Annotated in this window: 51 protein-coding genes (1 of these 51 running past the window's edge); 26 read left to right on the top strand and 25 right to left on the bottom strand. The window is 64.2% G+C overall.

From position 1 onward, the window contains the following. The first annotated feature begins 966 nt into the window (after positions 1-966). Both ACKTEK_RS00005 and ACKTEK_RS00010 read left to right on the top strand, forming a co-directional pair. Positions 967-1,275, top strand: coding sequence for a hypothetical protein (locus ACKTEK_RS00005; protein WP_409163192.1), 309 nt, complete (start codon positions 967-969; stop codon positions 1,273-1,275). 292 nt (positions 1,276-1,567) lie between these two features. Further along, a complete protein-coding gene (locus ACKTEK_RS00010) occupies positions 1,568-2,569 on the top strand; it encodes a helix-turn-helix domain-containing protein (protein ID WP_409163193.1) in 1,002 nt (333 codons plus the stop codon). 92 nt (positions 2,570-2,661) lie between these two features. Here ACKTEK_RS00010 and ACKTEK_RS00015 read toward each other — a convergent pair whose 3' ends face one another. Beyond that, a complete protein-coding gene (locus tag ACKTEK_RS00015; RefSeq protein ID WP_409163194.1) occupies positions 2,662-3,735 on the bottom strand; it encodes a sensor histidine kinase in 1,074 nt (357 codons plus the stop codon). 366 nt (positions 3,736-4,101) lie between these two features. On the opposite strand from ACKTEK_RS00015, the gene ACKTEK_RS00020 reads away from it, so the two are divergent. From ACKTEK_RS00020 to ACKTEK_RS00030, 3 genes are all read left to right on the top strand, one after another. Then, on the top strand, positions 4,102-4,605 hold the full coding sequence (locus tag ACKTEK_RS00020) for a ferritin-like domain-containing protein (protein WP_409163195.1): 504 nt from the start codon (positions 4,102-4,104) through the stop codon (positions 4,603-4,605). Positions 4,606-4,990: 385 nt separating this feature from the next. Further along, on the top strand, positions 4,991-5,212 hold the full coding sequence (locus tag ACKTEK_RS00025; protein WP_409163196.1) for a hypothetical protein: 222 nt from the start codon (positions 4,991-4,993) through the stop codon (positions 5,210-5,212). Positions 5,213-5,400: 188 nt separating this feature from the next. Beyond that, the gene (locus ACKTEK_RS00030) at positions 5,401-6,249 is read left to right on the top strand and encodes an SDR family oxidoreductase (RefSeq protein WP_409163197.1); all 849 of its coding nucleotides are present in this window, start codon (positions 5,401-5,403) and stop codon (positions 6,247-6,249) included. A gap of 125 nt (positions 6,250-6,374) precedes the next feature. On the opposite strand, the gene ACKTEK_RS00035 is transcribed toward ACKTEK_RS00030, so the two are convergent. Genes ACKTEK_RS00035 through ACKTEK_RS00050 form a run of 4 tightly spaced genes read right to left on the bottom strand, consistent with a single transcriptional unit; the run spans position 6,375 to position 8,976 of the window. Then, complete coding sequence (locus ACKTEK_RS00035) at positions 6,375-6,983, bottom strand: class I SAM-dependent DNA methyltransferase (protein ID WP_409163198.1); 609 nt, start codon at positions 6,981-6,983, stop codon at positions 6,375-6,377. Then, on the bottom strand, positions 6,980-7,147 hold the full coding sequence (locus ACKTEK_RS00040) for a hypothetical protein (RefSeq protein WP_409164914.1): 168 nt from the start codon (positions 7,145-7,147) through the stop codon (positions 6,980-6,982). The genes ACKTEK_RS00035 and ACKTEK_RS00040 overlap by 4 nt, the downstream gene beginning before the upstream one ends. Continuing rightward, on the bottom strand, positions 7,075-7,521 hold the full coding sequence (locus ACKTEK_RS00045; protein WP_409163199.1) for a glycosyltransferase family 2 protein: 447 nt from the start codon (positions 7,519-7,521) through the stop codon (positions 7,075-7,077). The genes ACKTEK_RS00040 and ACKTEK_RS00045 overlap by 73 nt, the downstream gene beginning before the upstream one ends. A 9-nt stretch (positions 7,522-7,530) precedes the next feature. Further along, positions 7,531-8,976, bottom strand: coding sequence for a glycosyltransferase family 2 protein (locus ACKTEK_RS00050; RefSeq protein WP_409163200.1), 1,446 nt, complete (start codon positions 8,974-8,976; stop codon positions 7,531-7,533). A 228-nt stretch (positions 8,977-9,204) separates the two neighbouring features. Here ACKTEK_RS00050 and ACKTEK_RS00055 point away from each other — a divergent pair, with 228 nt between their 5' ends. The 4 genes from ACKTEK_RS00055 to ACKTEK_RS00070 are packed head-to-tail and all read left to right on the top strand — an operon-like array spanning position 9,205 to position 14,328. Continuing rightward, a complete protein-coding gene (locus ACKTEK_RS00055; protein ID WP_409163201.1) occupies positions 9,205-9,912 on the top strand; it encodes a gluconate 2-dehydrogenase subunit 3 family protein in 708 nt (235 codons plus the stop codon). After that, the gene (locus ACKTEK_RS00060; protein WP_409163202.1) at positions 9,912-11,672 is read left to right on the top strand and encodes a GMC family oxidoreductase; all 1,761 of its coding nucleotides are present in this window, start codon (positions 9,912-9,914) and stop codon (positions 11,670-11,672) included. Before ACKTEK_RS00055 ends, ACKTEK_RS00060 begins: the two co-directional genes overlap by 1 nt. After that, a complete protein-coding gene (locus tag ACKTEK_RS00065) occupies positions 11,669-12,892 on the top strand; it encodes a c-type cytochrome (RefSeq protein WP_409163203.1) in 1,224 nt (407 codons plus the stop codon). The genes ACKTEK_RS00060 and ACKTEK_RS00065 overlap by 4 nt, the downstream gene beginning before the upstream one ends. A 56-nt stretch (positions 12,893-12,948) precedes the next feature. Further along, entirely contained in the window at positions 12,949-14,328 is a 1,380-nt protein-coding gene (locus tag ACKTEK_RS00070) for an APC family permease (protein WP_409163204.1), read from the top strand. Between the two features lie 42 nt (positions 14,329-14,370). On the opposite strand, the gene ACKTEK_RS00075 is transcribed toward ACKTEK_RS00070, so the two are convergent. From ACKTEK_RS00075 to ACKTEK_RS00115, 9 genes are all read right to left on the bottom strand, one after another. Next, positions 14,371-15,456 carry a c-type cytochrome gene (locus tag ACKTEK_RS00075; RefSeq protein WP_409163205.1) on the bottom strand — a complete coding sequence of 362 codons (1,086 nt, stop codon included), beginning with the start codon at positions 15,454-15,456 and terminating at the stop codon, positions 14,371-14,373. Further along, the gene (locus tag ACKTEK_RS00080) at positions 15,456-16,043 is read right to left on the bottom strand and encodes a cytochrome c oxidase assembly protein (RefSeq protein ID WP_409163206.1); all 588 of its coding nucleotides are present in this window, start codon (positions 16,041-16,043) and stop codon (positions 15,456-15,458) included. The genes ACKTEK_RS00075 and ACKTEK_RS00080 overlap by 1 nt, the downstream gene beginning before the upstream one ends. Beyond that, the gene (locus ACKTEK_RS00085) at positions 16,043-16,447 is read right to left on the bottom strand and encodes a hypothetical protein (protein WP_409163207.1); all 405 of its coding nucleotides are present in this window, start codon (positions 16,445-16,447) and stop codon (positions 16,043-16,045) included. The genes ACKTEK_RS00080 and ACKTEK_RS00085 overlap by 1 nt, the downstream gene beginning before the upstream one ends. Position 16,448: 1 nt before the next feature. Then, a complete protein-coding gene (ctaD, locus tag ACKTEK_RS00090; RefSeq protein WP_409163208.1) occupies positions 16,449-19,049 on the bottom strand; it encodes a cytochrome c oxidase subunit I in 2,601 nt (866 codons plus the stop codon). Further along, positions 19,046-20,026, bottom strand: coding sequence for a cytochrome c oxidase subunit II (coxB, locus tag ACKTEK_RS00095; protein ID WP_409163209.1), 981 nt, complete (start codon positions 20,024-20,026; stop codon positions 19,046-19,048). Before coxB ends, ctaD begins: the two co-directional genes overlap by 4 nt. Positions 20,027-20,738: 712 nt before the next feature. Continuing rightward, the gene (locus tag ACKTEK_RS00100) at positions 20,739-21,413 is read right to left on the bottom strand and encodes a helix-turn-helix domain-containing protein (RefSeq protein WP_409163210.1); all 675 of its coding nucleotides are present in this window, start codon (positions 21,411-21,413) and stop codon (positions 20,739-20,741) included. Positions 21,414-21,425: 12 nt separating this feature from the next. Then, on the bottom strand, positions 21,426-21,653 hold the full coding sequence (locus ACKTEK_RS00105; protein ID WP_409163211.1) for a helix-turn-helix transcriptional regulator: 228 nt from the start codon (positions 21,651-21,653) through the stop codon (positions 21,426-21,428). Between the two features lie 130 nt (positions 21,654-21,783). Then, on the bottom strand, positions 21,784-22,836 hold the full coding sequence (locus ACKTEK_RS00110; RefSeq protein WP_409163212.1) for a hypothetical protein: 1,053 nt from the start codon (positions 22,834-22,836) through the stop codon (positions 21,784-21,786). Then, positions 22,833-24,110 carry a tyrosine-type recombinase/integrase gene (locus ACKTEK_RS00115; protein WP_409163213.1) on the bottom strand — a complete coding sequence of 426 codons (1,278 nt, stop codon included), beginning with the start codon at positions 24,108-24,110 and terminating at the stop codon, positions 22,833-22,835. The genes ACKTEK_RS00110 and ACKTEK_RS00115 overlap by 4 nt, the downstream gene beginning before the upstream one ends. Before the next feature lie 366 nt (positions 24,111-24,476). Between ACKTEK_RS00115 and ACKTEK_RS00120 the strand changes: the two genes are divergently transcribed. The 8 genes from ACKTEK_RS00120 to ACKTEK_RS00155 all read left to right on the top strand — a co-directional run bounded on the left by ACKTEK_RS00120 (position 24,477) and on the right by ACKTEK_RS00155 (position 33,341). Further along, positions 24,477-25,010: a pyridoxamine 5'-phosphate oxidase family protein gene (locus ACKTEK_RS00120; RefSeq protein ID WP_409163214.1), complete on the top strand. Its 534-nt coding sequence runs from the start codon at positions 24,477-24,479 to the stop codon at positions 25,008-25,010. 38 nt (positions 25,011-25,048) lie between these two features. Next, positions 25,049-25,807: a response regulator gene (locus tag ACKTEK_RS00125; RefSeq protein WP_409163215.1), complete on the top strand. Its 759-nt coding sequence runs from the start codon at positions 25,049-25,051 to the stop codon at positions 25,805-25,807. Between the two features lie 336 nt (positions 25,808-26,143). Beyond that, a complete protein-coding gene (locus ACKTEK_RS00130) occupies positions 26,144-28,018 on the top strand; it encodes a response regulator (RefSeq protein ID WP_409163216.1) in 1,875 nt (624 codons plus the stop codon). Continuing rightward, positions 28,015-29,277, top strand: a complete 1,263-nt coding sequence (locus tag ACKTEK_RS00135; protein WP_409163217.1) for a glycosyltransferase — start codon at positions 28,015-28,017, stop codon at positions 29,275-29,277. Before ACKTEK_RS00130 ends, ACKTEK_RS00135 begins: the two co-directional genes overlap by 4 nt. A gap of 2 nt (positions 29,278-29,279) precedes the next feature. Next, on the top strand, positions 29,280-30,329 hold the full coding sequence (locus tag ACKTEK_RS00140; RefSeq protein ID WP_409163218.1) for an HlyD family secretion protein: 1,050 nt from the start codon (positions 29,280-29,282) through the stop codon (positions 30,327-30,329). 17 nt (positions 30,330-30,346) lie between these two features. Then, on the top strand, positions 30,347-30,745 hold the full coding sequence (locus ACKTEK_RS00145) for a response regulator (protein ID WP_409163219.1): 399 nt from the start codon (positions 30,347-30,349) through the stop codon (positions 30,743-30,745). Then, complete coding sequence (locus tag ACKTEK_RS00150; RefSeq protein WP_409163220.1) at positions 30,742-31,101, top strand: Hpt domain-containing protein; 360 nt, start codon at positions 30,742-30,744, stop codon at positions 31,099-31,101. The genes ACKTEK_RS00145 and ACKTEK_RS00150 overlap by 4 nt, the downstream gene beginning before the upstream one ends. A 29-nt stretch (positions 31,102-31,130) precedes the next feature. Next, complete coding sequence (locus ACKTEK_RS00155) at positions 31,131-33,341, top strand: CHASE domain-containing protein (protein WP_409163221.1); 2,211 nt, start codon at positions 31,131-31,133, stop codon at positions 33,339-33,341. 9 nt (positions 33,342-33,350) lie between these two features. Here ACKTEK_RS00155 and ACKTEK_RS00160 read toward each other — a convergent pair whose 3' ends face one another. Genes ACKTEK_RS00160 through ACKTEK_RS00170 form a run of 3 tightly spaced genes read right to left on the bottom strand, consistent with a single transcriptional unit; the run spans position 33,351 to position 38,879 of the window. Continuing rightward, positions 33,351-36,650, bottom strand: a complete 3,300-nt coding sequence (locus tag ACKTEK_RS00160) for an error-prone DNA polymerase (protein ID WP_409163222.1) — start codon at positions 36,648-36,650, stop codon at positions 33,351-33,353. Then, the gene (locus ACKTEK_RS00165) at positions 36,647-38,209 is read right to left on the bottom strand and encodes a Y-family DNA polymerase (RefSeq protein WP_409163223.1); all 1,563 of its coding nucleotides are present in this window, start codon (positions 38,207-38,209) and stop codon (positions 36,647-36,649) included. Before ACKTEK_RS00165 ends, ACKTEK_RS00160 begins: the two co-directional genes overlap by 4 nt. Further along, the gene (locus tag ACKTEK_RS00170; RefSeq protein ID WP_409163224.1) at positions 38,100-38,879 is read right to left on the bottom strand and encodes an ImuA family protein; all 780 of its coding nucleotides are present in this window, start codon (positions 38,877-38,879) and stop codon (positions 38,100-38,102) included. The genes ACKTEK_RS00165 and ACKTEK_RS00170 overlap by 110 nt, the downstream gene beginning before the upstream one ends. 182 nt (positions 38,880-39,061) lie before the next feature. Here ACKTEK_RS00170 and ACKTEK_RS00175 point away from each other — a divergent pair, with 182 nt between their 5' ends. Then, positions 39,062-39,697, top strand: coding sequence for an ANTAR domain-containing response regulator (locus tag ACKTEK_RS00175; RefSeq protein ID WP_409163225.1), 636 nt, complete (start codon positions 39,062-39,064; stop codon positions 39,695-39,697). 23 nt (positions 39,698-39,720) lie between these two features. On the opposite strand, the gene ACKTEK_RS00180 is transcribed toward ACKTEK_RS00175, so the two are convergent. Continuing rightward, the gene (locus ACKTEK_RS00180; protein ID WP_409163226.1) at positions 39,721-41,670 is read right to left on the bottom strand and encodes a sigma 54-interacting transcriptional regulator; all 1,950 of its coding nucleotides are present in this window, start codon (positions 41,668-41,670) and stop codon (positions 39,721-39,723) included. A gap of 420 nt (positions 41,671-42,090) precedes the next feature. Here ACKTEK_RS00180 and ACKTEK_RS00185 point away from each other — a divergent pair, with 420 nt between their 5' ends. The 7 genes from ACKTEK_RS00185 (at position 42,091) to ACKTEK_RS00215 (ending at position 49,003) form a co-directional block, all read left to right on the top strand. Continuing rightward, on the top strand, positions 42,091-43,593 hold the full coding sequence (locus tag ACKTEK_RS00185; RefSeq protein ID WP_409163227.1) for a CmpA/NrtA family ABC transporter substrate-binding protein: 1,503 nt from the start codon (positions 42,091-42,093) through the stop codon (positions 43,591-43,593). Between the two features lie 71 nt (positions 43,594-43,664). Then, positions 43,665-44,513 carry a nitrate ABC transporter permease gene (gene ntrB, locus ACKTEK_RS00190; RefSeq protein WP_409163228.1) on the top strand — a complete coding sequence of 283 codons (849 nt, stop codon included), beginning with the start codon at positions 43,665-43,667 and terminating at the stop codon, positions 44,511-44,513. Positions 44,514-44,574: 61 nt separating this feature from the next. Then, positions 44,575-45,522 (top strand): ABC transporter ATP-binding protein, encoded by a 948-nt coding sequence (locus tag ACKTEK_RS00195; RefSeq protein ID WP_409164853.1) that lies wholly within the window; start codon positions 44,575-44,577, stop codon positions 45,520-45,522. After that, on the top strand, positions 45,522-45,971 hold the full coding sequence (cynS, locus tag ACKTEK_RS00200) for a cyanase (RefSeq protein ID WP_409164854.1): 450 nt from the start codon (positions 45,522-45,524) through the stop codon (positions 45,969-45,971). Before ACKTEK_RS00195 ends, cynS begins: the two co-directional genes overlap by 1 nt. A gap of 91 nt (positions 45,972-46,062) precedes the next feature. After that, the gene (locus tag ACKTEK_RS00205) at positions 46,063-46,728 is read left to right on the top strand and encodes a HupE/UreJ family protein (RefSeq protein WP_409163229.1); all 666 of its coding nucleotides are present in this window, start codon (positions 46,063-46,065) and stop codon (positions 46,726-46,728) included. Positions 46,729-46,847: 119 nt separating this feature from the next. Further along, positions 46,848-47,918, top strand: coding sequence for a CobW family GTP-binding protein (locus ACKTEK_RS00210; protein WP_409163230.1), 1,071 nt, complete (start codon positions 46,848-46,850; stop codon positions 47,916-47,918). Continuing rightward, positions 47,915-49,003, top strand: coding sequence for a WD40 repeat domain-containing protein (locus ACKTEK_RS00215; RefSeq protein WP_409163231.1), 1,089 nt, complete (start codon positions 47,915-47,917; stop codon positions 49,001-49,003). The genes ACKTEK_RS00210 and ACKTEK_RS00215 overlap by 4 nt, the downstream gene beginning before the upstream one ends. A gap of 57 nt (positions 49,004-49,060) precedes the next feature. Here the strand turns inward: ACKTEK_RS00215 and ACKTEK_RS00220 are convergent, their stop codons facing one another. From ACKTEK_RS00220 to ACKTEK_RS00230, 3 genes are all read right to left on the bottom strand, one after another. After that, positions 49,061-49,351 carry a hypothetical protein gene (locus tag ACKTEK_RS00220; RefSeq protein ID WP_409163232.1) on the bottom strand — a complete coding sequence of 97 codons (291 nt, stop codon included), beginning with the start codon at positions 49,349-49,351 and terminating at the stop codon, positions 49,061-49,063. Continuing rightward, positions 49,338-50,408 (bottom strand): YihY/virulence factor BrkB family protein, encoded by a 1,071-nt coding sequence (locus ACKTEK_RS00225; RefSeq protein WP_409163233.1) that lies wholly within the window; start codon positions 50,406-50,408, stop codon positions 49,338-49,340. Before ACKTEK_RS00225 ends, ACKTEK_RS00220 begins: the two co-directional genes overlap by 14 nt. Before the next feature lie 83 nt (positions 50,409-50,491). Further along, positions 50,492-51,226 carry a pentapeptide repeat-containing protein gene (locus ACKTEK_RS00230; protein WP_409163234.1) on the bottom strand — a complete coding sequence of 245 codons (735 nt, stop codon included), beginning with the start codon at positions 51,224-51,226 and terminating at the stop codon, positions 50,492-50,494. Between the two features lie 184 nt (positions 51,227-51,410). Between ACKTEK_RS00230 and ACKTEK_RS00235 the strand changes: the two genes are divergently transcribed. Continuing rightward, positions 51,411-52,610 carry a CaiB/BaiF CoA transferase family protein gene (locus ACKTEK_RS00235; RefSeq protein WP_409163235.1) on the top strand — a complete coding sequence of 400 codons (1,200 nt, stop codon included), beginning with the start codon at positions 51,411-51,413 and terminating at the stop codon, positions 52,608-52,610. Positions 52,611-52,629: 19 nt separating this feature from the next. On the opposite strand, the gene ACKTEK_RS00240 is transcribed toward ACKTEK_RS00235, so the two are convergent. From ACKTEK_RS00240 to ACKTEK_RS00255, 4 genes are all read right to left on the bottom strand, one after another. Further along, complete coding sequence (locus ACKTEK_RS00240; protein ID WP_409163236.1) at positions 52,630-53,214, bottom strand: pyridoxamine 5'-phosphate oxidase family protein; 585 nt, start codon at positions 53,212-53,214, stop codon at positions 52,630-52,632. After that, positions 53,211-54,056, bottom strand: a complete 846-nt coding sequence (gene fghA, locus ACKTEK_RS00245) for an S-formylglutathione hydrolase (RefSeq protein ID WP_409163237.1) — start codon at positions 54,054-54,056, stop codon at positions 53,211-53,213. Before fghA ends, ACKTEK_RS00240 begins: the two co-directional genes overlap by 4 nt. A gap of 40 nt (positions 54,057-54,096) precedes the next feature. Next, a complete protein-coding gene (locus ACKTEK_RS00250) occupies positions 54,097-54,540 on the bottom strand; it encodes a YaiI/YqxD family protein (protein ID WP_409163238.1) in 444 nt (147 codons plus the stop codon). 78 nt (positions 54,541-54,618) lie between these two features. Further along, a protein-coding gene (locus ACKTEK_RS00255) for a BCCT family transporter (protein WP_409163239.1) crosses the window boundary here: on the bottom strand, positions 54,619-56,147 show its 3' portion. It continues 115 nt past the right edge of the window; 1,529 of the gene's 1,644 nt are visible here — the last part of the coding sequence; its start codon lies beyond the right edge, outside the window — the gene reads right to left on this strand; it ends in the stop codon at positions 54,619-54,621.

A 56,147-nucleotide genomic window follows, 5' to 3' on the forward strand; every position in this document is an offset into this window, starting at 1 on the left:
GTTCATGACGGCGATCACTTCAGGATGCCCGGTCAGCAATTCATCCATTTTCGTGCTGGGTGAAATTGTTCCAGATCCCCTTTTCAGAGTGGCCATCAACGCTTCCGGCATCATACAAGCCTCTAAGAGATGCAGAAGTGTAACCGGGCTCGCGCTATCGCTCATTGCATTAATGCAAACAGCTAAATGGCAATCGAGTGAGCTAGATGGCCATAATCTAAGAAGTGTTCCTCCAAACAAGCAGGGCTTGCGTGCAGCCCGCTTCTATCGTGTACCGCTTGCAAGGTGACCTACTAGCGAAGCGTCGGGAGCTCGCCCGCCCGTAATCGGAACGCCCCGGAATACGGTCCCTTGAGGGGGCGGGGGTAGTGGTCGGTCTCTAGCGCAGCACGCGAGCCAGTCCTTTATTTGACTGGTTCGGCTTGCGGTTCCCAACCAGCGCCTTGCAGATCGCCAGCCGCCGACCGGCCTGCCGTCATCAGCGGTCAGCGTTGCATATGATGACCTAGGCTTGCCGTCGGAAGAACCGCGACGTCCGTTTCAAACTTGCGATGGTCGTCCCTTCACGGGGGGCTTCAAGACAAAGCCTCACATCATACCAATGATCACCGAAGTTCAGACCAAGCCTTGCTGGCACATGATCTATAGCGTCGTAGTACGTCTATATTGGTCGCGATCGACCATGATCGAACGGGATGGCTAAAACGAGGCTTGATTGGTTTTCACCTCGCGCTGGCTGGTGATGAGGCGTGCATCTGTCTTCCGGCGTCGAGAGTTCATCATGCATTCGGGCTAACAAAGTCGCTCGCCGAGCTACCTCCTAAGGATCGGCAACGGTCAGGGGCACTATCAACGCCTCGAGTATGGCTCCAACGAGCAGTGCCCCGAATTAGGGGGTTAATAGCTGCATGCTCACTGACGTTCGACTGATGTGGAACCATTCTTCTCGCTTTCCATTTGTTTCGCATGGAAACGCGCATTTACCTGCTGAAGCCCGGCGCGGACGCCAACGACCCGCAGTGGGACCTCGCCTCGAACCGCGGCGAAGTCTGGGTTCGCGCACACTCGCCTGCCGACGCGCGGGTGGTGGCCAGCGAGGCCGAAGTCGACTTTCACGACATCAACGCCAAGCCGTCGCACGGAACCACGACGGAGTTCGCCAGCGCATTTCGCAACATCAAGCTGTATGAAGCAGTCGAGTGGCACGGCGACGAGTACCCCGCCGATGAACCTCGCGAAGTGGTGTGGGGACTATGCACCTCCCCAACCAAGTAGGGGCAGGTGCTAGCTGACGGATCAGACAAACGAGTGCATTAAATATGGAACCGGCTCAGACTTGGACATCGGAGCCAGACCGACTGCTCCACATTGCCGCCTCCTGTGCGGTGTTCTTCTCTTACATCGTGGCGCTGACCCGGCTGTCGGGGAAGCGCACGACAGCAAACTTAAACAATTTTGACTGGATAATTACTGTCGGTATTGGCTCACTGATGGCATCGGGAATACTGTTGCGCAACGTGTCCATGGTGGATGCGATGCTAGCGGTTGCCGTGCTGGCCGCGCTGCAGTGGCTGACCACATGGGCGGCCATGGCGCACTGCAGCCGGACGCCGTCTCGAGCGAGCGCATTTCGCGCGAGGAAATCGACTCCGCACTTCGCCGCGCCGGGCTTCCCGACCGCAGTGAAGCCGCCTGGGTCGTCATCGAGAACAATGGCGAACTGTCGGTGATCGCGCGCGAGAACAAGACGAATGCTGCCGGCAATGCGCTGATCCAGGTGCTGACCGAACGAACGGATCGACGCACGGGAGGGAGCGGAATGATAGTCAGCACCACTCGTGCGCGAATGGGCGAAGATGACCACATCGGCATGGTCGGACGGCTTTCCAAAGATCTGTGGGACCGCCTGTGCGCAGCATGCAGCGACATTCGCCTCGTGGGGCCTAAGGAGTACCTCTCAAAGGCCGGTGAACCGATCACCGAGAGCGCGCTCCTGCTCGACGGCATCATGGTGCTGTGCATCGCCCCAAACGCGGTGCGTCCCGACAGCCACTTGATGGTCGCGATCCAGGTACCGGGCGATTTCGTGGACCTGCACGGTCTGCCGCTGGGCTGCCTGGACCATGACGTGCGAACCCTGACGGCCTCGCGCATCGCCTTCTTTCCCCATGCTGCGCTCGAAGAGATCATGGAAGACGTCGAACATGCGCGCTCGCTGTGGGAATTGACGATGATCGACGCGGCCATTCACCGGCACTGGACCTACCGAAGCGGTCGCCTGCGCGCGCTGGCTTCCATGGCCGATTTCCTGTGCGAGTACGATCTGCGCATGCAGCAGGCCGGGCGCGCGGTGGAAGACCGGCTGCCGATGCCGCTGATGCAGTCCGACCTGGCCGAGGTCACTGGCCTGTCCAAGGTCCATGTGAGCCGCGTGCTGAAGGACCTGCGCGATGCTGGCCTTTGCACCGTTCGAAACGGCGTGGCGGAAATCCACGACCGGCCCGGCCTGCGGAAGATCGCCGGATATGACCCGGCCTATCTCTACCTGCAGGCCTCGGCCTCGATCTAGTCTTCTGCTGGCCCCATTGCGCATGCACATAAATGCCTGTCAATCTTATCTAAAGATCACCCGCAGGTGATCAATTGGAAAGTGCGGGCCAGCTAATGGCCGAGCCGGTTCATTTGCGTCTTGAGCTCAAATCTAACGCCGGTTGAGTCCCGTGAAAGAACGCTCTCGCCCATGAAATCGAGCGGGACCACTTGCTCGAGAATCCGCGAGCCGAAGCCCTTGCGACTCCCTTGGTGAACCGGGGGGCCATTCACCTCGGCCCAAACCATGCGAAACGGGTCCGCCGTATTCGGTCGACCAGCCGACCATGACAAGTGAACCTTGCCGTCAGCATGAGACAGCGCGCCATATTTCAGCGCGTTGGTGGCCAGCTCATTGAGCGCCAGCATCATTGTGAAGACCTGCCCGGCGGACAGCCGCACAGGAGGGCCATCGATAACGAACTGGTCGTCTCCGGACCGAAATGGACGGAGTGCATGGTCCACAACCTCGCTCAGGTCCCCATCAGCCCGCCGCGAGCCGGTGAGTACGGATTGCGCCTTGGCGAGAGCATCGATTCTCTGCGCCACCGCCACGCCAGCCTCCTTCTTCGTCTCGGCGGCGTTGAGTGTCTGGCGGACGATGGTGGACACAATGGTCAGGGTGTTCTTGATCCGGTGACCGAGTTCCGCGCTCAGCAACCGTGCGTGTTCCTCCGCCTCAACCGTGGCGGTCGTCTCGATGACAGTGTCCATCATCCCCCTGACAATGCCGTCCTCATCCCGGATGGGGCTGTAGCAGAAGGTGAAATAGGCCTGCTCGGGATACCCATGCCGATTGATGATCAGGGGAAAGTTTTCAATGAAGGTCGGCTCTCCGGCGAAGGCCCGCTCCGCGATCGGGCCGATCTCGGCCCAGACTTCACTCCACACATCACGGAAGGATCGACCGAGTGCGGATGGCTTCTCGCCAAGGATGGGCGTGAATGCATCGTTGTGCAGCGTGATGAGGTCCGTTCCCCAAACGACGCATTTGGGGAACCTGGAATTCAATGCCATCCCCAAGGCGATCTTCAACGCCGATGGCCAGGTTTCGATCGGGCCAAGTGGATTGTCCATCCAGTCATGGGCGCGAACAGCTTCACCCATTTCGCCTCCGCCGACCAGAAACTGGAATGACTGATTCATGCGGAATCCCCCCGCTCCAGCTGAAAGGCCAGCGAGAGTGCATCGTCACGCTCGCATGCCATCCCAGAAACGACAAGCACACCACCAACAATATGACGCTAACGTAACGTAAACTCGCCCCGCGTCAAATGAATTTCCCAGACCAGCGGGATCCCGTTCACCCATTGCATGTGCTCGACCAATATTTGTGCATTCTCCATTTGCAACAACTGGTTGCCCCATAGTCTGGTTACCCAGCCGGCCAATTTATCTTCGCCTGGTCGTGCCAGCAGATAACATTTGATAGGTGGCAGCATTGGAACGTCTTCATCGCACGAGGGTTTGGGTGGTGGGCAACACGACACCTCAAACCCAAAGGAGACCGTCATGGGCCTGTTTTCAAAAGATATCGAAAACATGAACGACCTTTACATCCATACGCTGCGCGACATCTACTACGCCGAGAAGAAGATCGTGAAAGCGCTGCCGAAGATGATCGAGAAGGCCACCAACTCGAACCTTCGCCAGGGCTTCGAGACGCATCTCGAGGAAACCCGCACCCACGTATCCAGGCTCGAGAAGGTTTTCGAACTGGAGGGCGTCGAGGCCAAGGGCGTCACCTGCCCTGCCATTGATGGCATCATCGATGAAGCCAACGAGATCGCCGGTGAGGTCGACGACAAGAACGTTCTCGACGCGGCACTGATCGCGGCTGCGCAGGCAGTCGAGCACTACGAAATGACCCGCTACGGCACCCTGATCAGCTGGGCCGAAGAACTTGGACGCAGCCAGTCCGCCGCCATTCTCCGCGACACGCTCGAGGAGGAAAAAGCTACGGATGACAAGCTGTCGGATCTGGCCGAGAGCCGCGTGAACCAGGCTGCGGCGTAATCCTCTTCGGTGCCGCGACATTCGCGGCACCGGACTTTGCGCCGGGCCGGGCGGGTTGCGATGCCCATATTCATTGAGACCCGCGATATGCGGGCCTGGCAGGGCAGGCGGGACCTTTGCAACTCACTCGCAAGAACCAAAAGGCTCATGAACACAAGCATCTCAAATCTTGAGGCCTCCGCCGGTCCATGGCCAGCGCGCCGCGGCCTGTGTCGGGTTTGGAGCGCCGATGTCGAGGAATAACAACGAAGTATCGGATCCTACTGGCTCCAACGATGATGCCGGAGTGACACAGCAGGCATCCAGCCCGGCCTCCCACCGCGCCGCGGTGCAAGAGGGACGCACGGGCGACAAGGTACCGGGAATCGATCCGGCGGCAGCACCCATGGAAACCGACGCCGAAGCCGGTGGTCAGCAAACGCCCGGATCCGCCCCAGCCGATTTCAACCGTCAGGCGCCAGATGCGCACGGCAGCGCGGACGGTCCAGCCATGCGACCGGTCTCGACCGCCCGATCGCAGGATCGGACAATGCGTTTCGTTGGTGTCGTATCGGCTGCAGTGCTCGTCGTGCTCGGCGTGGCACTGTTGATCTGGGCACTGGTGTGACGACCGCGGAAGCGTTTGTCCCGCAGCGGAACCATGGTGCCATAAGGCCGTTGCAACAACAGTTCGGCGGTCAGGCAGGTGCACTTTGAGAACCACCAGAGCGACGGCATGGCTGCACGCAACATGCCTTTCGCGGCGGCCCAGCCGATCCGTTAACTTAAAACCCCATGTGTGCCGGGAGTTCGGCCATGACTCAGTTTTCCACCAATCGTGTTCAGGATCAGCAACCCGGTCTCGAAGACGAGATGTCGCCACCCCCTGACTACATGCCTCGCTTTCCCGGGTCGGGTCGGCTTGAGGGCAAGGTCGCCATCATCACCGGCGGAGATTCCGGCATCGGCCGAGCGACAGCCGTCCTGTTCGCACGCGAGGGCGCGCGGGTCGCGATCATCTACCTGAACGAGGACGACGACGCCGAAACCACGCTGGAAGCGGTGCGCTCGGAAGGATCTCAGGGCATCGCCCTGCGCGGCGATGTCGGCGAGAAAGCCTTCTGCCGCGAATGCGTCGCCCGCGTGGTGAAGGAATGGGGGCGCCTCGACATTCTCGTCAACAACGCCGCCGAGCAGCACAGCCAGGACGCGTTCGAGGACGTGAGCGAGGAGCAGATCGAGGCAACCTTCCGTACAAACGTCTTCGGGCAGATGTTCATGGTCCAGGAAGCACTGCCGCATCTGGGAGAAGGTGCGGCCATCGTCGCGACCACGTCGATCACCGCATATCGCGGCCAGGACCTGCTGATCGATTACGCATCGACGAAGGGTGCCGTGCTGTCCCTTACGCGCGCCCTTGCCCAGAAACTTGCAGGCTCAGGCGTCCGGGTGAACGGCGTTGCGCCAGGACCGATCTGGACGCCGCTCATCCCAGCTTCCTTCCCGCCGGACAAGGTCGAGAGCTTCGGGGAGTCGTCTCCCTTGGGTCGGCCCGGCCAGCCAAACGAGGTGGCGCCATCCATCCTGTTCCTGAGCTGCGAGGACAGCTCCTACATGACCGGACATGTCCTGCACCCCGACGGCGGAGCACCGATCGGCGATTGATTACGAAACATATTGCAGGCTCGCTCGTCTCCGATTTGGATCAGAGACCTGCGCTCGTTTGGAAATGGCGTGGCGGAAATCCACGACCGGCCCGGCCTGCGGAAGATCGCCGGATATGACCCGGCCTATCTGTACCTGCCGGAGTCCGCTCCGGTTGAATGAGCGGGTCGCGATGAGAATAACGCCGCGATCCAAGTATCCCCCTCGCACCGCTTGATGGAATGGTTCGGCCGCGTCTCGCTCAGTGCCCCCACGAGCCGGGTTTCCACATCGCGCGCCGTCAATCGGGTCTCGGTTTCCCCGGTATAGCCGGCGACAAGGCAGTCCCCGTCAGGCGCAAGATCGCGGCCAACGCAGGCTATGGTGCGCGCCAGCGCGTCGTCTTCCAGGTAGTAGAGAACTTCCGATAGCACGATCAGGTCCCATTGCCCTGACGGCCAGTCCTGCGGGACGGCTGCGACCTCAAAGCGGGCGTTGGGGATATGGCGCGCCCTCGCCACTTCGATGGCGGTCGGGGCGAAGTCCAGCCCCAGCAAGGCATCGCTGCGGCGCGCGATCTGCGCGCTCATGACACCGATCGAGCAGCCGACTTCCAGGACACGGCCATATCTGGCGCGCGGAAGCAGCGAAAGGCAGCGGGCGTACTTGTCCGCCTCGTAGGCACTGGTCTCGTAGTCCCACGGGTCCGGGTTCTCCCGGTAGAGGCGGTCGAAGGATGCGGCGTCTCGGGTCATGCGGGAATGAATATCTCGTCGGTTTCGACGAAATGCTGAACAAGGTCGCACGGCATCCGGAAGCCTTCGGGATCGTCTTCGATCAGCCCGGTCATCTGCGATCCGTGGGCTGCGATGGCACGCGCCTTGATGAAGCGGTAGTCGGCGGTCGTAAAGCGCAGCATTCCCTCGCTCGAGGCCCCCTCGACCGGCGTCTGCACGCGCCCCCAGACCGGGCAGCCAAACACCCTCGGAATACGCCGACGCGCGGCGAGCCATTGGGCAAGCCGTCACACGCGCTGGTGGTCGGGGTGGCTGACAGCCAGATGCCGACATTCTTGGCCTGCGCGGTACCCACGTTCTGGGCGAGCCGCACACCGACGAAGCGCGGGTGATCGGCAAAGCGGCTGATGACATCGCCGGTGTCGTCGCTCGAACCGTCATCGATCACGAACACCGTCGTGTCCGGGTGAGACTGGCCAAGCGCGGCTTCAATGGCCTGCGGCAGGATGTGAGCGCGATTGAACGTGGGAATGACGATTGCGACGCTGGGCAGCATGGTGTGCTCCTATGCAAGCTGGAGTGAGGCGCGATAGGCCGACAGGCGGCGCCTCGTGCCGAGGGCAAACGGGAACGGCAGGACGAGAAGCAGCGCGCCGAGACCGGCAAGCGGCGGAAGGCCGGGAACGAGCGGCAGGAGAAGTCCCGCGAGCGCCAGCGCCGGCAGCACCGGGCCAAGAGACGCGTCACCGGAGCCGACATCCTTCGACGTGCGCCGAAAGCCTCCAGAACACCCGAGCAGCGCGTCCACGGTTCCCATGGCCGAGGGCAGGACAAGCACGAGCCGCGATGCGAGCGCGACCAGCAGGGCCGGAAACCGGGCCCGGCTCGAGCGCACAACCGAGATGAACAGCGGCAGGCAGACCGAGACGCCGACGAGCAGCAGCCCGAAGCCCGACAGTGACGCGAGGTTCTTCGCCGCGACCGTGTCGAGGCCCGCGGCAAGTGCCAGCCCACCGCCGATCAGCCCGGCAGCCATCGGCAGGGCGAAATTGGTCCAGGCGGTCAGTTGCGCGGCGACATGAAGCGCTGCCGAAAGGGGCAGGCCCGAGAAGCCGGTGAGGATCGTGCCGACATTGCCTGCCGCCCAGCGGTAGCGCTGCTGGGCAAGCCCCGAGACATCCAGCGGCAGCAATCCGCGCCCGGCGACACGGTCGACGAAACGGCCCCGGAACCCCAGACGTCGCAGCCGCAGACCGAGTTCCGCGTCCTCGGTGATGGTGTCGCCGCTCCATCGGCCTGCAGCTTCCAGCGCGCTGCGGCGGATGACGCTCAAGGTGCCCGTCAGCAGCATGGCGTCTGCGCCATCGGCCTGCGGCGCGTGGCGATGGAAATAGTCGGCAAGCTCCAGCGAAATGCCTGCGACCTGCGCGCCGTCATTTCGATAGGCTTGGGGAAACTGGAAGAAGTCGTCGTCGCGACGGGCGATCTCCGCCGCCGCCGTCGTCAGGAAGTCCGGGGAGACCTCGTAGTCGGCATCGACGATCACCACGTGCGTCGCAGCCGGGTCGGTGCGCGACAGGGCGATGTTCAGTGCGCCGGCCTTCGCGCCCTTTACGCCGTCTTCATGAAAGAAGCGAAATCGCGGCCCGAGTTGGTCGCACAGGTCCGCCACCGGTTTCCACAGCGCTGGGTTCGCCGTGTTGTTGTCGAGAACGATGACCTCGAAGTCTGGCGCGCCCACCTGCTCGGCGAGTGAGCGGACTGTGCGGGAGACCAGCGCAAGTGGTTCTTCATGGGTGGCAATGTGAACGGAGAAGACCGGCGACGGCGTTCCGGCGGCATCGTCCTGGCGCACGGGGCTGCGAAAGGAGACGCTGGCGGCAACCTGAAGCGCGGCGATCAAGCCCTGTGCGCAAAGGGCGAGTGCGACGATTGCAATGGCCGCGCGCGGGGCCACGAGGCAAAGCGCCATGGTTGCGAGGAATACTCCTCTGCTGTCGAGCCGAAACATGCGGGGGTCTCCAAGAAGCGAACCGCACCACCGATGGGTGCGTACTGGCTCGACAATCTCGGGGGCCGGACCTCCGTTCCCGGTAACATTTGTTATGCAATCGGAAGTGAGAAGCCGCAAAGGGAGAGCATCGAAGAGCTTGGTCGATAGCTCAAAATATCGGACGTTGGGGTGGAACAATGGGCCTGTTCGACGGTTGTTCAGCAATACTCTCGAGAGATATGCACCATGCGACTATCCCGGCGCTCCTTTATTCTGGCCTTTTCCTCCACCGCGATGGTCACCATCGCAAAGGCGCGTGAGTACACCGGCGGTGTGCCATGGACGCCGAAGGCCGCACTGCCGCCGCAGGAGCCTGACCACCGCCAAAGCTATCTCACCGCCGAAGAGCGCAAATTCCTCACCGCAGCCGTCGACCGCCTGATCCCCGAGGACGATTACCCCTCCGCCTCGCAGGCTGGCGTCGTCGATTTCATCGACTACCAGTTGGCCGGTGCCTTCGGGCGTGGCGACATCTACTACCTGCAAGGACCGTTCGAGGACGGGCTTCCCACCCAGGGCTATCAGGGCGAAGCCCCTGCGCTGCTTTACCGGCAGGCCATCGAGGATATCGACAAGGGCCTCGCCGACACCGCTGGCAAGCGGTTCTCGGAGCTTTCCGAAACCGATCAGGACACGGTGCTCAAGCGCCTGTCGGAAGGTGAGGCCGACCTGCCCACCGTCGACGGCAAGACATTCTTCGACATGCTCTGGCAGAACACCCGCGAAGGCTATTTCGGCGATCCCGTGTATGGCGGCAACCGTGACATGGCGGGCTGGCGCATGCTCGGGTTCCCCGGCGCGCGCTATGACTACCGCCCGTGGATCGACCACAACGGCCAGCCCGTGAAGCTCGATCCGGTCTCCGTCGCCGGCTACCCACAACAGGGGCAGTGATGGCCCGGAAGCTTCCCGAACGAGAAGTCGTCATCATCGGGTTCGGCTGGACCGGCGCGATCATGGCCGAGCAGCTGACCGCCGCCGGCATGGACGTGCTGGCGCTCGAGCGCGGCGTGTGGCGCGACACGTCCACGGACTACGCGGTCACCAACGCCCAGGACGAATTGCGCTACCGGCACCGCGACGAACTCTTCGAGGTGCTGTCGCGCGAGACGCTGACCTTCCGCAACACGCTGGACCAGCGCGCCCTGCCGATGCGCATGCTCGGCTCGTTCCTGCCCGGCACCAATGTCGGCGGGTCGGGCGTCCACTGGAACGGCCAGACCTGGCGCTTCCTCCCGTCCGATTTCGTCGCCCGTACCCACAACGTCGAGCGCTACGGCGAGGACAAGCTGCCAGCCGACATGACCATCCAGGACTGGGGCGTCACCTATGACGAGCTGGAGCCCCATTTCACGACCTTCGAGGATATCTGCGGCATCGCGGGCAAGGCGGGCAATGTGGGCGGCTCCATCGTCGATGGTGGCAATCCGTTCGAGGGCGCACGGTCGCGGGACTACCCCAACCCGCCGATGAAGCAGGTGATCGCCTCGGAGAAATTCGCGCAGGCCGCCAGCCAGCTTGGCTACAAGCCGTTCCCCGGCCCCTCCGCCAACATGAGCCGCGCCTACACGAACCCGCTCGGCGTCTCCATGGCCCCCTGCACCTATTGCGGTTTCTGCGAGAAATTCGCCTGCGGCAACTATTCCAAGGCCACCGCCTCCACCACCATCATCCCGGCGCTGATGCGCCGCGACAACTTCACCCTGCGCACACAAGCCATGGTGCTGCGTATCCTCCACGACGGGGAACGCGCAACCGGCGTGGAGTACATCACGCCGGAAGGCGAGATCTTCGAGCAGCCGGCCGAAATGGTCATCCTCGGCGCATATGCCCACCACAACGCGCACATGCTGATGGTTTCAGGCATCGGCGATATCTACGATCCGCAGACGGGCGAAGGCCTGGTGGGCAAGAACTACGCCTACCAGATCGTCTCCGGCGTCGATGTCTTCTACGACGATCTCGCCGTGAACCCGTTCATCGGGGCCGGCGCGCTCGGCATGTGCATCGACGAGTTCAACGGCGACAATTTCGACCATTCCGACGTCGATTTCATTGGCGGCGGCTACATTGCCCAATGGCAGACCCATGGCCGGCCAATCGAGTACGCGCCCGTTCCGGAAGGAACGCCCTCCTGGGGCGCGGAATGGAAGAAGGCCCTGCGCGACAACTACAACCACACCATCGGCGTCGGCACCCACGGCGCGGTGATGAGCTATCGCGGCAACTATCTCGATCTCGACCCGACCTACAAGGACGCCTATGGCCGTCCGCTGCTGCGCATGACGTTCGACTACAAGCCGAACGAGGTGGCGATGTCGCAATTCCTCACCCAACGGGCGAAGGAGATCGCCGAACGCATGGGCGGGCGCGAGATCAAGGTGAAGCCCGCAAAGGTGCCCTACGACATCGCGCCCTATCAGACGACGCACAACACCGGCGGCGCCATCATGGGCGCCACGCCCGCTGACAGCGTCATCAACAAGTACCTGCAGAGTTGGGACCTGCCCAACCTCTTCGTGCAGGGCGCGAGCGCATTCCCGCAGAACCCCGGCTACAACCCGACAGGAACGGTCGCAGCCCTCGCGTACCACTCGGCGAAGGCCATCGTGGAGCAGTACCGCCCCAATCCCGGGCGGCTGGTGGATGCATGAGAACCGCAGCCCTCGCCATTGCCGCCGCGCTGTTCGCAGGCCCTGCCCTGGCGCAGGGAGCCAACACGCAGGCGGCCATTGAACGCGGGCTTTATCTCACCCGCGTGGGGGACTGCGCCGCATGCCACACGGTGGAAGAGGACAAGCCATTTGCCGGCAATTTCGAGCTGCCGACCCCCTTCGGTAACATCTACACCTCGAACCTGACGCCCGACGAGGACACCGGACTTGGCACATGGACGGCGGATGATTTCTTCCGCGCGATGACGCAAGGTGTGCGCCCCGACGAGGAGCGGCTCTACCCGGCCTTTCCCTATACCCATTTCAACATCGTGACGCGTGAGGATTCCGACGCGATCTTCGCCTATCTCCGGACGCTTGAGCCAGTGCGCCAGATCGTGCGCGAACCGGACTTCCCCTGGCCGATGTCGGACCGCACGACGCTCCGTGTCTGGAACTTCCTGAATTTCGAGGAAGACGATTTCGTCAACAAGTCCGACAAGAGCCCAGCCTGGAACCGGGGGCGTTACCTCGTCGAAGGCCTCGCCCACTGTTCGGGCTGCCACAGCCCGCGCAACTTCACCGGCGCGGAAAAGGACGGCGAGGCGCGCTTCACCGGCGGCTTTGCGGAAGGCTGGTATGCCCCGTCCCTGCGGCAGGGCAACGGCGGCGAAGGCATCGGCGACTGGAGCGCACAGGATCTTGCCGAATTCCTGCGCCACGGCCGCAACGACCACACCGCCGCCTTCGGCCCCATGGCCGAGGTCATCGACAAGTCGACCCGCCACCTCAAGGACGACGACCTCAACGCCATCGTCACCTATATCCGCGACTTGCCCGAGGAGCCGGAAGCCGCCGAGCGGCCGGAGCCGGTTGCCTCCGACGACGAACAGATGATTGCCGGCGAGACGATCTATGCGACCCAGTGCGGCGCCTGCCACGGCCAGCAGGGCGAAGGCGTGCCCGGCATGTTCGCAACGCTCAAGGGGTCCTCGCTGGTGCACTCCGCCGACACCACGACGCTGGTTCGCCTCATCATTGAGGGCGTGCGCGCGGTGCCGACCGACAAGTACCCCACGCCCCACGCCATGCCGGCATTCGGCTGGAAGCTGACGGACCAGGACATTGCCGACGTGGCGACCTACGTGCGCAACGCCTTCGGCAACGCCGCCCCGGCGGTCGCGGCCGGAGATGTCGAGGATATACGCAAGCAGGAATAGCGTCGGCCACGAACCGGCGCCTTGAATGACAACGACAATGCGATCGGAGAGCGCCAATGGCCGACACTGAAACTGCATCCGGCGGTGATGCTGGCGCCGGTGAATCCGACGGCAAGCTCAAGCGTGCCATCGGTCCCGGCCTTCTCCTGCTCTTCATCGTCGGCGACGTGTTGGGTACCGGCATCTACGCGCTGACCGGCAAGGTTTCCGAGGAGGTTGGCGGTATCGCGTGGCTGCCGTTCCTGGTTGCCTTCATCGTTGCAACCATGACCGCGTTCAGCTACCTCGAACTTGTCACCAAGTACCCCAAGGCCGCCGGTGCCGCGCTCTACACCCACAAGGCCTTCGGCATCCACTTCGTGACGTTCCTCGTCGCCTTCGCAGTCATGTCCTCGGGCCTGACGTCTTCATCCACGGCCGCGCGCGCCTTTGCCGAGAACCTGTCCACCGGCTTTGCACTCGATCTCGGCGGCTTCTGGATCACCGTCATCGGGCTTGCCTTCGTGGGCGCCATCGCCCTTATCAACATGCGCGGCGTCAGCGAGAGCGTCGTGGTCAACGCGGTCTTCACCTGCATCGAACTGACTGGCCTCATCATCATCCTGGTGATCGGCGCGATGGTGCTGGGCGCCGGCGAGGCCGACGTGGGCCGCGCCTTCGACTTCGAAAGCAGCGACGGCGGCATCTTCTGGCCAGTCGTGGCAGCGACGACGCTCGCCTTCTTCGCCATGGTGGGCTTCGAAGATTCTGTCAACATGGCCGAGGAGACCAAAAACCCGAGCCGCACCTTCCCGGTCATGCTGCTCACCGGTCTCGTCATCGCGGCCATCCTCTACGTTCTCGTCTCCATCGTCGCGGTCGCCATCGTGCCGGTGGAAGAACTCGCCGAGGGCGACACGCCGCTGCTCAAGGTGGTGAGTGCCGGCGCACCCGGCTTCCCGTCCTGGGTGTTCGGGCTGATCACCATGATCGCGGTCGGCAACTCCGCGCTGATCAATCTGCTGATGGCGAGCCGTCTCGTCTACGGCATGGCGGAGGAGAATGTGTTGCCCTCCGTGCTGTCACGGGTCGACAGCAAGCGAAAGACGCCCACGGTTGCCATCGTCTTCACCACCCTGCTCGCGGCGGGCCTCATCACCTTCGTCGGCGCGGTGCCGCAGCTGGGCGGAACCACGGCGCTGCTGCTGCTCGGTGTCTTCACGGTGGTCAACGTCGCGGTCCTCGTCCTGCGCCGCGATAAGGTCGATCACGACCACTTCAAGAGCCCGACCATCGTGTCCGTCGGCGGCGCGATCACCTGCGCGTTCCTGGTCGGGCCGTGGACCGGGCGCGACCCGGCCCAATACGCCATCGCCGCCGTGCTGATCGGCATCGGCATCGTGCTTTGGTTTGCAACGCGCATCTGGATGAAGCGAAACGACGAGGAGGTGGCCTGAGACAAGCGCAATCGCCGAAATGCAGGGGTGCGCTCGCCTCAGTCAGTTTCCAAGACCGGCGTAGAATTTCGCGATCGCGGCGATTTCCGCATCATCCAGCGAACCAATGACGTCGTGCATCTGTCGCGCCTTGTCGGCACCGCCCCGCTTCTTGTCCCGGAACAGTTCGAGTTGGTTCGCCAAGTAGGCTTCCCGCTGGCCCGCCAGCGCCGGGTTCGCATCCGGCAAGGCCTGCGGCCAGGGACCGTGGCAGGCCGTGCAGTCGGCCGCTTCACCCTCGGCAACCAGCCGCGACAGGACATCCGGCTGTTCCGCGGGTGAAGCGTCGGGACTGGCTTCGTTTCCGCCGCCAGACGGCCCGGACACGTCCGAAAATTGCTTCGCAAGCTCCACGATCTCGTAGCCGCTCAGGCCAGAGGCCGCATGCTGCATCATGCCGCTGTGCCGGGAGCCATCGCGGTAGGCCGCGAGCGACAGGGCGAGGTAGTCGGCGCTGAGAATGTCGAGGCGCGGCACGTGCTGGTTGCCGTGCCCCTGACCGTCGGTCCCGTGGCACGAGGCGCAATAGGCGGTGAGTTCGGCCTCGCCGTCGCCCGTGTCGCTCAGGTCGGGCGCTTCCGGCTGCACCAGCCTCGCGTAGGCCCCGCCGTCCATGCCGCCGACCTGTTCGAGGAACGCGACCACCGGCCACACGTGGTCGTCGCGCTCCTTGCTCGGCCAGGCCGGCATGCCGGTCATCTTCGCGCCGTGCTTGACGATCCAGAACAGGTGTTGCGGCTCCCAGTGCCCGGCGGCGTCCGCGATCTGCGGCGGTTCGGGCACCATCCGGCGGACCGTTGCGCTGCGCGGAATACCCGGCGCGCCGTGGCAGGTCTTGCAGGCGCTGTCATAGTGCCTTGCACCGAGCGCCACGAAGTCGGGATCATCGAGCGGCGGGACGGCGCTCTCCGGCGGGGCACGCAGTTTCACCGACTGTGTGAACGCCATGTGCAGGACCCACGAGACACCCGGCCAGTGCCCGGAACTCGCCGCGACGTTGTAGAGGCCGATGCCGACCACCGCGACAGCGCCTGCAAGTCCGAGCCCAGCAAGGATCAACACGTGGATCGCGAATTGCCTGAACCGCATTATGCCGCCTGCTCCGCCTGCGCCGGGGTGGAAAGGACGCGGTACATGAGCACAAGCCCCGCGACGAGGTAGACCGGCGTTGCCACTGCCAGCATCACCATGCCGCCCATCTGCTGGTCGGCCAGCGGGTCAGGCCCGAGGCATGTCGCGATGTAAAGCGGGCGCGGCGCCAGCGTCAGCAGCGCGCCGAGCAGGGTCATGTGCATGGAGGTGATGAGAAGCCCGCCTGCCCCGGCAAGTCCGTTGCCGGCCCAAAGCACCGAAGCCCACAGCAGCACTCCGGCCACGAGAAACGAGACCTGTTCGCCTGCGAAGATCGTCGAGGAGAACGCAGCCCGCTCATGCAGCGCCGGCAGGTGCCAGACCCATACGATTGCAAATTCCAGCAGCGTGGCGATGAGCGGCGACGGCGCGAACCGATGGAAGGTCGCGGGAGCCGCCAGCACCAGCAGCGGCGCAACGATCGCGATTGTCACCACGTGGCGCAGCATGAAGAGGGTGAACGGCGGGAGGCCGAACGCCGGCGCAGGCCAGACCCAAACCGCCAGCAGCACGAAGCCGGCACCTGCGAGCGCAGCCGGGCGCATCACGAACAATCCCCGATCAGCAGCGCCGGCAGCGCCGTGTAGAGAACGCCGATGGCTGACATGGTCGCGAGCAGGAACGCCGCGTGTCCAAGGAACGAGTGCCGGTGCTCGTTGCTCGCCTCGCCGTGGGAATATTCGCCCAGGTGCCGGTAGTCCCACTGCCGCCACGACCGCCAGCCGACGAAGCAGATCCCGGCGAGCGCCACGACCGTGACGACGCCAATGGCGATGCGCAATTCGGCGAAGCCGATGACCCAGCCTTCGGTCTTGGCGCAGAGCACCGCGGCACCGGCATAGACGATCACGAAGTGCAGCGCCCACAGGCTCGGCGCGATGGTGATCAGCCAGAGGCTGCTGGCCGCCTCGCTGAATTCCCGCCGTTCCGTTCCGCTTGCCTGCGCCATGTCACACCAGCCTTGGAAGCACGCCGATGACCATCATCGTGCCCAGCGCCGTGACTACCATGAAATGCCAGTAGAGCAGGACATTGCAGATGTCGGCATCGTGGTCCGGCGTCATGCGCCCGGCGAGGCTGCGCGCAAGGCAGTAACCCTGCATGATGGCCCCGGTTCCGACATGCACCACCGCCCACACGATGAAGGCCCAGACCAGCGCCGGGTAGACATGAGCCGTCGGGTCAAGTCCCGGCCCGTAGGCCGACCAGATCAGGCTGGCGATACCGATTGCCGTCAAGGCGATGCCCCCGGCGAGGCTCGCGCGGGCGATGCCGACCTGCCCGGCCTTGTTCACGCGCTGGGCCACGAATGTCAGCCCCCACGAGGCGACGAGCGATGCCCCGCCGATGGCGACCCAAGTTCCGGTCGCGTGGGCGCTTCCGCTCGGTGGGAAGCCGTCATTCGCCGTCCAGTAAAAGAAGAAGCCGAAGATCAGGCTCGCGAAGGCGGTCATGTCCGCGAGCATGGTGATCCACACGCCCCACCAGCCGGCGGAATCCACGCCCGACGCATAGATCGGCAGCTTCAGCCCGAGGCCGACATCCTTCATCTCCTGCTCGGGGATCGGCGCGGTCGACGTCCATAGCCAGTAGATGATGCAGGCGATGGCGCAGATGCCGCAGACGATCGCCGGCCAGTAGACGTGGAAGGTCGGGAAGATGAAGGCGCCGCCGGTGAAGGCCGCAGCGAGGATCGTGATCCAGGCCGGGCCGGTCACCCGCATGCACTGGATGGGACGCGCGTCGAGAACCGTGGTGATCAGCGTTTCGCGTTTTCCTTCCGCCGCATCGGCCAGGTAGTAGTGCCCGGCGTCCATCCGTTCGACGATCTTTTCCTGGTCCCACAGCGGGTAGCGCGACGTCACGAAGGGAATGGAGCGCGAGCCCCACGCTTCCTCAGGAATATTGTGGCTCCATTCCAGTGTGCCCGCGTTCCACGGATTGCGCGGCGCGAAGGGCTGCGACTTCTTCGGGCGCAGCAGGTCCCAGGCAAACAGCACGAAGCCCGCCGCCATGACGAAGGCACCCACCGTCGACATCATGTTGAGCATGCCCCAGCCGAGCTCTTCCGGATAGGTAAAGACCCGGCGCGGCATGCCCTGCAGCCCTGTCAGGTGCATCGGCAGGAAGCACAAGTTGAAGCCCACCATCAGCAGCCAGAAGACCCAGAGGCCCAGGCGGCGCGAGAGCATCTTCTTGCGAAAGAACGGGTAGAAGTAATAGACGCCGCCCACCACCGGGAAGATCATCCCGCCGAACAGCGTGAAGTGCAGGTGCGCGACGACGAAATACGTGTCGTGGGCCTGCCAGTCGAAGGGCGCGAGCGCCAGCATCACGCCCGTCAGCCCGCCTGCGGTGAAGATCGCCAGCGCCCCGGCGATGAACAGCAGCGGCACGGTGAGCTTCATCCGCCCGACCAGCATGGTCGCGAGGAACGCAAATATCTGGATGCCGGTCGGGATGACCACGGCTTCCGACGCCGCCGAGAAGAAGCCGAGCGAAATCGACGGCAGCCCCGTCGCGAACATGTGGTGGACCCAAAGGCCGAACGAGATGAAGCCGGTCCCCACCGCCGACAGCACGATCCACGAATAGCCGACCATCGGGCGCTGCGCGGCGGTGGGTACGATGGTCGCGGCAATGGCGATGGACGGCAGGAAGATGATGTAGACCTCCGGGTGGCCGAAGATCCAGAACAGATGCTGCCACAGCATCGGGTCGCCGCCGCGCTCCGGATCGAAGAACGGCCAGTCGAAGCTGCGTTCCAGTTCAAACAGGAAATCACCCGCGATCAGCGGCGGAAAGGCGAACAGGATCATGCCGCCGACCACCAGCACGTACCAAGCATAGAGCGGCATGATGTTGATGCGCATGCCAGGCGGGCGGCACTTGAGAACGCCGACGATCAGTTCGACAGCAGCCGCAATCGAAGCGACCTCGATGAAGGACAGTCCCAGCAGCCAGATGTCGGAGCCGACCCCTTCCGCCTCGATGGCGAGCGGCGGGTACATGAACCAGCCGGAATTGGGTGCGGCATCGAACAGCACCGATCCGAAGACGAAGACACCGCCGATCACGAAGCACCAGAACCCGAAGGCCGACAGGCGCGGAAACGGCATGTCGCGCGCACCCAGGAAGGCGGGCAGGATGAGAATGGCGATGGCCTCGAACAGCGGCACGGCAAACAGGAACATCATCGCCGAGCCGTGCATCGTGAACAGCTGGTTGAACCGGTCCGCCGACAGGAAGTCGTTGTCCGGCACCGCAAGTTGCACGCGCATCAGCAGCGCCAGAACGCCTGCCGCCATCATGAAGGTGAAGCAGGTGAGCGAGTACCACAGCCCCACCTCGGAATTGTTCACCGCCGTCCAGTAGCTCAGCCCCTGCGGCGTCTTCCATGCCTTGCGAAGGCGGTCGGCGGAGGCTTCCCGGAACTCAGGATCAACGGGCGCCGCGATCTGCTCCTCGCTCGGCGGATAGGTGCCCTGCCCGTCGCCCGGCGCCGGATCGGCGGCGCTGCCGCGCGCATGTGTCTCGTCACGGCCCGTCATTTCAGACCCTCAAGATAGGCGGCGATATCGCTCAGTTCATCCGCGCTCAGCTTATCGTAGGACGGCATTTTCGCGCCGGGCTTCTCTCCTTCCGCGTGCTGCGTCCACCGTGCCAGCGAGGCTGTATCCACCGGAAGGATGCCCGCTCCCAGGCTCTTCCGGCCGCCGACATGCGTCAGATCCGGGCCGATCTTTGCCCGCGCCGGGGTGCCGCGCACCGCGTGACACCCGCCGCACCCCTGCGCGAGGAAGAGATCGCGACCGCGCCGTGCGCTTTCGCTGACCGGCTCCTGCGCATCGCCGCTCTCGCGTTCGAGCCACGCGTCGAATTCGTCAGGCTCCATCACAACAGTCTGGAACGCCATCAGGGCATGGCTCTCGCCGCAGAACTCGGCGCATTGACCGCGAAAGATGCCGCTGCGCGTCGGCTCCAGCGCCATGCGCGTCGTGCGGCCGGGAAACATGTCGAGCTTGCCGGCAAGCGCCGGGACCCAAAACGAGTGGATGACCTTGTTCGCCCCCAGCACGATCTCGGTTCGCGCACCGCGCGGCAGGCGGATCTCGTTGGCGCTGACGATTGCCTCGTCCTCGCCGTCGCGCTGATACGTCACGCGCCACCACCACTGCTCGCCGATGACCGTGACGGTCAGACCGCTGCCGGGTTCGCGGTGCGCCGGCATCATGGGCAGCGCATAGGCAAGCAACCCGGCAAGCGCGACGACCGGGAAAACAACGCCACCGCCAATGATGAGAACTTCTGCAAGGTTGCGCGAATGCGGTTCGCGCTTCAGCCGCGTCACGTAGACAAACAGTCCCATGACGAGAAGCCACAGGACAACGGCGGCCACCGCGAGGAACCAGAACAACGAGGCGATCTCGCCTGCTTCCTTGCCGGCGGGGTCGAGCACCGATTGCGGACCGGAGCAGCCGGACAGAAGAATCCCCGGACCTGCGGCAGCAATCACCGGCAAAGCCAACTGAGTTCTTTTCGAAGTGCCTATTGGTTGATCCTCCCGTCGAGTTCCGATGCGCCTTACCTATGCACGCGTCGGAACCGGCGGATGCCTAACGTCCTACTCCCGACCATTACTTGTAGTCTCCATCACGGGCCTCGAAACATCGCGATTGCAAGCTGTATGCAGCACGTATGCCATCTGAAAGTCTCCAGAAAACAATGCAAGAGTTCTATCCTCTGGAACGAAAGAATGACCGGTATTTCAATGTTCACGTGCATGGTCCGATATCGTGTACCGCTTGCAAGGTGACCTACTAGCGAAGCGTTGGGAGCCCGCCCGCCCGTACTCGGAACACCCCGGAATACGGTCCCTAATGGGGGGGCTAGTCGGAGTAGTGTAAGCAGTCTGACTCAGCACGCGGGCTAATACGTTACTTGCAGGGTTCAGCTTTGGGCTCCCAACATCGACAGGCACCACTTCGCAACCCGTGTCGATCCCGCACCAATGATGCCGTGGCTCGAATGTACCGACTTCCGGCGCCGAGCTCGTCAGGACTCGCAGGGCTACAGGCTCCACCTGCCGACACGCGGTCCGCACAAGGAGTTCGGCATCTCACTTGCACGATCTCCAAACATGAGACGTCCATGCCGAGGTGATCGAGTGGAATTAGGCTCCTCCCTAATCTCGCTGAGCAAATCAGCCGCCAATTCTGTGGCCAAAGTTTCATGACTGCTCACTCTGCGGCTTCACTGAACTGGACATGCCCCGGAGGCCAACGGCTTGCAAATCGCCAGCCGCTGACGAGCCTGCCATCATCAGCGGTCAGCGTGGCGTACGCCGACCCCGGTTTGCCCAGTACGGTGCGGAGATAGGTCTGCCAGGCACACCATTCCGGACTGTCGCGCTCGACGAGAACCTTCCCATCATCGCGCGCCACTCCCGCCTGGCAGTCTCGGATGCCCTTCTTTGATATTTCTTCTGATAGTTCTTCTTTATACAGAGGCCCCGATTTGGGAGGTGCCCCCCGCTGATTTGGGGGGATGCTCCCCCCAATTTGGGGGGTACCTTCGTTTGCGTCAGCGCCCTGCCGAGCGCGCCTCTTCGCCTCGCGGACGGGTTGGCATTGCGGCTTGGCTGGAGCGGGCCCAAGAACATAGATCAGATCTGTCCTGGGGCCTCGCTTGCTGGCGTTGCGTTTTTCGCGGCGGATATATCCAAGGCTCTCGAGCTCAGCGAGCCCGCGCTGCACGGTCGACTCGCCGTGTCCGGTATCTGCAGAAATCGTCTGCTGACTCGGCCAGCAGCAGTTTTCCTTGTTTGCCCGTGAGGCGAGATAGACGAGCACGGCCTTCAGGCTCGGAGGACGCAGTTCCAAACTGCGCGCCCATTTTTGGAGATCATAGCGCATCGGCCGGACCCGCTATTCACAGGACCGGACTGCGAGCGGGGCAGTCGACGTTGCGCGATTGTCCGCAAGCCAAGCTTCCAAATCGGAATGGCGATACCGGACAGCCCTTCCAAGCTTGAAGAAGGGCGGACCTTCGCCCCGCAGACGCCAAGCCTGAATGGTTCGCTTCGGAATACCGAGATGGTCGGCAACTTCGGCCTCCCGCAGGAGGCGATCAATCTGTGCGTTGGGTGCAGTCATCGTGGTGATCCTTGGAGTACGAGGGATCACCCACACAACACATCGGTGGCAGAGGAATCTTCAGACGCTATTGCGGCTGCCAGCCTCGATTCTTGTACGAAGGGATTTGCGATACACGCTTTCGTGCACGTTAGGCCGGACAGGAGGCGTAGAGCAGGGATTGCTCGTCCAGCGTCAACCCGTACTCGCTCACCAAGGCCGCTGAATGGAGCTGGTCATAGCTCGCGCAGAAATCGAAGCTCTCGAGCTTGCGCGCTTCCCCCTTCGCTTTGGCGTAGAGGTGAGGTTCGAGTTTGGGGATGCGATACTTGATGTTCCCAAGCGCGTTGAAGAGGCATGTTACTGACTGATTTCGGATCTCTCGGAGATTTCTATCCCTGCTGGCCAGCGGATCCGGATATCCGATCAGTTGGAGAACTGTTTCGATGAACTCTGAAAGCTGCCTGTCCGGGGACTTGCCGCGCACCGTGTGCTTGTCTGAGGCGTGAAAAGGGACCTCACGTCCAAAGCTGAACGTGTAGAGCTCCGCAAGTTTGCTGAAGAAAAAGTTCTCTGGTTTCTGTTGCGTGAGGTCTTTCAGGGTTCGGTCTGGATCGAGCATCACTGCGAGTTTGCGGAGACAATCGCCCTGCAACCTAATGGCTTCAGCGCACACGACCCAGTCGCTGTGATCGGCGTATTCGATGTGATCGATGGCTTGCACAAGGAGCGAGTAGTCCTCTGTGGAGGCGATAATCGCCTCGACCCGGTTGGGATCCTTGAGCTGCTTCAGCCTCTGCACATGTTCTTTCCGCGTCAGCCATAAATCTGCGTAACACCATGACATCAGCCAGGCTCTTGCCACCGCCATACGCAGCTGCATGACAGGGGATTTCTGATCCAGGCCGAACGTCATGCGGAACAGGTACTCAAACTGGGTATCAAGTTGTTGGGTTTGTGGACTGCGAACATGCGGGAAAGATTTCCGGGACCGCATCTGCCGTGTTTCTGTTGCGATCAGCCCCGAGGCGAGTTCATCAAGTTTGGCCAGTGACTCACTTGCGGATGGCGGTATGGCGTCCTGATCTTCGCCGACGATCCACTCGAAAATCCACCATGGTCGACGGATTGTGTCATACTTCCTCTTGTAGCGCCGGAAGCCGGTCGGCGTCGTCTCTTCAGCGTGATCCAGCGCTTCGGTCATTGTTCAGACGATCCACTCGACGAGCCGCCAGCGCTTGACAATCCGGCCGCAATTCGTTCGCCGAGTTCATCGGAGAGTGCACGGATCGGGTCCATGTCACGGTTCACGTACCGGCTCGTCATCGAGATGTTGGCATGCCGCAGCAAGTGACCGATTAGGAATGCGTTGCCGCCACTACGTGCCGCGAAGGTACCGACCGTGTGGCGCAGGTCATGAAGTCGCACATCCGGAACCTGCGCATGGTGGCGGATCCGCTGCCACGCGTTCTCGACAACCTCTTTGGCGAGGTGTCGTTGAGGATCGCGCACGCGCGGCAAAACGAATGGGGAGCCTTCGAATCGGAGTAGCCCCGCCAGAATATCGGCGGTGGCTTCGTTCATCGGGTGCAGCGCTCGCCCGCCGCCTTTGCGTGCGGGCAGCGAGAGTGTGCGCGCATCCAGATCGACATGACGCCATTCAAGTGACAGGACTTCGGATAAGCGCGCACCGGTGAACAGCAGCAGGCGGATTGCCGCCAGCACGAACGGGTCGACTGGGGTGCGTCGAGACTTGGCATCCTTTGGGAGGTGCTTTCGCGTCGCCTCTGATGCTTTGATCGCCCACGGTAATCCAAGCTTCTCCGCTTCGTTCAGGACCGCACCGACCCTCGCCAGCTCCTGATCGTTCAGGAAGCGATCCCGGTGGTTTTCCTTGTAGCGCTTGATGCCACGGACCGGATTGGTGAACTCCGCCCGCATCCCCCACGCCTCGGCACAATTGAAGGCCTTGGAAATAACCGACAGTACGAAATTGGCTTGTCGAGGGGTGCCAGCCATTCCGCTATGCAGCTTGGCAATATCAGAGCGCGTCACAGCATCGGCGCGCAGTTTCCCGATCTTGGGCCGGATTATCCGATCCACGATGTCTCGAACGGCGGCTTGAGTGGATGGCGCGTTGTGCCGTTCGACGTGGTCGGTGAGATATTTATCGAGCAAATCGTCGACCTTCGGGGCCGTGCGTTGTTTCGCCTTGAGTGCAACTGGATCCTGATCCTTCGACACATCGACGAGCAACTCACGGGCACGTTTCCTGGCCTGATCGACGGTCATCGTTCCATAGCGACCCAGCGTCATGCGTCGAGAGCGGCCATGGCTGTTGCGATACTGGAGCACGAAAGACTTCGTTCCTGATGGAAGCACCAAAAGCCCGAAGCCCGGCATGGCGCTGTCCCAAACGATCCTTCGTTTTCCGTCGGCTTTCTCTGCGTCGACAACACGTTTGCTGAGGCTTGGCATGGCTGACTCGTTTTCCTCGGTTGCCGCAAATCACGACGCACGGAATGTGCCATGTTTTGTCAGCACAGTGTCAGCAAATGAATGCGAAACAGTGCGTAATCCCCGGTATGCTCGCAGCAACGGGGACAAAATAATTGCAGAGAAAACAGAGGCTTGATGATACTGTGTCGATGTGTGCGGTACTAAGCGATTCAAACTACGAATCTGGGGGTCAGAGGTTCGAATCCTTTCGGGCGCGCCATTTCCTTCTTCCAACCCGTCTTTATCGCTGCAACTGCAGGCGAAGCTTCGCCGGCAACATGGCTTGCCGATCTCACTTGCCAGGACTGGCGCAGACGACCTGGCGCACCGCGCCCAGCCGATGCGGTGAAGAAAGCGCAGGCTGCCAACGGCTCGCGCGAGGCGATGGAGCGCTTCACGCAGAAGCGGCCCTGGGCCTCGCGGCTGACGCCAGATATCGCGGCCTTCGTTGAAGATCGGGACAGCGCGTTTCTCGGGACGGCAAACCTGCAAGGCCAGCCCGACATCCAGCATGGCGGCGGCCCGTCCGGCTTCCTGCATGTGCTGGACGAGTGCACGATCGGCTTCGCGGACCTTGCCGGAAACCGGCAATACGTCACGGTCGGCAACCTGTCGGAGAACCCGTCAGCCTTCCTGTTCCTCATCGACTACGCAAGCCGTGTCCGCGTGAAGATCTGGGGCAGGGCGAAGGTGGTCGAAGATGATCCGGCACTTATTGAACAGCTCAAGCCGCAAACGCCGCTCTGCCGCAAGGTTAATCGTTGTTGGATTGGATTGATTGAGAACGGACGATCTCGAAAAACGTCATTTTATCTTTCTGATTTAGTTTGCGGCTCAATGGGCCAAACCCGCCGGGAGCAGCGGGCTTGGCGCGGTTGAATCCCAATATTGAAGACGGGGAGCGCAAATTGAATACGATGTACGCTGAAGCAGAACGCGATGCGGAAACGCTGCCGGTGATGACGGCCAACACGGCCACGCCGCTGATTCTCGTCGTTGAAGACAACGACGTGACCAGGGACCTGCTGTCGATGCTGTTGAAACGGCGCGGCTACCGGGTCGAGACCGCCAGCACCGGCGCTGCCGGCCTCAAGAAGCTGCAGGACAACGACTACGCGGCCTGCCTGATCGACTACCACCTGCCCAACATGGACGGGATTTCGGTCGTCAAGCACATCCGCGCGAGCGCCAGACCCGGCCGCCAGCTGCCGCGTTTCATCGGCATGACGACCGATATCGAGGGGCTGCTGTCCGACCCGCGCAATTGCGAGACGCTGGACCTGGTGTTCTCCAAGCCGATCGTCGCGACCGAAGTCTACACCGCGATCGAGACCAGCGATCCCCACGTGCGCAGCATCGCGGAAGCCGTCAAGCGGCTGGAAGAGGTCGCGCATGATCCCGACGCCCCCAAGCGTGTTGACCACGACGAACACGGCGTCATGTATGACCGCCGCCGGGCCGAGCGGAAGATCACCTCCATCAGTGGTGCCTCACTCGTGACCGACGCCGGAAGCGTGGGCGAATGCTACGTCCAGAACATGTCGATCTTCGGCGCGTCCATCACCACCGACGTGCCCCTCAAGCACAACGAGACCCTGACGGTCGGCAGGTCGCACGCGCGCGTGGTGCGGGTCGGTCGAAACAAGGAATTCGGGCTCGAGTTCACCGGCAACTGATCCACGCCCCGTGACGGACCCTTGCGTTGGAGCCTGACGACGCCGGACGTCGGAAGCGTACGCCCGCATCTGCCAACCGGACCGTCGCCAATTGTTAACGATCGGCGGCAGTTTTCCCGGCAAACAAATGCGCCCCAAAACGCCGCAAAAGCCGAAAAAACGGGCCGAATAGGCGATATTTAAGAGAATAACGCGGGATTTCGATTAAAATACCAGAAAATCGCGTGATTTCGCTCGCTTTCCAGGCGTTGGGCGCGATTGCGCCCGAGTTCTCCGATCAACCGGTAGTTAAAGGGGGCAAGCCCATCTTCGATTGAAGAGCCAACAGGGTGCCAAATGTTCAAAGCCGAAGAATTGCACGACCCGGAATACGCCGATGACAACGCATCCGTTTCGCATGCGCCACCGGCGGAATCCGTATTGGGAGAGGTCGAGTACCTTCCAGGCGGTCAGCGCGTTCTCGTGGCCGAGGACAACGCCGTCACCAATGACCTGCTCCGCATCCTGCTGGCTCAGCGCGGACACGTAGTCGACATCGTGCAGGATGGACGCGCGGCCCTGAAGGCGCTGCAGGAAAACGAGTACGACGTTGTCCTGCTCGATTTCCATCTGCCCGAACTCGACGGCATCGAGGTTGCCCGCCGATTCCGTGCGGAACTCGACGGGCCGGACGCGCCGCGCCTGGTTGCCATCACCGCCGACATGAAGGGCCTGCTCGGCCACGAAGGCAACTGCGAGACCTTCGACACGGTGGTGCCCAAGCCGCTGAACCTCGACAATGTCTGCAAGGTGGTCGAAGGCGAACTGATCCTGCCCGGTGATGCGCGCCCGCTGCCATCCGCCCGGCCGGCGCAGCCCGCTGCCGCCGCCGCGGCGGTCCCGGCAGAAACCGAATCCAGGAGCGTCGCGCGATATGACGGCGGTCTCGCCCAGCAGGGCTTTCGCCTGTTTCGCTGGCCAGACGACCTCGAACTGATCGAGACCGGCGGCACGACGGGCAGCGAACTGGACCTCGAACGATTTGACGCGGTGCTCGTGTGCGAGCGCGCGACCGTCTCCGACCTGTCCTTCCTGTGGGCCGGTCACGACTTGCATCTGCTCCCCGTCATCGACCTGTCGGGCACGCTTGGCCCGCGCGCCGACCTTGATGCCTCCAAGCTCGGCATCACGGACACGGCGGCCGTCGAGCGACTGGTGCTGGCATTCAACAATCGCCGCCGGAGCCTGAGCCGCGACTTCCGCAAGTCCGACAAGATGGCCGACAAGCTGCTTGGCCGCGTTCGCGTCAGCGGATCGGACCTCAAGCCGCACTACTGGCCCGAGGACCCGACGCTGGTTGCCTACAACGTCGCGCTGCCCAGCGCCGACGTGCAGCGCGAGGCCGATGCGCTGGTCACCGGCGGGCTGCTGAAATCCGAGTTCTTCGAGCGCGTTCACCAGTGCGACCGCTGCAAGTCCTCCCGCCTGCACGTGCGCGAGGAATGCCGCCATTGCGGCAGCGCAAATCTGCACGAGGAGAGCTATCTCCACCACTTCGTCTGTGCGTTCCAAGCGCCCGAGTCGCAGTTCCGCGAGGACAACGACCTAGTCTGCCCCAAGTGCCGGCGCGAGCTGACACATTTCAGCATCGACTATGATCGTCCCGGTTCGATGGTGTGTTGCGGCTCCTGCGGCCATTCCGCCGCCGATCCGGAAGTCGGGTTCGTCTGCCTCGACTGCCACGCCCATCACAAGGGCGAGGCTGTGAAGCACAAGGATGTCCATTCCTATGCTTTGAGCGAGCAGGGCACCGCTGTCCTCAAGAACGGGCGCGCGATCATGGGCGACACGTCCGCCGTGACGCGCATGTCCGAACTGCCGCTCGCCCTTGCGGTCGCGCTCAATGGCGCACTGAAGCGGCACGCCGCGGAGGCAATCGATTTCGCGCTGGCCGAGATCACTTACGCCAACGCGCACGAGATCGAGCAGGCGGACGGCCCGCGCCAGTTGCGCAACACGCGCGAGAACATCATGGACAGCCTGCGCGCGGCCCTTGGCAACAGCGAGTGCGTTCATCGCGGCGGCCACGCCGACTACGTGCTGGTGGAAGGGGCGAATGCCGCGGTCACCCGTCGCGGGCTGGAAGTCGCAATTGCAGAGGCGGTCGAACTGCTCGCCCGCGATCCCGGCTGCACCCTGCGCGTCTTTGGCGCAAGCGAGCTTGCCGCATGACCGGGCCTGTCGCAGATGGCCTGAACTATCTCACCTCGCAGAGCGGCGCGAGCCTGCTGGCCCTGCTGTGGTTCACCGCAATCTTCGAGATCCCGCGCTACACGATCTCTGCCATTGCGGCGATCCTCAACATGGTCTTCAACCGCGAAAAGCCGACCGGACCCATCGGCACGGTCAGCGTCGTCATTGCCGGTCACAACGAGGAAAACTCCATCGAGCGCGTCGTCCGCGCGATCCGCGAGCAGACGCGCGCGCCCGACGAGATCATCGTCGTCAGCGATGGCTCCGGCGACAAGATGATGGAGCGGATGCAGGCGCTGCTGGCCGCCGGTCTCATCCACGGCTACCACGGCACCGACCTGCGCGCGGGCAAGGCGGCGGCGACCAACCTGTCGCTGCGCTACGCAACCGGCGATGTCGTGGTCAACATCGACAGTGACTGCACCTTCGACCGCCACGCGCTGGAAAACATCGTCGCGCCCCTGGCCGACCCGTCGGTCGGCGCGGTGTCGGGCAACATCTCGGTCCGCAATGCCCATGTCGGCCTGCTGACGATGATGCAGTCCATCGAGTATCTCATCGGCCTGTCGCTTGAAAAACACGCCGCTGACTTCCGCGAGCAGGTGGTTTGCGCGTCCGGCGCGTTCGCCGCCTTCCGCGCAACCGCGCTGGACCAGATCCAGGGGCTGGATGTGGGCGGCGGCGAAGACCTCGACGTGACGTTGCGGCTGCGCAAGGCCGGGTGGCGCATCCGCTTCGCCCACGATGCGGTGAGCTATACGGAGGTGCCCGAAACCTGGCGCGCCCTCGTCAACCAGCGCCTGCGCTGGGACCGGGACGCTTTGCGCCTGCGCTTTCGCAAGCACCTGCGCGTGCTGTCGCCGTTCTCGCCGGACTTCCGGTGGAGCGAATTGCTTCCGGCGCTGGACTACCTGGTCTTCCAGCTTGCCGCCGCCTGCATGCTGCCGTTCTACGTCATCTGGCTGGTGATGTCCTATGCCGACCTGTCGCTGCCGATCCTGATGGCCGCGACCTTCGCGCTGTTCTTCCTCGACCTGTTCGCCTTCTGCATGGCCGCGCTCGCCTACCCGAAGCTGTCGTCGCCCGTCCAGCTTCTCTACCTGCCGGGCCTTGCGCTGTTCTACGGCACCGCGCTGCGCATCGTGCGGCTCTACGCCTACGTGCAGGAACTCGTCGTCAACGCCTCTGTCTTCGATGAATACGTGCCGGCGAAAGTCCGGCTGATGCGGAAGTGGTAGCCATGAAAACACTGCGCAAACGGCCAAGAGCCGACAATCTCGTCAACCAGCAGCGGCGCACCACCAACCGCACCGGCCGCATCATCTACGGCACGCTGCTGACGCTGATGGCGTTGGCCGTGCTTGACTATGTCGTGGGCGACTACGTGTTCCTGCGCGCCGACGGCCTCGTCGTGCGCGACCGCTCGACCATTGCGACGACCTACCTCGCGCGCATTGACACGGTGAATGTCGGAAAGGGCGAGGCGGTGGAGGCTGGCGCACCGCTGCTGCAGCTCCAGTCCACCCATATCCTGGAGCAGCTCGCCGACCTCTCCGCGCGCCGCGCGGTGCTGTCGACACAGGCGGCCCAGTTCGCCATTCGCGCTGCCACGGTGACCCAGTTGCTGCCGCTTGCCGAGCGCCGCGAACAGGAAGCGACGAAAATGCTCGCGAAGTTCGACGACCTGTCGAACCAGAAGCTCATCACCTCGGCCCGGCGCGAGGAGGCAATGCGCTCCAGCTTCGATGCTCGGCAGGACTACGTGAAGCTGTCGGCGGAAGCGAACACGCTCGCCTCCGAACTGACGACGCTGGAGCAGGCGCGCTCGACGGCGGAATCCGCGTTCAACGATCTCGCCGCCCATTATGCGGGCGGTGTTGTCCGCGCGCCGGTCTCCGGCACCGTCGGCACGTCCATTCCGAGCAGTGGCGAGGTCTACCGCCCCGGCGAACAGATCCTCTCCATCTATCACGGCAGCCCCTACGTCCTGGCCTACCTGCCGCGCAGCTACCTCTTCTCCATCGACGTCGGCATGTCGGTTCGCGTCAGCGACGGCCAGCGCGACACCACCGGTGTCGTCAGCCAGATTTTGCCCGTTACGGAAGCTTTGCCGGAGGAATTCCAGAACACCTTCAAGCCGCGGGACCGCAGCCAGATCGCTTACATCAAATTCGATGAAAATCTGTCGTTTCCCTATCATCAGAAGGTGAGGATAAGCAGAACGAATGCCTTTTCCACGATTTCGCGCTGGGGCAAACACCTCAACCCGCTGAGCTACATCAAGAACTGACAGCTGGACACCAGGCCATGAAGCAACTTGAGAAGATAACCTATGTCGAGGACGACCGTGACATCCGCGCGCTCGCTGAAATCGTCCTCAGCGACATCGCGGGGTTCACCGTTCACGTTTGCGAATCTGGCGAGATGGCGGTGGCCGGCGCAGCCGATTTCGGTCCGGACATGATCATTCTCGATGTGATGATGCCGGGCATGGACGGGCTGGAGACGTTCCGAAGGCTGCGCGAATTCGACAGCCTGAAACACACGCCGGTCGTCTTCATGACGGCCAAGGCGCAGACGCAGGAAGTCGAACAGTATCTCGGCATGGGCGCGGTGGACGTGATCGTGAAACCGTTCGACCCGTCGACCCTGCCGGACCGCATCAACGGCATCTGGAATTCACTGAAGAGCGAGGCCGCGGAATGACCAATCCGCTTCATCCCCTGATCGAGCGCCACTGTGAGTGGCTGTCCGAAACCGTCGGCGAAATCCGGCTGCTGGTTGCCAACCTGAACACCGACAGGCAGGTGGCGCGCCGCGCCTATGAACTGACCCACGAGATCACCGGGTCCAGCGGCACGATGGGCTTTGCGCAAGTCAGCGCGGCGGCCGCGGTGCTGGAAGAAAAGCTGAAGCCGATGTCGGCACAGCCCGCACCCTATCCGCCCTTCGACCTGCTGCACGTCCAGTCGCTCTACAACGACCTCGCAACCGCCAGTCATGGCGTCGAGCCGCGTCACTCATCGCTGTTCAACGTCGATCTCGCGGCCATGGCCCGATAGGCCTCACCAGAAGCGAATCCGGAAAAGCCATGCCTGACTCCGCAAACAATGACACGCGCGAACACGCGGGCTGGCTTGCCCGGATCGCCGATGCGCTCAATCCGAACCACCACCCCACGTCGGCCTGGGTCGTCTTCGCGATTTCGCTGATGATCACGGCCGGGGCCTGGATGGTTGCCGAGGACTTCGTGCAGCGCAGCGCCGAGCAGCGCTTCGCTTTCGAGACCGAAGACATCCGGACCGCCATCTTCAAGCGGCTGCAGGACCAGGAAGAGGCGCTGATTGCCGGCGTGGGCCTGTTCGCGGCCAGCCAGACCGTCACGCGCGCCGACTGGCGGCAATTCGTGAAGGCGCTTAACGTCGACAAGTATTACACGGGGCTTCAGGGCTTCGGCTTCAGCCGGGTGATCCAGCCGGATGAACTCGCGGACCACGAGAAAGCCGTGCGTGGCGAGGGCTTCCCGATGTACGAGGTTCGCCCGAAGGGCGAGCGCGACGTCTACACCTCCATCGAGTTCATCGAGCCTTTCGACTGGCGCAACAGGCGCGCCTTCGGCTTCGACATGTTCTCCGAACCCTCCCGCCGCGCTGCCATGGAGCGCGCGCGCGACACGGGCGAGGCCGCCGTCACCTCCGCCGTCACACTGGTTCAGGAAACCGACGAAAACGTCCAGCTCGGCTTCCTGATGTACTTGCCCGTCTACAAGCGGTTCAGACCGCTGACCACGGTCGAGGAGCGCCGGGCCGCGCTTCTGGGCTATGTCTACAGCCCGTTCCGCATGAACGACCTGATGAGCGGAATCCTCGGTGCCGGCAACGCCAGCATCGACTTCGATATCTACGACGGCACGTCGACGGAGGGTGGATTGCAGCTCTACTCGACGGACTCCATCTCCGAGCCTGATGGCGGCGAATCGCAGTTTCAGCGCACGCTGTCGTTTGCGGCCGGCGGTCACGACTGGACACTGAGCTTCCACGCGCATCCGGGTTACCTGTCCATGGCTGAAGAGGCGCAGCCGATGGTGATTGCCGCCGGCGGCCTCCTCATCGACGTGCTGGTCTTCGTCGTCATCTCGACCCTGGGACGGCGCCACGCGCGCGAGTTTTCGCGCGCCAACAGGATGACGGCATCCTTCCGCAACCAGGCGGCGCGTACGCGCGCCATTGTCGAGACGGCGCAGGAAGGCATCGTGACGCTCAATTCGCGCGGGCTGATCGACACGCTGAACCCGGCTGCCCTGTCCATCTTCGGCTATCCCGAGGATGAAATCGTCGGCATGACGGTGGGCCGGCTTCTGACGCCGCGATCGCGCAACCGGCGGGAAGGCCGGTTGATTACCGCGATCACGACCAGGGATACCGACGCCAGGATCACTTGCGCCCATGTGGAAGGCGTGCGGGCTGACGGGTCGGTTTTCCCGATGGAGATCAGTATTTCGTCGATGGAAGTGGGTGGCGAACGTCTGTTCACCGCCGTGCTGCGAGACGTCACCGAGCGCAAGAAGGTCGAGAAGCTGAAGAACGAGTTCATTGCGGTCGTGAGCCACGAGTTGCGAACTCCGCTGACCTCGCTCAACGGTTCGCTGTCGCTCATCAACAGCGGGCATTTCGGTGAGTTGCCGGCCAAGGTCAAGATGATGATCGACATGGCGCAGCGCAACGGCAAGCGGCTCGCCGTGCTGGTCGACGATATTCTCGATATCGAGAAGATCGAGGCCGGACACATGGAGTTCCGCTTTGAGCGTCTCGAACTGGGCGATGTGATCAGCACCGCCATCGAGGAGTGTTCCGGCTTCGCGCAGGCGCGTGGCGTGGGCCTCGTCTTCGAGAACTGGGTCAAGGAGGCTTTCGTCGTTGCCGATTCAGCGCGCATGACGCAGGTGCTCAACAACCTGATGTCAAACGCGCTGAAGTTCTCGCCGCTCGGCTCCGTCGTGACAGTTGCTGCCGAGCGTGTCGGCCACAAGTTCCGTGTCTCGGTGAAGGATGTCGGTTCCGGCATTCCCAAGCACATGCACGAGCGCATCTTTGAGAAGTTCCGCCAGGCGGATTCCTCCGACGGGCGCCAGCAGGAAGGCACCGGTCTGGGGCTTCCGGTTGCGCAGCTCATCGCCGAGCATCACGGCAGCCGCATCCACGTCATCTCCGACGTGGGCCAGGGCGCAACGTTCTATTTCGATCTTGCCGAGGCAGATGTCGCAGCCTTGCAGAACGCTTTGGAGCTTGGACAGGTCGCCTGAGCTTCGCGTTCAGTGAAAGTCGCGGGACTTGGGAATGATGCGCGCGTCGCGTGGGTGCTGCGCGCGGCTCGGCACGAGGTCCTCCTTGCGCTGGTAGCCGCGCGGATATTGCGGGTTGGTGAACTCGTCGGCGCGCGACAGCATGATGTTGGCCTTGTGGCTGTCCGACAGCCGGTCCAGCTCGCGGGTCCGATCGTCGATGGACGTCGCCATCAGGTGGATGACGCCCTCCTTGCTGCGCTGGACATGGCCGCGCACCAGCGCCAGCTTGGCGGCCATCACCTCGCGCCGGAAGCTCTCGAACCGCCGCGCCCACAGCACCGCGTTGACGACGCCGGTCTCGTCCTCGAGCGTCATGAAGATGGCGTTGCCTTTGCCCGGCCGCTGGCGGATGAGGACGACGCCGGCCACCTGCACCCACGCCCCGTCGCGCTGGCGCGCCATCTCTTCGCTGGTGAGGATGCCCTCGTTGGAAAACACTCCGCGCAGCAGCGCCATCGGGTGCGCTTTCAGCGAAAGCCGCGTCGTCTGGTAGTCGGCGACGACATGCTCCCCAAGCCCCATCTGCGGCAGGTCGGCGGGGCGCTCTTCGGCAAGTTCGCGCGCTCGCGCGGCTTCAAACAGCGGCAGCGGTTCATCGTCCGGCAGGCGGCGCACGGCCCACAATGCGTTGCGCCGGTCGAGCCCGATGGAGCGCAGCGCATCGGCATTGGCGAGCCGCTTCAGGCCGTCCTTGGGAATGGTCGCGTGCCGCCACAGCGCCTCGACGCTCCCAAGGCCCGCCCCGCGCTTTGCTTCAAGTGCGCGCGCCCAGTCCTGCCGGAAGCCGTCGATCTGGCGGAACCCCAGCCGCAGCGCCAGCACGCCGTCCCCGTCGCGCTCCAGCGTGTTGTCCCAGAAGCTGTGGTTGATGTCGGTGGCCAGCACCGGCACGCCGTGCTCGCGCGCGTCCCGCACGATCTGCGCCGGGGCGTAGAAGCCCATCGGCTGGGCGTTCAGCAGCCCGCAGGCAAAGACCGCCGGATGGTGGCATTTGATCCATGACGAGATGTAGACGAGCTTGGCGAAGGAGGCCGCGTGGCTTTCGGGAAAGCCGTACTCGCCGAAGCCCTTGATCTGCTCGAAGCAGCGCGCCGCGAAGTCGCGGTCGTAGCCGCGCTTCACCATGCCCTCCACCATCTTGCGCGAGAAGGTGTCGATGGTGCCGACGCGCCGGAACGTCGCCATGGCGCGGCGCAGCGCGTTCGCCTCGTCCGGGGTGAAGCGCGCCGCCACGATGGCGATCTTCATCGCGTGCTCCTGGAACAGCGGCACGCCCAGCGTCTTCTTCAGCACCTGCTCAAGCTCGTCCGGCGGTCCGTGTTCCGGCGCTGGCGAGGGGAAGCTGACCTCTTCCTCGTTGTTTCTGCGGCGCAGGTAGGGGTGGACCATGTCGCCCTGGATGGGGCCGGGCCGCACGATCGCCACCTGGATGACGAGATCGTAGAACTCGCGCGGGCGCAGCCGCGGCAGCATGTTGATCTGCGCCCGGCTCTCCACCTGGAAGACGCCGATGGAATCGCCCCGGCACAGCATGTCGTAGACGGTGGGGTCCTCGCGCGGGACGTCGGCCAGCGCATAGTCGATATCGCAGTGGGCGCGCATCAGGTCGAGGCACTTGCGGATGCAGGTCAGCATGCCGAGCGCCAGCACGTCGACCTTCATCAGGCTGAGCGCGCTGATGTCGTCCTTGTCCCACTCGATGAAGGTGCGATCCTCCATCGCCGCGTTGCCGATGGGCACGATGGCGTCCAGCCTGTCCTGCGTCAGCACGAACCCGCCGACATGCTGCGACAGGTGGCGCGGAAACCCCAGCAGCCGCTGCGCCATGTCCAGCGTGCGGCGAATGGTCGGGTTCTCCGGGTCCAGCCCCGCCTGGCGGATGTAGCGGTCGGAGATGTCGCGGTTGTAGCCGCCCCACACCGTGCCCGACAACCGGTTCGTCACGTCCTCGGTCAGGCCGAAGACCTTTCCCACCTCGCGCATGGCGCTGCGCGGCCGGTAGCTGATGACGGTGGCGGCGATGCCGGCGCGGTGGCGTCCGTAGCGCTGGTAGATGTGCTGGATGATCTCCTCGCGCCGCTCGTGCTCGAAGTCGACGTCGATATCCGGCGGCTCCTTGCGCTCCGAGGAGATGAAGCGGGCAAACAGCAGGTCGTGGTCGGCGGGGTCCACCACCGTGATGCCGAGCACGAAACACACGGCCGAATTGGCCGCCGATCCGCGCCCCTGGCACAGGATGCCCTTGTCCTGCGCAACGCGAACGATGTCGTGGATGGTGAGGAAATACGGCGCGTAGTTCAGCTCCTCGATCAGGCGAAGCTCGTCCCGCAGGACAGCGTCCACCTTCTGCGGCACACCTTTCGGGTAGCGGAAGGCGGCATGCCGCCATGTCAGTTCCTCCAGCCATTCCTGCGCGGTCCTGCCCGGTGGAACCGGCTCGTCCGGGTAGTTATAGGAAAGCTGGTCGAGCGAGAAACCAATGCGCGACAGGAGCGCCTGTGTCTCGGCAATCGCGCCCGGCGCATCGGCAAACAGCCGCGCCATCTCGGCAGGCTCCTTCAGGTGGCGTTCGGCATTCGCCTTCAGTCGGTAGCCCGCCGCATCGAGGCTGACGCCCTCGCGGATGCAGGTGACGACATCCTGCAGCGGGCGCTGCGCGCGGTCGTGGTAGAGCGCGTCGTTGGTCGCGATCAGCGGCACGCCCGCCGCGCGCGCGATCTCCGCAAGGCTGCAAAGCCTGCGCCGGTCCTGGCCCTCGTAGGCCATCCGCGCCGCCAGCCACACCGCGCCGGGCGCATGGGTTTCAAGCCGGCGCAGCAGCGGTTCCAGCGCCGCGCCCCGCATCTGGCCGGGCATGACGATCAGCAGCAGGTCGCGGGCGTGCGCAATGAGGTCATCCAGCGAGATGTCGCACGCGCCCTTGGCTGCGCGGCGCTTGCCGAGCGTCAGCAGCCGGCACAGCCGCCCCCACCCGGCGCGGTTTTCCGGGTAGGCGAGAATGTCCGGCGTCCCGTCGCAGAAGACGAGCCGCGCCCCCACCACCAGCGTGAAGGGCAGGGGGCGGGTTTCTCCGGCCTTGCGCCACGCCTCGCGCGCGTCCTTCAGCGCGCTGTAGGCGCGCACCACCCCGGCCACCGAGTTGCGGTCGGCGATACCGATGCCGGTGTGTCCCAGGTCCAGCGCTTGGCACACCATGTCGGCTGGGTGCGAGGCCCCGCGCAGGAAGGAATAGTTGGTGGTGGCGGCAAGCTCCGCATAGGCGGTCATGCGAACAGCCCGTGCATGTACCAGCGCGGCGGCTGGCGCGTGTCCTCGTAGGTGCCCTCCCGGTAGACCCAGAAGCGCCGGCCCTGGCTGTCCTCCAGCCGGTAATAGTCGCGGATGTGGATGTCCTCGCCCGGCTGCCACCATTCCGGCGCGATGCGCTCCGGCCCTTCGCCGCGCGCGACCTCGTGCAGCACCCGCCGCCAGCGAAACCGCAGCGGCGGCCCGTCTGGAATCTGCGCCAGCGTCTCGATGGGTTCGGGCCGCCGGAACAGGTGGACGGGGCGCAGCGGCGCCTCCCCGTCGCGCGGGGTGATCCATTGCGCGCGATTTGTCCCGTGCGTGTCGGCGGCGTGTTCCGATGCGGCGCGTTCCGGCAGGTGCGACTGGTTGGCGCCGTATTCCAGCACCGCCTCGCGCCCCAGCCGGGTCACCAGCCGGTCGACGAGATCGCTGACCGCGTCGTCTTCCTCCGCGTGCCCGTCGAGGCTGTTCTGCCGCGCGTCCATCTGCTCCACCGCCGGGGTCGCGAGGCGCACGAGGTCGAACCCGTAGCCCGGCTCCAGCGGCTGGTTCATGGTCTCGATGCGCTCGTGGAACAGACGCATGACGGCATCGGCATCGCGCGAGGCGCGCGCCGTTTCCACCTCCAGCGTCGTCACGTGTCCGTCGACCCGGAAGAGGCGCGCCGCGAAACGCCGCCCGCCCTCGCCGCGCCGGCGCAGTTCGTCCGCCATGCCGGTCGCAAGCTGGCCGATGATATCGAGGACCGTGTCCACGTCCGCGATGGGTTCGGCAAGCCGCCGCTCAAGGCTCAGCGGGGGCAGGGGGCGGCGCGGCGTGATGCCGATATCCTCCTCGCCGAGGATGCGCGCAAGCCGCGACACCGCCTCCTTCCCGAAGCGCGCGGCAAGGACTGACCGCGGGCGGCAGGCAAGGTCGCCCAGCGTCTTCAGTCCCGCGCGGCGCAGAGCCGTCACCGCTTCCGCCTCGCAGCAAAGCGCTTCGACCGGCAGCGGGGATGCGGCCTGCGCCTCGCCGCCCGAAGGGGTGATGCCCGGCGCGCCGAAGCGGGCCTGCGCGTCGGCGGCATGGGGTGTGCCTGCAATGTGGGTGCGCACGTGGGCGGCATGGCGCGACAGCCACGCCAGCAGGTTCGCCCGCAGCGCCTCCTCCCCGCCGAACAGGTGTGCGCAGCCGCTGATGTCGAGGATCAGCCCATCAGTCCCGGCAATCGAGGCCATCGGCGTGTAGCGGTCGCAGGAGGTGCCGAGGCGCTCCAGCCAGCCCTGGTCGGCGGCCGTGTCATGGTCGATTGCCGCAAGCCGGGGAAGCTGCGCGCGCGCGTCCGCAAGCTTCATCCCCGCCGCGATACCGAGGTCGGCGGCAGCCGGATCGACGGCTGAAATCCGCAGCGCCCCGCGCTCCTTGGTGGTGAAGCACAGCGGCGTCTCAACCGGTCTGTTGCAGCGGCGCGCCTGCCATGCGTGCCGGTCCCTCGGCAGGAAGGGGAACCACACGGCCAGGTAGCGGCGGGAGGGTCCGGAATTGGCGTTTGTCATGATCCCACTCCACGCACCAGCGCTGTCCGCTCGCCCCGGCACGGTTACGCAACAAGGTCAGTTCGAAGGCCGGCAGGCCCGGCGCATTGGCTCCCAGCGCGCGCGAAGGCGCGGCGCGCACCTGCCAGCGCGTGAAGGCCGCGCTCGGGCGCATCTCGCCGCCCACCCGCAGCACGATGACGGTGACGCCGGACCGCTCCGCCGCCAGTCCAAGCCGCCGGCTCACCGTCAGTGTGAGCGGCCCCGGCGAGCGCCACGTCTCGATGAAGACGACCGGCAGTGCCGAACAGCGCGCCGCCTCCAACCCTGCGCGCAGGGCGTCTTCCGCGCGCCGCGTGCGCACCGCCAGCACCCGGTCCGGGTCGAGCCCCAGCGCCACCAGCCCCGGCGGGTAGAGCGCGCCGGTTTCCAGCTCGCTGATCGTCTGGCGTATCCACACGATCCGCCCCGGTCCCGGCGAGATCCGGTGCGCAAGCCCGGCGGCAAACCCGCTCAGCACCGCGCCTTCGGCCTCCTCGCCCACCGCGCATTCGTGCAGCGCCCCGCGCCGGAACGCGCCGTTCAGCCCGCGGTCCATCTCCTCCTCGCCGAAGGCGATGGCGCCGCGGGCGCGCGGGCGGGCCTGCACGGCCTCCATCCTGCGCCGCAATGTTGCGAGCGTGTCCTGCATCGATTCATATATGTTCCTGTTTTGTTCTAATCAGACTGTGAGTCCGGCCAAGAGTCAATCGGGTGTCTTGGGTCGATTGCGCGAAGCTGTAGAGAGAGTCTCCAACTCCCCACGCTTGCCGCACCGGTTCGCTTGGTGCAGGTTTGGGCCGACCCGTTCTAGCACTTGGAAAGACGCGACCCATGCGTGACCAGGGCAATGTCCGCCTCAAGCCCGGCGCGGAATACCGCGCGCTGCTGATCGACGCGCAGGGCGACCGCGCCCGGCTCTTCGCATCCATCATGTCCGACCGCGGCTATGCCGTGGCGCAGACGGTCGCCAGCGTCGACGAGGCGATCCTGATGCTGGGCAGCGCCAATGCGGCAAAGCAGGCAACCGCGATCGACCTGCTGGTGCTCTACACCAACTCCATGAACGGCAAGGACATAGAGGCCATCGGAAAGCTGGCCGGTGCCGCCGACAAGCCGATCCTCGTGGTGACCGAAAGCGGCGACCCGGACGTCATCGCCAGGGCGGTCTCGGCGGGCGCGACCTTCTGCCAGCCGCTCGGCGTCAATGCTGACCGCGTCCATGCCGGGGTGGTCGGCGCGATCAGCCTGCACAAGCGCATCAGCGCGCTGGAAGCCGAGCGCGAAGATGCCGTGCGCGCGCTGACCGAGCGCAAGCTCATTGACCGCGCCAAGCAGATCGTCATGGCCTCGCGCGACCTGAACGAGGCCGACGCCTTTGCCCATTTGCAGAAGCTGTCGATGACGCGCAACACGCCCATGGCCGATATCGCGCGCTCCATCATCGAGGCCAAGGAACTGCTCGGCTGAACCACTCGCTGCGTTGAAGCGCGTCAGCCCTTGTAGTCGCGCGGGTCGATGCCGAAACGCTTGATGCGCGCGTAGAGCGTCGTCGCCTTCATGTCGAGATGCTCCGCCGCCCCGCCCGGTCCCGACACCTTGCCCATGCTGCGCTTCAGCGCTGAGACAATGGCATCCGATTCAAGCTTGTGGATATCCGAGCGCTTGGAAATCTGCGGCTGCGCGGCTTCGCCGGACAGCGCCTCGCCCCTGCCATCGCGCTGCGCCGGACGGCGGCTGGCGGGAAGGTCGAAATGCAGCCGTCCGTCCTGCGAGACGATGACCGCGCGCTCGATGACGTTCTCCAGTTCGCGGATGTTTCCGGGCCAGTGATAGGTCTGGAGCTGCTCGATATTTGCGACGCTGAGGCGCGGCGCGATGGTGCGGTTGAGGCGGGCAACGGCGCGCTCCAGGAAGACGCTGGCGAGCGGGGGAATGTCCTCGGGACGTTCGCGCAGCGGCGCGGAATGAATCGGGAAGACGGCGAGGCGGAAATAGAGGTCCTCGCGGAAGCGCTGCTCCATGATGGCGTTGCGAAGCTCGCGGTTCGTCGCCGCGATGACGCGCACGTCGACATTCATCGTCTTGTTGTCGCCGACTCGCTCGAACTGCCCTTCCTGCAGCACCCGCAAAAGCTTGCCCTGCTGCTCGAGCGGTAGCTCGCCAACCTCGTCGAGAAACAGCGTGCCGCCATCGGCCAGTTCGAAGCGCCCCGCGCGCGCCGACACAGCTCCGGTGAAGGCGCCGCGCACGTGGCCGAAGAATTCGCTCTCGAACAGTTCAGCAGGGATCGCGGCGCAGTTGACGCGGATCAGCGGGCGGTTGCGGCGCGGGCTCGCATTGTGGATGGCGCGCGCGATGAGTTCCTTGCCGGTGCCGGATTCCCCGGTGATGAGGACCGTCGCCTCGGTTGGCGCGACGAGGTCGATCTGCTGCACCACGTGGGCGATGGCCGGGCTGGAGCCGACGATCTCGTGGCGGTTGTGGTGCTCGCCCAGTTCGTCGAGCAGGTAGGCTTTTTCCATCTCCAGCCGGGCGCGCAGTTTCTGCACTTCCTCCAGCGCGGTCTTCAGCGCGTTGTCCTGTTCGCGGCGCTTGGAAATGTCGCGGAAGACGACGACCGCGCCCACCGGCTTGCCCTCGTCCTCGATGGGAGTGGAGGTGTACTCGACAGGGAAGGACGTGCCGTCCTTGCGCCAGAACACCTCGTCGCGAACCTCGTGTACCGCGCCGTCCTTGAAGGCGGCGTAGATCGGGCAATCCTCAATGGGGTAGGGGTCACCGCAGTTCTGGCTGTGGTGCATGATGTCGTGCGCGACCTGGCCGACGATCTCCTCCGCCTTCCAGCCGAGCATGCGCTCGCCCGCCGGGTTGAGGAAGGTGGTCTGCCCGAACCGGTTCACCCCGTAGATGCCTTCGCCCGCTGCGTTGAGGATCAGCCGGTTGCCGCGCTCCAGGTCGCGGAACAGCCGGTCCGTTTCGCGGATGGTGGCCGCATCGCCCCGGTACATGGCGGCAAGTTCGGCGCGGGCGTGGCGGCGGCGCATCTTGCGGGCATCGAACAGCGCCATGACGATGCGGCGCGCGTCCTCCGGGCCGGACCGCGAAGCGTGGCATTCCACCAGCACCGGGCCGCGATTGGGCGTCAGGAGCTCGAATTCCGATTGCCATTGGCCCGGCCCGTCGAGGCAGGCGAGCGTCATCGTGAAGAGATCGGCGATTGCGGTGCGGAACAGCCCGCGCACGCTCATGCCCAGCAGTTCGGCTTCGCTGACGCCGATCAGTGCCGTCGCGGGCCTGGAGGCGGCGAGGATCCGGTCATCGAACGGATCGACGACGATGACGCCGAACTCCGCGTCCGCGAAGGCCGCAGTCGCCGCCAGATGTTCGCTTTCCTGGCCGGTCACGTCGCCATCGGCATGGCCCGTCTCGTCATTTCGCACGCGCAAAACTCACTTTTGCTCGAAAAACAGTTGGTTTCAGGCCGTTTGATCGCTGTTGCGCAGCTCGTCGCGCACATTGGCGACCGAATTTCCGTCTCTCATCGGAATTTTCAACAAATCGTAAATCGCAATTACCAGTTTTTGCAAATTACATTTTTTTGCAAAGCAGCATTTTTCGGCGCGGATTGCGCAAACCTTTGAATCCGAATGGAATTTTCCCCGCGACGGAAACTGGCACGACTCTTGGAAGGGAAGGACCGTCTACTCGACGCGCGTCCTCAGGCTGATGATGGCAATGGGCAGGGCGCACTCGCCGCGGCGTTCGACTGATGGGGGTCGGGCAATGCAGGGCTGAAGAAGGCCGAACGGGGGCCGCCGCAACGTCTGGCGCACTCCCACGAAAAAGACAGGACACTTCCAATGGGTGCATTGAGCAATCCCTTCAATCCCGACGAAATCCTCTGGACCGGTTGTCCGTGCGGCATGCACGCGACCATGTTCGAGCATCAGGCCGCCATGTCGCAGGCCCAGATGGGTTCGCGGTTCTATTCCTCCGAGACGACCGGCGCGGAAACCGCCCAACAGGCACACCAGCAGCGCCAGCAGGCGATGAGCGCCGACAAGGTGGACGAAGTCGCCGACACCGATCCCGACGTCGACTGGAACGACCAGGAAGCGGTTCTCGCGCGCTGCGTCGAATCCGCCGTCATGAAGGGTCTCTTCGGAACCGACACCAACCGCCGCTCCTTCCTGCGCGGCGTCGGCAGCGCCACCGCGCTGGCCGCCGTCTCCCAGTTCATCCCGCTCGACAAGCTGAAGGCAGCCATCGTCGAGGCGAAGGGCGAACTGGAAAAGACCGATCTCAGCGTCGGCTTCGTGCCGATCACCTGCGCCACGCCGATCATCATGGCCAAGCCGCTCGGCTTCTACGAGCGCTACGGCCTGAACGTCGAGGTCATCAAGACGGCCGGCTGGGCCGTGTCGCGCGACAAGTCGCTGTCGGGCGAATACGACGCCGCCCACATGCTGACGCCGATGCCGCTGGCGATCACGGTGGGCGCGGGTTCGACCTCGGTGCCGTGGACGATGCCGGCTGTGGAGAACATCAACGGCCAGGCGATCACCCTCGCCAACAAGCACAAGGACAAGCAGGACCCGAAAAAGTGGAAGGGCTTCACCTTCGGCGTGCCGTTCGAGTACTCGATGCACAACTTCCTGCTGCGCTACTACGTCGCCGAAGCCGGTCTCGACCCCGACAAGGACATCCAGATCCGCGTGGTTCCGCCGCCGGAAATGGTTGCCAACCTGTCGGCCGGCAATCTCGACGGCTACCTTTCGCCCGATCCGTTCAACCAGCGTGCCGTCTTCGACGGTGTCGGCTTCATCTACAAGCTGACCAAGGAAATCTGGGACGGGCACCCCTGCTGCGCCTTCGCCGCCAGCCAGAAGTTCATCGACGAGACGCCCAACACCTTCCTGGCGCTGTTCAAGTCGATCCTGGATGCGACCGCCTACTCGCAGGACCTGGCCAACCGGCCCGAGATTGCCGAGGCGATCTCGCCGAAGAACTACCTCAACCAGCCCACCACCGTGGTCGAGCAGGTTCTCACCGGACGCTTCGCCGACGGTCTCGGCAAGGTGCGCAACGAGCCGACGCGCATCGACTTCGACCCCTTCCCCTACCACTCCTTCGCCATCTGGATTCTCACCCAGATGAAACGCTGGGGCTACGTGGAAGGCGATATCGATTTCAAGCAGATCGCCGAGCAGGTCTACCTCGCGACCGATGCGCAGGACGTGATGAAGGACATGGGCCAGACCCCGCCGGACATCACCTACAAGTCGCACACGATCATGGGCAAGACCTTCGATCCGGCCGAGCCGGAAGCCTACATCGACAGCTTCGACATCAAGCGGGGCTGATTGCCAAAACGGTCCGGGCGGCGGGGTGCCGCCCGGACTTTCCAACCAGACGCAACACGGGGTGAGCGCTCATGACAGACAAGAATCTGGGATTGAAGTCGGGGGTTCTCTCGATCGTCATCCTCGTTCTATTCCTCCTGTCCTGGCACATGCTGGTGCTGGCCCAGCAGGGGCCGGCCGCCGAAGGTCTCGACCCCGAATATGCAGCCCTGCTCGGCAAGCAGGCGACGGACGGCGACAGCGCCATCCCCAAGCCGCTGGAAGTCGGAAAGGCGCTGTGGGGCCACATCTCCGATCCCTTCTATGACGCGGGACCCAACGACAAGGGCATCGGCATCCAGCTCGCCTATTCGCTGTTCCGCGTTCTCTCGGGCTTCGGGCTGGCGGCGCTGGTCGCGATACCGCTCGGCTTCGTCATCGGCATGAGCCCGATCATCTACCGGGCGCTCGATCCGTTCATCCAGATCATGAAGCCGGTCTCCCCGCTCGCGTGGATGCCGCTGGCGCTCTACACGATCCAGGATTCCAGCCTGTCGGCGATCTTCGTCATCTTCATCTGTTCCATCTGGCCGATGCTCATCAACACCGCCTTCGGCGTCTCCGGCGTGCGCAAGGAATGGCTCAACGTCGCCAAGACGCTGGAAGTCGGCTCCCTGCGCACCGCGTTCCGGGTGATCCTGCCTGCCGCTGCGCCGACGATCCTCACCGGCATGCGCATCTCCATCGGCATCGCGTGGCTGGTCATCGTTGCTGCCGAGATGCTCGTGGGCGGCACCGGCATCGGCTACTTCGTGTGGAACGAGTGGAACAACCTGTCCATCACCGGGGTGATCACCGCGATCATCTTCATCGGGCTGGTCGGCATGCTGCTCGATCTGGCGCTTGGCCGGGCGGCGAAGTTCGTCGCCTACGCGGAGTGACTCCATGACGCCCGCCTCGCTGCAACTCGCCATCTCGAACACTGACACTGAAGGAGAGTCCATGCCGGACGCCCCCGAACAGACCGCACGCAAGATGATCCGCGTCGAAGGACTGGAGCGGCGGTTTCCCGACCCCGAAGGCAAGGGCGAAACCCAGGTTTTCGGCGAAGTGAACTTCACTGTCCACGAGGGCGAGTTCGTCTGCCTCATCGGCCATTCGGGCTGCGGCAAGACCACGCTTCTGAACATCCTCGCGGGCCTCGACAGCCCCTCCAGCGGGCACGTCATCGTCGACGGCAAGGAAATCACCGGCCCGAGCCTCGACCGCGCCGTGGTCTTTCAGGGCCACGCGCTGATGCCGTGGATGACGGCGCTCGGCAACATCGCTTTCGCCGTGGAATCGCGCTGGCCGCGCTGGAGCCGCGCCAAGGTGCGCGAGCAGTGCCAGAAATATCTCGACATGGTTCATCTGGATGGCGCCGAGCACAAGAAGCCCTCGCAGCTGTCCGGCGGCATGAAGCAGCGAGTCGGCATCGCCCGCGCCTTCTCCATCGAGCCGAAAATCCTGCTGATGGACGAGCCGTTCTCGGCGCTGGACGCGCTGACGCGCGGCAGCCTGCAGGACGAACTCGTCTCCATCTGCCAGGCGACGAACCAGACGTCCTTCATGATCACCCACGACATTGACGAGGCCATCCTGCTGGCCGACCGGATCGTGCTGATGACCAACGGTCCGCACGCCCGCGTCTGCGAGATCGTGGAGAACACGCTGCCGGAGGACCGCACGCGCTCCGACATGCACAACCACCCGAACTACTACCCCATGCGCAATCACCTCATCGAGTTCCTCGTCAACCGCTCGAAGACCTTCGCCGAGGAGATTGCCGCTGAAGGGTTCGACCCGCGCAACCCGCCTGTGGTGCGGCCCGCGGCCAGTGTTTCCGCGGCGGCCGGCAACCCGGCTCCCGCATCCGATGAAACGGCGACAAAGGAGAAGAAGGCGTCATGATCACCCGCGAAGAGCTCACCGAGAAGATCGTCGCTTACAAGACGCTCAACGGGAAGAAATGGTCCGAGATCGCGGAGGCCGTCGGCCAGTCCAAGGAATGGACCACAGCCGCTCTGCTGGGCCAGATCTCGCTGACCAAGGAACAGGCGGAAAAGGCGGGTGCCGCCATCGGCATCAATTTTTCCGAAGAGGAAATCGCCCAGCTGATGACCGTGCCCTATCGCGGTTCGCTGCCCTCCTCGGTGCCGACCGACCCGCTCATCTACCGTCTCTACGAAATCGTCATGGTCTACGGCACGACCATGAAGGGCCTCATCGAGGAAGAGTTCGGCGACGGCATCATGTCGGCCATCGACTTCGACATGGACATCACCCGCATCCCCGATCCCAAGGGCGACCGCGTGCAGGTGACGATGTCCGGCAAGTTCCTTCCCTACAAGAGTTACTGACGGCGGCACCACTGCGGCGCAGGAGGCACACCGCGTCACACAGACAACAAAGACCAGGCAAGCAACACAATCGAACCCACGGAGTTCACCCATGATCACATTGCGCAAATCCGCTTCCCTTGCACTCGGCGCTCTCGCCGCCGTGTCCTCCGCCGTTCCGGCCTTTGCCCACCACCCCCTGGGCGGCGCGCCGATGACCAGCTTCGCCGACGGCCTGCTGTCGGGATTCGGTCACCCGGTGCTGGGTTTCGATCACCTGTTCTTCGTGTTGGCGGTCGGCGTCGCGGCAATGGTCGCGGGCCGCGGCCTCACCGCGCCGTTTGCCTATATCGCGGCGATGATCGCGGGCGTCGGCCTCTCGGCGTCCGGCCTCGGCCTGCCCATGGCTGAAGCCGCCATCGTGGTGTCGCTGCTCGTGGTCGGCGGCATGCTCGTCACCGGCAAGACCCTCCACATGCGCATGGTTCTACCGGCCTTCGCGATCTTCGGCCTGTTCCACGGCACTGCCTTCGGCGGCGCGCTGGCCGAGCAGGAAAGCGTCAGTGCAGCCGTCCTTGCCGGCTACCTCGTTGGCCTCGGCGCCATCCAGTACGCCATCGCGCTGGGTGCGGGCTTTGCAACCGCTGCCTTCTACAAGGCGTCGGATGCAGGCTCCGTCATGCCCCGCATGGCGGGTGCGGCGGTTGCCGGTGTCGGCACGCTGCTGGCGCTGGAAGGCATCGAGGGCGCGGCCTTCACGATGCTCGGCCTGGCCTGAGGCGAGAACGCCCCAAGCAAAATCCGGCCGCGCCTCGATCCATTCGGGGTGCGGCTGCATCCGCCTTCAGGCGGCGGGCCATTCCGCTGGATAAACCGATCTTCCAGGAGCGCGTGCAAATGAGCGAAACACAGAGCCAGACGCTGGGCGAGACCACCAGCTGCGCCGACCCGGTTTGCAACGATGCAGCCCAGGCGAGCGCGAAGACCGCTGCCGGTGGCAAGACCCCGGTTACGATCCTCACCGGCTACCTGGGGGCGGGCAAGACGACGCTTCTCAACCGCATCCTCACCGAGAACCATGGCCGGCGCTACGCCGTGGTCGTCAACGAGTTCGGCGAAGAAGGCATCGACAACGAACTGGTGCTCGATGCCGAGGAAGAAATCTTCGAGATGAACAACGGCTGCATCTGCTGCACCGTGCGCGGCGATCTGATCCGCATTCTCGCAGGGCTGATGGACCGCGCCGAAGCCTTTGACGGCATTCTCATCGAGACGACCGGCCTCGCCGATCCCGGCCCCGTGGTGCAGACATTCTTCGTCGATGACGACCTGCGCGACCGCGTCACGCTGGACACCGTCGTGACCGTGGTCGATGCCAAGCATTTCCTCGGCAAGGTGGACGAGCAGCACGAAGCCGAGGAGCAGGTCGCCTTCGCCGATACCATCATTCTCAACAAGGTCGACCTCGTCGGTGAGGATGGCGCGGACGCGGTCGAAAAAAAGATTCGCCAGATCAATCCGCACGCCAAGGTCCATCGCACGGTCAATTCTGGCGTGGAGCTGGCTGCCATCCTCGACCAGGGGTCCTTCGACCTCCAGCGCCTGCTGTCGGTTGAGCCGGGCTTCCTCGAAGAAGACCCGGAAGACCACGAGCACGACGACACGATAACCTCGGTCTCGCTCACCGCTCACGAACCCATCGACGGGCGGCGCTTCTCGGAATGGATGCGCACCCTTATCCGCGAGCGCGGCACCGACATCTTCCGCTCCAAGGGCATCCTGAAGATTGCCGGCGATGACCGCCGCTACGTTTTCCAGGGCGTCCACATGGTGATGGATTCCGAGTGGGGCGTGCCGTGGCAGGAACCGGTCCCCGTCAGCCGGCTCGTCTTCATCGGGCGCAACCTGGATGAAGCAGCGCTGCAGCATGCCTTTGCCGGCTGCACGGCAGCAAAGGCGGCGGCATGAACATGATGGCGATCGCGGAGGTCGATCACGGGACAACAACGGTGCCCGAGGGCATCTCTGCGGCCCGTCTCAAGCTTGCCGCCAACATCACCATGCTGCGGCCGGTCTCACATGGCGATGGGCAGGCCGGCTTCGTCGCCGGGCTGGGCAACGGCCAGCTGGTTTCGTTCGACACGGACGGCGAACCGGGCTCGGATCTGGTGGGCCACCGCGCCGCCGTAACTGGCATGGTCGGCTACGCAGGGACCGTCTTCACCACGGCGCAGGACAGTTGCCTGATACGGCACGACCTTGATGCCGGCAAGAGCGAAACGGTGCTGCAGGTGGCAGGCCAATGGCTGCACGGGCTGACCCGTTCGGCCGCCACCGGGCGCATCGCCTGCATCGCTCGCAAGGCGGTTCACGTCCTGCCGGACGGCAGCGGGCCGGACATGGCCGATTTCCATTTCGACACCCATCCAAGCTCGGCATCGGGCGTTGCGTTCTCGCCCGACGGGCAGCGCATCGCGGTCGCACATTACGATGGCATCACGCTGTGGCCGCTGGACGGGTCCGGCGATGGCGAAGTGCTGAAATGGAAAGGTTCCCACATAGGCGTGACGTGGTCGCCTGACGGGCGCTTCATCGTGTCGGCGACGCAGGAGCGCGAACTCCACGTCTGGGATCTCGTCACCGAGAAGGACTACCGGCTCGGCGGCTACCCGGCCAAGACGCATTCCATGGTCTGGACCATGCCCGACCAGGGACCGGTGAAACTTGCCTGTTCCGGTGCGGACGTCATCACCGCCTGGCCCTTCGGCGATGTCGGGCCAGGCCGCCTGCCGCCGGTCGAGATCGGCTACGTCTATACCGGTCGCGTCACGCAGGTCGCGGCCAACCCGGTGCGCCCGCTCGTTGCCGGTGGCTACACCGTCGGTACCGTGCTGGTCGGTGGACTGGCGAAGGGCGAGGCGATGTTTGCACGCACCGCCGACGGGTCGGAAATCTCATCGCTGGCGTGGGCGGAAGACGGGATGGTGCTTGCAGCGGGAACCCGCGGTGGCGACGTCGAACTGATGAGCGTGCGCGATCTCGCGGTGTCCTGAAGGATCGACGCATCGAAAACTGGCGGGGGCGCAACAGCGCCTCCGCGAATGCGCGCCTCAGGCCGGTGGCGTGTGCGCACCCGCCCGCAACCATGCCAGCGCGCCTTCATCCATTCCCTTGAATTTCGGATCGTCCGCCAGTGGCGCGACGAGAAGCCCGGCGCCGGCGCTCAGCTGCCACTTGATGCGGTGATAGAGCTTCGAACGGCTCAGCGGGCTGCGCACGAGATAGACGCCCTGTGCCACCCGGTGCGCATCGCCATGCGGGTCGAAGTCGTCGGGGATGGCAGTGGCATCACGCACATAGACGAGGAACAGCGGCTGAACTGATTCTTCAGGCGGAGGCATGGGCATCCTTGGATGCGTTCTCGTCCTTGTCGAGGCTGCGGCCGATCGTGTCCGCAACATAGGCGCCGCGCTGGCCCATGGGCCGTTCGCGACCAACGGTCGAGTCGATGCTGGTCTGGTGCTCGATTGCCGCGTTGATTTCCGCGCCCACCACGATGGCGAGTGCGGTGATGTAGAGCCACATCATCAACCCAATGACCGCCCCGAGCGAGCCATAGGTGGCGTTGTAGTCGCCCCAGTTCGCCAGGTAGAAGGCGAAGGCCGCCGAACCTGCAATCCAGATCAGGGTCGCGGCCAGCGAGCCGGACGTGATCCACTTGATCTTCGCCGGCTTCCGGTTCGGCCCGTAGCGGTAGAGCATCGAAGCGGCGACATTGAACAGCAGCGCCATGACCAGCGGGATGGTGATGCCGCTCACATACTGGATGGTGCCGAGCGTCAGGAATCGCAGGATGACCGGCGCGATGACGACCACGTTGACCGCCAGTATCCCGAACAGCACCGCACCCACCGCAAACAGCAGCGAGATGACGAGCTGATGCAGGAAAGGTCGTGCCTCCTGTTCGCCATAGGCAATGTTCATCGCCTGGATCATCGCCACCACCGCGTTACGCACGCTCCACAGTGAAATGGCGAGTGACACGGCAAACGACACGCTCAGGGCGTCGCGCTCGGCCAGCGCGATGCGTGTCATTTCCTCGCGCATCAGGTCCAGTGCCGGGCCGGGCACGATGCCGATCAGCGTATCGAGTTGTCCCGGGATCGATGAGACGTCCGTCATCAGCCCGTAGATGGACACGAATGCGACCATGGAGGGCAGCAGCGCTAGCATCGCGTAGAAGGTGACGCCGGCTGCCGTCAGGCTGAGATTGTGCTCGGTGGAATACTGGTAGAGCCGCCACGCGATATCGCGCCAACCCGAGAACGGGATGTCCAGCGGCCTGCGCGCGTAGCGACCGTGCCCATCCGGAATCGACTGGGTGGGCGGCGGTTCTTCCGCCGTTTCCGGTTCGCCTTCCGTGTCGCTCTTGCCGGTGTCGTCGGTGATGGGAGCCACCCTCGGGTCGCGCACCGCAGGACGCGGCGCGCATCTTTTCGGTCAACGTGAGCGCGTGGCGCGAGTTCCCGTGTCCTGCGAGATCAGTCCTCGCAGAACCACTGTGCCGGGGCTTCGACGCCCATGGGAAGCTGCGTGCCGCCGTCGCCGCAGGCCAGTGCAACCTGCTGCGTGGTGAGGCCCTTCACGCCTGAAAGGTCGATACCGGACAATTCCGCACGGTACAGATAGGCACCTTCCCAGTTCGACCCCGCAAGGGTCGCGCCGTCGAAGGTGGCGCGTGCCACGATCGCATAGCTGAGGTCGGCGCCTGAAAGGTTCGCGCCGGTAAAGTCGGCGCGGATCGCATCGGACTTCGCCATGTTGGCGTTGACGAGGACCGCGCCCTTGAAGTTGCTGCGCGGCAGGCCGGCCCGCGACAGATCCGTGCCGGTGAGGTCCGCGCCCTCGAAGTTGGGGCGATAGAATTCCGCGTAGCCGAGGTCGGCGTCCGTTACCTTTGCCCCGGCGAAGTTCGTCCGCACGCCGAACGTCTTGTGCATGGAGACGTTGGAAAGGTCCGCCCCCCGCAACGATGTGTACGTCACATTCGCGCCGTCGAGCACCGCGTCGACCAGCTTGGAGCCGGAGATGTCCGTGCTGGTCAGGTTGGCATCCGTCAGCCGTGCACCGGTCAGGTCGGAGCCTGAGATCACGATCAGCTTCTTTTCGCAGCCAGACCAGTCGACCCCAGGCTTGGCGCGGTCGCCGCAGCCTGCCTGCGCAGGGAGGACGGCGAGGGCGGTCAGCAAGGTGGACACGGCGAAAAGGCGGATCATGGCGAAGTGCTCCCTGGGAGCCATGTGGCTCGATTTGATGAAAGGTTAGAGCAAGCAGGCGTCGCGGGGAACATCGAACGTGAACCCGGTCTGCACATTTGCATGCCTGTTTCGCTCGGCATCGCGCGGCGCTGGTGTATTGTCGCGAAAACTTCGAACGCAAAAAAGACGGGGAGAAACGACAATGGCGCGACCGCTGGAGGGATGCCGGGTCATCGAACTCACGCACATCATGGCAGGGCCGGTCTGCGGGCTGATGCTCGCCGACATGGGCGCTGACGTCATCAAGGTGGAACGTCCCAACGGAGACGACACGCGCCGCACCGTGCCGCCTGAGATCAACGGCGAAAGCGCCGCCTACATGATGATGAACCGCAACAAGCGCGGCATCTCGCTCGACCTGAAGCAGCCCGAGGCGCTGCAGGCGCTGAAGAACCTCTTGAAGGATGCCGACGTCGTCATCGAGAATTTCCGAAAGGGCACGATGGAGCGTCTGGGCATCGGCTACGAAGAGGTGCGCAAGACCAATCCCGGCATCATCTACACGAGCCTGTCGGGCTTCGGGCGCACCGGGCCTTACGCCGACCGTGGCGGGTTCGATCTCATCGCGCAGGGCATGTCGGGACTGATGTCGTGCACCGGCGTCGGGCCGGGACAGCCCCCGGTGAAGGTGGCCGCCCCCATCTCCGACATCACCGCCGGCATTCTCGCCGCCATGGGTACGGCTGCCGCCTATGCCCACAAGCTGAAGACCGGTGAGGGGCAGTGCGTGGATACCTCGCTCTTCGAGGCCGCCATCACCCAGACCTACTGGCAGTCGGCGATTGCGTTCGCGACCGGCATCAATCCGCAGCCGATGGGTTCGGCCCACCCGCTCAATGCGCCGTACCAGGCGTTCCGCACGTCGGACGGCTGGATCAATATCGGCGCGGCGAACCAGTCCAACTGGGAACGCTTCGTAAAGCTCATCGATGCCGAGCATCTCGCCGAGGACCCGCGCTACGTGACCAACGCGGACCGCATGGCCAACCGCGAGGCGCTCGCCGCCGAACTGGACGCGATCCTGTGCAAGCGCTCGACACAGGAATGGCTCGACGTGATGGAAGGCGGCGGCATGCCCGCCGGTCCCGTCTACACGATCACCGAGATGCAGAACGATCCGCAGGCGGTCGCTCGAGACATGGTGCCGGAACTCGATCATCCCAAGGCCGGCAGGATGCAGACGCTCGGCATGCCGGTGAAGTTTTCCGATGCAGCCGACACCCCGCGCCGCCCCGCGCCGCTGCTTGGCCAGCACACCCGCGAGATACTCGCCGAGGCCGGCCTGGACGCGACGCAGATCGAAGCGCTCGTTTCGGCAGGCGCTGCGATAGAACCGAAATAAGTCGGCTGATATTCCGGCGTTAGGGTGCGAGCCAGGTCATCGCAACAGGCTCCGCCGTGAGGTCGAAGCCCGCGCGCATGTGTCCCTCGTGGCGAAGGTACAGCCAGTCGATGCGCTCGATGGTGACGTCCGCGACCGCCATGTTGGCGAAGCCCTGAAGGTCATCCAGCGTGTCGCGCGGCACATCTTCGACGCTGTCGAGCGGCGTGCCCGGTGGGCAGCCCTGCCGGTAGCATTCCCGCGACATGGATTTCATCGCGTCCCACACGTCACGTGCGCGCTGGTCGCCTGCGTGCAACCGAACCCGCCCGTGGAACCGCACCTGAATTTTCGCGTCCGGGTCGTAGACGTGCAGCGCAACTGGGCCGCCATCGAACATCTGCGCGTGCTTGGGCGCGCGCGTGTCGGTGTTGAAGCGCAGGTGGCGCGCGTCCATGTCCGCCTCGCGCAGGATGACGGTGCGCGCCTGCGGACGACCATCGGCATCGACTGTGGCAAGCGTCGGCGCATGGAACGCGCTCTTGCGGTCGCGCACGCCCGCGCCCAGCAGCATCCAGATATAGGCGTGGACCTCTTCCAGCGTTTCGGGAACGCCGCCGCTCATTTTTTCAGGCGGTCCGCATGCCAGCCGATGTGGTCGGCCATGAAGCTGGAGATGAAATAGTAGGAGTGGTCGTAGCCATCCTGCATCCGCAGGGTGAGCTGGATGCCCGCCTTGTCGCAGGCCTCCTCCAGCAACCACGGACGCAGGCCGGAGGCGAGGAATTCGTCCGCATTGCCCTGGTCGACGAGGATCTCGTCGAGCTTCGCGCCGTCCTCGATCAGCGAGACGCTGTCCCACTTGCGCCACGCGCTTTCGTCGTCACCGAGATACTTGGTGAAGGCGTTGCGCCCCCACTCGGCGACGGAGGGGTGGCAGATCGGCGCGAAGGCGGAGACCGAGCGATAGCGGCCGGGATTGCGCAGGCTCAGCACCAGTGCGCCGTGCCCGCCCATGGAATGACCGAAGATCGACTGCCGGTCCATTTCCGCCGGGAAGTTCGCCGCGATGATACTGGGCAGTTCCTCGGTCACGTAGCGCGCCATGTTGTAGTTAGCCGCGTAAGGGTCCTGCGTCGCATCGACGTAAAACCCAGCGCCGGAGCCGAAATAGTAGACATCCTCGTCGGCCACGGTCTCGCCGCGCGGGCTGGTGTCCGGACACACGATGATGATGCCGTGCTCGGCGGCGGCGGCCCGGAATTCGCCCTTTTCGGTGACGTTGGCGTGGGTGCAGGTCAGCCCGGAGAGGTAAAAGAGCACCGGGCAGGGGCCGTCCTTGGCCTGCGGCGGCAGGAACACCGAGAACGTCATGTCGCAGGCGCAGGCATCCGACGGATGCTTGATGACCTTTTGCGTGCCGCCATGCGACGTCCACTCCGACACGGTTTCCAGTTCTGCCGCCATCTCGTTCTCCTTGATTGTCCTTGCCCCGCAGGGTTGCCGATCAGCGAAGCTGACGCAACACGCGCTCCAGCGCCTGTTTGAAATTCGACCGCTCGCGCGCGCCGAACGACGCGTGCCGGCTTTGTACCGCGCCCTGTTCGCGCAGGTCCGTCATCAGGTTTCGCGTCGCCAGCACCGCGCCGATATTGGCATCGGTCAGCGCCTCGCCGTTGGGCTTCAGCACGAGGCCGCCCGCCTTCACGCAGCGGCTCGCCAGCGGAATGTCCGTGGTGATGCAAATGTCGCCGGGCCCGATGCGTTCCGCGATCCAGTCATCGGCAACGTCCAGCCCGTCCGGCACGTAGATCATCTTCACGTGGTCGTCGCGATAGGGGCGGATGCCGCCATTGGAGACGACCAGCACGTCCGCACCGTTTCGCCCGGCAACGAGGATCGCCTCCTCCTTCACCGGGCAGGCATCGGCATCGATGTAGATCGTGGTCATGTGGTGCGCGGCGTCCGGATGCGAAAACGGCGGCCACTGGGACCGCCGTTTCCTTTGTCGTGAATGTGGGTGTCCGCGTCAACGTGGCTCGGACATCAGCCCCTTCAGGATCGCCCAGCACATCAACAACAGCACCGCCGTGAATGGCAGGCCGGTTGAAATCACCATGGCTTGCAGCGAGGTCAGGCCGCCGCCGATCAACAGCACGATGGCGACCGCGCCTTCGAAGGTGCACCAGAACACGCGCTGCGGGACCGGGGCGTCGATCTTGCCGCCGGCGGTGATCGTGTCGATGACCAGAGAACCGGAGTCCGACGAGGTCACGAAGAACACGATGACCAGCACGATGCCGATGGTGGACGTGATGGCCGAAAGGGGCAGCCCCTCGAGCATCGCGAACAGCGAGATTGGCGGGTTGTAGGCATCGATCACCTGCGCCTTGACGGCGGAGTTCACCGGGTCGGTCAGCACCTGGTCGATGGCCGCGCCGCCGAAGGTCGCCATCCACAGCACGCAGACCGCGGACGGGATGAGAAGCACGCAGATGATGAACTCACGGACCGTGCGGCCACGGCTGACGCGGGCGATGAACATGCCGACGAACGGCGACCAGGAAATCCACCACGCCCAGTAGAACGCGGTCCAGCCCTGCATGTAGCCGGTGTCTTCACGCCCGATCGGGTTGGACAGCGGAACGAGGTCCACCACGTAGCCGACCATGCCGTTTATGAAGTCGCCGAGGATGTTGCCGGGGCCTGCCGCGATGAACACGAACAGCAGCAGCAGGGCGGCGATCACCATATTGATTTCCGACAGCACCTTCACGCCGCCATCGAGACCACGCACCACCGAGATGAGTGCGATGGCCGTGATGACGGTGATCAGTATCACCTGGACGGTGACGTTGTTGGGAATGCCGAAGATGTGCTCAAGGCCGGCATTCGCCTGCTGTGCGCCGAAGCCCAGCGACGTGGCGAGGCCGAAGAGCGTGGCGAACACGGCCAGCGTATCGATGATGTGGCCGGTCCAGCCCCACACGCGCTCCCCGAAGATCGGGTAGAAGGCGGAGCGGATCGTCAGCGGCAGACCCTTGTTGTAGGTGAACAGCGCCAGCGCCAGGGCAACAATGGCGTAGATCGCCCACGGGTGCAGACCCCAGTGGTAAATGGTGGCTGCAAGGCCCATCTGACGGGCCGCTTCCACGTTTTCAGCGATGATCGTGCCGTCCTCGGCAAAGGGTGATGGCACCCCGAGCGGTTCGGAAATGGCCATGTGGTAGACCGGTTCCAGAACGCCGAAGAACATCAGGCCGATGCCCATGCCGGCTGCGAACAGCATCGCGAACCAGCCGACATAGCCGTAGTCGGGCGTTGCGTGCGCGCCGCCAAGCCGGATGCCGCCCCACGGGCTGACGATCAGGAAGAGGCAGAACAGCACGAAGATGTTCGCAGCCCCCAGAAAGAACCAGTCGAAGGTCGAGGTCAGGGCGGGCCGCAGCCAGCCGAAGAAGGACTCCGCCTGTTCCGGCAGCGCCAGCGCGTAAAACACGAAGGCCATTATGCTCAGCCCGGAGATCAGGAAGACCGGGTTGTGGATGTCGAGGCCGA

It is taken from the genome of Tepidamorphus sp. 3E244 (assembly GCF_046159835.1).
Classification (GTDB): Bacteria; Pseudomonadota; Alphaproteobacteria; order Rhizobiales; family Tepidamorphaceae; genus JACKJK01.

What these genes read in the sequence shown, in the direction of transcription:
- ACKTEK_RS00005 (WP_409163192.1), top strand. Translation starts at nt 967, where the DNA reads ATGGAAACGCGCATTTACCTGCTGAAGCCCGGCGCGGACGCCAACGAC.
- ACKTEK_RS00205 (WP_409163229.1), top strand. Translation starts at nt 46,063, where the DNA reads ATGATCACATTGCGCAAATCCGCTTCCCTTGCACTCGGCGCTCTCGCC.
- ACKTEK_RS00025 (WP_409163196.1), top strand. Translation starts at nt 4,991, where the DNA reads ATGGAAACCGACGCCGAAGCCGGTGGTCAGCAAACGCCCGGATCCGCC.
- ACKTEK_RS00050 (WP_409163200.1), bottom strand. Translation starts at nt 8,976, where the DNA reads ATGTTTCGGCTCGACAGCAGAGGAGTATTCCTCGCAACCATGGCGCTT.
- ACKTEK_RS00100 (WP_409163210.1), bottom strand. Translation starts at nt 21,413, where the DNA reads ATGCGCTATGATCTCCAAAAATGGGCGCGCAGTTTGGAACTGCGTCCT.
- ACKTEK_RS00130 (WP_409163216.1), top strand. Translation starts at nt 26,144, where the DNA reads ATGTTCAAAGCCGAAGAATTGCACGACCCGGAATACGCCGATGACAAC.
- ACKTEK_RS00250 (WP_409163238.1), bottom strand. Translation starts at nt 54,540, where the DNA reads ATGACCACGATCTACATCGATGCCGATGCCTGCCCGGTGAAGGAGGAG.
- ACKTEK_RS00045 (WP_409163199.1), bottom strand. Translation starts at nt 7,521, where the DNA reads ATGCTGCCCAGCGTCGCAATCGTCATTCCCACGTTCAATCGCGCTCAC.
- ACKTEK_RS00175 (WP_409163225.1), top strand. Translation starts at nt 39,062, where the DNA reads ATGCGTGACCAGGGCAATGTCCGCCTCAAGCCCGGCGCGGAATACCGC.
- ACKTEK_RS00195 (WP_409164853.1), top strand. Translation starts at nt 44,575, where the DNA reads ATGCCGGACGCCCCCGAACAGACCGCACGCAAGATGATCCGCGTCGAA.
- ACKTEK_RS00030 (WP_409163197.1), top strand. Translation starts at nt 5,401, where the DNA reads ATGACTCAGTTTTCCACCAATCGTGTTCAGGATCAGCAACCCGGTCTC.
- ACKTEK_RS00065 (WP_409163203.1), top strand. Translation starts at nt 11,669, where the DNA reads ATGAGAACCGCAGCCCTCGCCATTGCCGCCGCGCTGTTCGCAGGCCCT.
- fghA (WP_409163237.1), bottom strand. Translation starts at nt 54,056, where the DNA reads ATGGCGGCAGAACTGGAAACCGTGTCGGAGTGGACGTCGCATGGCGGC.
- ACKTEK_RS00185 (WP_409163227.1), top strand. Translation starts at nt 42,091, where the DNA reads ATGGGTGCATTGAGCAATCCCTTCAATCCCGACGAAATCCTCTGGACC.
- ACKTEK_RS00080 (WP_409163206.1), bottom strand. Translation starts at nt 16,043, where the DNA reads ATGCGCCCGGCTGCGCTCGCAGGTGCCGGCTTCGTGCTGCTGGCGGTT.
- ACKTEK_RS00140 (WP_409163218.1), top strand. Translation starts at nt 29,280, where the DNA reads ATGAAAACACTGCGCAAACGGCCAAGAGCCGACAATCTCGTCAACCAG.
- ACKTEK_RS00020 (WP_409163195.1), top strand. Translation starts at nt 4,102, where the DNA reads ATGGGCCTGTTTTCAAAAGATATCGAAAACATGAACGACCTTTACATC.
- ACKTEK_RS00040 (WP_409164914.1), bottom strand. Translation starts at nt 7,147, where the DNA reads ATGCTGCGCTTTACGACCGCCGACTACCGCTTCATCAAGGCGCGTGCC.
- ACKTEK_RS00055 (WP_409163201.1), top strand. Translation starts at nt 9,205, where the DNA reads ATGCGACTATCCCGGCGCTCCTTTATTCTGGCCTTTTCCTCCACCGCG.
- ACKTEK_RS00135 (WP_409163217.1), top strand. Translation starts at nt 28,015, where the DNA reads ATGACCGGGCCTGTCGCAGATGGCCTGAACTATCTCACCTCGCAGAGC.
- ACKTEK_RS00070 (WP_409163204.1), top strand. Translation starts at nt 12,949, where the DNA reads ATGGCCGACACTGAAACTGCATCCGGCGGTGATGCTGGCGCCGGTGAA.
- ACKTEK_RS00170 (WP_409163224.1), bottom strand. Translation starts at nt 38,879, where the DNA reads ATGCAGGACACGCTCGCAACATTGCGGCGCAGGATGGAGGCCGTGCAG.
- ctaD (WP_409163208.1), bottom strand. Translation starts at nt 19,049, where the DNA reads ATGACGGGCCGTGACGAGACACATGCGCGCGGCAGCGCCGCCGATCCG.
- ACKTEK_RS00125 (WP_409163215.1), top strand. Translation starts at nt 25,049, where the DNA reads ATGTACGCTGAAGCAGAACGCGATGCGGAAACGCTGCCGGTGATGACG.
- ACKTEK_RS00015 (WP_409163194.1), bottom strand. Translation starts at nt 3,735, where the DNA reads ATGAATCAGTCATTCCAGTTTCTGGTCGGCGGAGGCGAAATGGGTGAA.
- ACKTEK_RS00230 (WP_409163234.1), bottom strand. Translation starts at nt 51,226, where the DNA reads ATGATCCGCCTTTTCGCCGTGTCCACCTTGCTGACCGCCCTCGCCGTC.
- ACKTEK_RS00115 (WP_409163213.1), bottom strand. Translation starts at nt 24,110, where the DNA reads ATGCCAAGCCTCAGCAAACGTGTTGTCGACGCAGAGAAAGCCGACGGA.
- ACKTEK_RS00085 (WP_409163207.1), bottom strand. Translation starts at nt 16,447, where the DNA reads ATGGCGCAGGCAAGCGGAACGGAACGGCGGGAATTCAGCGAGGCGGCC.
- ACKTEK_RS00150 (WP_409163220.1), top strand. Translation starts at nt 30,742, where the DNA reads ATGACCAATCCGCTTCATCCCCTGATCGAGCGCCACTGTGAGTGGCTG.
- ACKTEK_RS00145 (WP_409163219.1), top strand. Translation starts at nt 30,347, where the DNA reads ATGAAGCAACTTGAGAAGATAACCTATGTCGAGGACGACCGTGACATC.
- ACKTEK_RS00165 (WP_409163223.1), bottom strand. Translation starts at nt 38,209, where the DNA reads ATGACAAACGCCAATTCCGGACCCTCCCGCCGCTACCTGGCCGTGTGG.
- ACKTEK_RS00160 (WP_409163222.1), bottom strand. Translation starts at nt 36,650, where the DNA reads ATGACCGCCTATGCGGAGCTTGCCGCCACCACCAACTATTCCTTCCTG.
- ACKTEK_RS00035 (WP_409163198.1), bottom strand. Translation starts at nt 6,983, where the DNA reads ATGACCCGAGACGCCGCATCCTTCGACCGCCTCTACCGGGAGAACCCG.
- ACKTEK_RS00210 (WP_409163230.1), top strand. Translation starts at nt 46,848, where the DNA reads ATGAGCGAAACACAGAGCCAGACGCTGGGCGAGACCACCAGCTGCGCC.
- ACKTEK_RS00155 (WP_409163221.1), top strand. Translation starts at nt 31,131, where the DNA reads ATGCCTGACTCCGCAAACAATGACACGCGCGAACACGCGGGCTGGCTT.
- ACKTEK_RS00215 (WP_409163231.1), top strand. Translation starts at nt 47,915, where the DNA reads ATGAACATGATGGCGATCGCGGAGGTCGATCACGGGACAACAACGGTG.
- ACKTEK_RS00220 (WP_409163232.1), bottom strand. Translation starts at nt 49,351, where the DNA reads ATGCCTCCGCCTGAAGAATCAGTTCAGCCGCTGTTCCTCGTCTATGTG.
- ACKTEK_RS00240 (WP_409163236.1), bottom strand. Translation starts at nt 53,214, where the DNA reads ATGAGCGGCGGCGTTCCCGAAACGCTGGAAGAGGTCCACGCCTATATC.
- ntrB (WP_409163228.1), top strand. Translation starts at nt 43,665, where the DNA reads ATGACAGACAAGAATCTGGGATTGAAGTCGGGGGTTCTCTCGATCGTC.
- ACKTEK_RS00075 (WP_409163205.1), bottom strand. Translation starts at nt 15,456, where the DNA reads ATGCGGTTCAGGCAATTCGCGATCCACGTGTTGATCCTTGCTGGGCTC.
- ACKTEK_RS00105 (WP_409163211.1), bottom strand. Translation starts at nt 21,653, where the DNA reads ATGACTGCACCCAACGCACAGATTGATCGCCTCCTGCGGGAGGCCGAA.
- ACKTEK_RS00110 (WP_409163212.1), bottom strand. Translation starts at nt 22,836, where the DNA reads ATGACCGAAGCGCTGGATCACGCTGAAGAGACGACGCCGACCGGCTTC.
- ACKTEK_RS00060 (WP_409163202.1), top strand. Translation starts at nt 9,912, where the DNA reads ATGGCCCGGAAGCTTCCCGAACGAGAAGTCGTCATCATCGGGTTCGGC.
- ACKTEK_RS00235 (WP_409163235.1), top strand. Translation starts at nt 51,411, where the DNA reads ATGGCGCGACCGCTGGAGGGATGCCGGGTCATCGAACTCACGCACATC.